Source organism: Bradyrhizobium sp. CIR18 (assembly GCF_014198295.1).
GTDB lineage: Bacteria > Pseudomonadota > Alphaproteobacteria > Rhizobiales > Xanthobacteraceae > Bradyrhizobium.
This window is the reverse complement of record NZ_JACIHF010000009.1, coordinates 168,946-226,616: the sequence shown is the minus strand read 5'-3', so window position 1 is coordinate 226,616 and position 57,671 is coordinate 168,946. Positions and strand designations below refer to the sequence as shown.

General features: G+C 60.5%; 34 protein-coding genes and 1 pseudogene (2 of these 35 only partly in view). 27 read left to right on the top strand and 8 right to left on the bottom strand.

The features are described 5' to 3' along the window. A protein-coding gene (locus GGD65_RS26260) for an efflux RND transporter permease subunit (protein WP_183237080.1) crosses the window boundary here: on the top strand, positions 1-2,428 show its 3' portion. Its footprint begins 683 nt before the window's first position; only the last 2,428 of its 3,111 coding nucleotides appear in the window; the start codon falls outside the window, past its left edge; it ends in the stop codon at positions 2,426-2,428. 215 nt (positions 2,429-2,643) lie between these two features. Here the strand turns inward: GGD65_RS26260 and GGD65_RS26255 are convergent, their stop codons facing one another. Further along, positions 2,644-3,582, bottom strand: a complete 939-nt coding sequence (locus GGD65_RS26255) for a LysR family transcriptional regulator (protein ID WP_018316996.1) — start codon at positions 3,580-3,582, stop codon at positions 2,644-2,646. Between the two features lie 212 nt (positions 3,583-3,794). On the opposite strand from GGD65_RS26255, the gene GGD65_RS26250 reads away from it, so the two are divergent. The 7 genes from GGD65_RS26250 to GGD65_RS26220 all read left to right on the top strand — a co-directional run bounded on the left by GGD65_RS26250 (position 3,795) and on the right by GGD65_RS26220 (position 10,962). Next, a complete protein-coding gene (locus GGD65_RS26250) occupies positions 3,795-4,874 on the top strand; it encodes an ABC transporter ATP-binding protein (protein WP_018316997.1) in 1,080 nt (359 codons plus the stop codon). A gap of 33 nt (positions 4,875-4,907) precedes the next feature. Continuing rightward, positions 4,908-5,624 (top strand): HAD family hydrolase, encoded by a 717-nt coding sequence (locus GGD65_RS26245; RefSeq protein WP_183237079.1) that lies wholly within the window; start codon positions 4,908-4,910, stop codon positions 5,622-5,624. 16 nt (positions 5,625-5,640) lie between these two features. Continuing rightward, a complete protein-coding gene (locus GGD65_RS26240; RefSeq protein ID WP_183237078.1) occupies positions 5,641-6,948 on the top strand; it encodes an FAD-binding oxidoreductase in 1,308 nt (435 codons plus the stop codon). 22 nt (positions 6,949-6,970) lie between these two features. Further along, positions 6,971-8,017: an ABC transporter substrate-binding protein gene (locus GGD65_RS26235; protein WP_183237077.1), complete on the top strand. Its 1,047-nt coding sequence runs from the start codon at positions 6,971-6,973 to the stop codon at positions 8,015-8,017. Between the two features lie 69 nt (positions 8,018-8,086). Beyond that, the gene (locus GGD65_RS26230) at positions 8,087-8,899 is read left to right on the top strand and encodes an ABC transporter permease (RefSeq protein WP_049814808.1); all 813 of its coding nucleotides are present in this window, start codon (positions 8,087-8,089) and stop codon (positions 8,897-8,899) included. Continuing rightward, positions 8,896-9,681 carry an ABC transporter permease gene (locus tag GGD65_RS26225; RefSeq protein ID WP_018317002.1) on the top strand — a complete coding sequence of 262 codons (786 nt, stop codon included), beginning with the start codon at positions 8,896-8,898 and terminating at the stop codon, positions 9,679-9,681. Before GGD65_RS26230 ends, GGD65_RS26225 begins: the two co-directional genes overlap by 4 nt. A 681-nt stretch (positions 9,682-10,362) precedes the next feature. Beyond that, complete coding sequence (locus tag GGD65_RS26220; RefSeq protein WP_183237076.1) at positions 10,363-10,962, top strand: tyrosine-type recombinase/integrase; 600 nt, start codon at positions 10,363-10,365, stop codon at positions 10,960-10,962. Positions 10,963-11,147: 185 nt separating this feature from the next. On the opposite strand, the gene GGD65_RS26215 is transcribed toward GGD65_RS26220, so the two are convergent. From GGD65_RS26215 to GGD65_RS26205, 3 genes are all read right to left on the bottom strand, one after another. Further along, the gene (locus GGD65_RS26215) at positions 11,148-11,348 is read right to left on the bottom strand and encodes a hypothetical protein (RefSeq protein ID WP_183237075.1); all 201 of its coding nucleotides are present in this window, start codon (positions 11,346-11,348) and stop codon (positions 11,148-11,150) included. Between the two features lie 90 nt (positions 11,349-11,438). Continuing rightward, positions 11,439-15,878 (bottom strand): cytochrome, encoded by a 4,440-nt coding sequence (locus tag GGD65_RS26210; RefSeq protein ID WP_183237074.1) that lies wholly within the window; start codon positions 15,876-15,878, stop codon positions 11,439-11,441. Positions 15,879-15,912: 34 nt separating this feature from the next. Beyond that, positions 15,913-17,667: a hypothetical protein gene (locus GGD65_RS26205; protein WP_183237073.1), complete on the bottom strand. Its 1,755-nt coding sequence runs from the start codon at positions 17,665-17,667 to the stop codon at positions 15,913-15,915. A 316-nt stretch (positions 17,668-17,983) separates the two neighbouring features. On the opposite strand from GGD65_RS26205, the gene GGD65_RS26200 reads away from it, so the two are divergent. The 12 genes from GGD65_RS26200 to GGD65_RS26145 all read left to right on the top strand — a co-directional run bounded on the left by GGD65_RS26200 (position 17,984) and on the right by GGD65_RS26145 (position 40,845). Further along, on the top strand, positions 17,984-18,304 hold the full coding sequence (locus GGD65_RS26200; protein ID WP_183237072.1) for a hypothetical protein: 321 nt from the start codon (positions 17,984-17,986) through the stop codon (positions 18,302-18,304). A 93-nt stretch (positions 18,305-18,397) separates the two neighbouring features. Beyond that, positions 18,398-18,814, top strand: coding sequence for a hypothetical protein (locus GGD65_RS26195; RefSeq protein ID WP_183237071.1), 417 nt, complete (start codon positions 18,398-18,400; stop codon positions 18,812-18,814). Between the two features lie 16 nt (positions 18,815-18,830). Continuing rightward, the gene (locus tag GGD65_RS26190; RefSeq protein WP_183237070.1) at positions 18,831-19,397 is read left to right on the top strand and encodes a hypothetical protein; all 567 of its coding nucleotides are present in this window, start codon (positions 18,831-18,833) and stop codon (positions 19,395-19,397) included. Between the two features lie 13 nt (positions 19,398-19,410). Next, positions 19,411-20,139, top strand: a complete 729-nt coding sequence (locus GGD65_RS26185) for a hypothetical protein (protein WP_183237069.1) — start codon at positions 19,411-19,413, stop codon at positions 20,137-20,139. Between the two features lie 277 nt (positions 20,140-20,416). Further along, positions 20,417-28,636 carry a hypothetical protein gene (locus tag GGD65_RS26180; protein ID WP_183237068.1) on the top strand — a complete coding sequence of 2,740 codons (8,220 nt, stop codon included), beginning with the start codon at positions 20,417-20,419 and terminating at the stop codon, positions 28,634-28,636. A gap of 5 nt (positions 28,637-28,641) precedes the next feature. After that, complete coding sequence (locus GGD65_RS26175) at positions 28,642-34,605, top strand: hypothetical protein (protein ID WP_183237067.1); 5,964 nt, start codon at positions 28,642-28,644, stop codon at positions 34,603-34,605. A 45-nt stretch (positions 34,606-34,650) separates the two neighbouring features. Next, the gene (locus GGD65_RS26170; protein ID WP_183237066.1) at positions 34,651-35,625 is read left to right on the top strand and encodes a hypothetical protein; all 975 of its coding nucleotides are present in this window, start codon (positions 34,651-34,653) and stop codon (positions 35,623-35,625) included. A gap of 37 nt (positions 35,626-35,662) precedes the next feature. Next, a complete protein-coding gene (locus GGD65_RS26165) occupies positions 35,663-36,358 on the top strand; it encodes a M23 family metallopeptidase (protein ID WP_183237065.1) in 696 nt (231 codons plus the stop codon). 35 nt (positions 36,359-36,393) lie between these two features. Continuing rightward, a complete protein-coding gene (locus GGD65_RS26160; protein WP_183237064.1) occupies positions 36,394-37,395 on the top strand; it encodes a hypothetical protein in 1,002 nt (333 codons plus the stop codon). A gap of 535 nt (positions 37,396-37,930) precedes the next feature. After that, a complete protein-coding gene (locus tag GGD65_RS26155) occupies positions 37,931-38,728 on the top strand; it encodes a dCTP deaminase domain-containing protein (protein ID WP_183237063.1) in 798 nt (265 codons plus the stop codon). Then, positions 38,725-39,591, top strand: a complete 867-nt coding sequence (locus GGD65_RS26150; protein WP_183237062.1) for a thymidylate synthase — start codon at positions 38,725-38,727, stop codon at positions 39,589-39,591. Before GGD65_RS26155 ends, GGD65_RS26150 begins: the two co-directional genes overlap by 4 nt. A 465-nt stretch (positions 39,592-40,056) precedes the next feature. Next, on the top strand, positions 40,057-40,845 hold the full coding sequence (locus GGD65_RS26145) for a hypothetical protein (RefSeq protein ID WP_183237061.1): 789 nt from the start codon (positions 40,057-40,059) through the stop codon (positions 40,843-40,845). On the opposite strand, the gene GGD65_RS26140 is transcribed toward GGD65_RS26145, so the two are convergent. From GGD65_RS26140 to GGD65_RS26125, 4 genes are all read right to left on the bottom strand, one after another. After that, positions 40,805-41,254, bottom strand: a complete 450-nt coding sequence (locus GGD65_RS26140) for a very short patch repair endonuclease (RefSeq protein ID WP_283813706.1) — start codon at positions 41,252-41,254, stop codon at positions 40,805-40,807. The two genes, GGD65_RS26145 and GGD65_RS26140, sit on opposite strands and share 41 nt — an antisense overlap. After that, complete coding sequence (locus GGD65_RS26135) at positions 41,255-42,481, bottom strand: DNA cytosine methyltransferase (protein ID WP_183237059.1); 1,227 nt, start codon at positions 42,479-42,481, stop codon at positions 41,255-41,257. It lies immediately after the preceding gene. Between the two features lie 1,032 nt (positions 42,482-43,513). Continuing rightward, positions 43,514-47,065, bottom strand: coding sequence for a YhaN family protein (locus GGD65_RS26130; RefSeq protein WP_183237058.1), 3,552 nt, complete (start codon positions 47,063-47,065; stop codon positions 43,514-43,516). A gap of 2 nt (positions 47,066-47,067) precedes the next feature. Beyond that, positions 47,068-48,333, bottom strand: coding sequence for a DNA repair exonuclease (locus GGD65_RS26125; protein ID WP_183237057.1), 1,266 nt, complete (start codon positions 48,331-48,333; stop codon positions 47,068-47,070). Between the two features lie 491 nt (positions 48,334-48,824). Here GGD65_RS26125 and GGD65_RS26120 point away from each other — a divergent pair, with 491 nt between their 5' ends. The 7 genes and pseudogenes from GGD65_RS26120 to GGD65_RS41165 all read left to right on the top strand — a co-directional run. Beyond that, positions 48,825-50,102, top strand: coding sequence for a sigma 54-interacting transcriptional regulator (locus tag GGD65_RS26120; RefSeq protein WP_183237056.1), 1,278 nt, complete (start codon positions 48,825-48,827; stop codon positions 50,100-50,102). Between the two features lie 460 nt (positions 50,103-50,562). Continuing rightward, positions 50,563-51,765 carry a hypothetical protein gene (locus tag GGD65_RS26110; RefSeq protein ID WP_183237054.1) on the top strand — a complete coding sequence of 401 codons (1,203 nt, stop codon included), beginning with the start codon at positions 50,563-50,565 and terminating at the stop codon, positions 51,763-51,765. 3 nt (positions 51,766-51,768) lie between these two features. After that, complete coding sequence (locus GGD65_RS26105) at positions 51,769-53,154, top strand: ATP-binding protein (RefSeq protein WP_183237053.1); 1,386 nt, start codon at positions 51,769-51,771, stop codon at positions 53,152-53,154. After that, entirely contained in the window at positions 53,155-54,567 is a 1,413-nt protein-coding gene (locus GGD65_RS26100) for a hypothetical protein (RefSeq protein WP_183237052.1), read from the top strand. It begins immediately after the preceding gene. Next, positions 54,564-55,406, top strand: a complete 843-nt coding sequence (locus GGD65_RS26095; RefSeq protein ID WP_183237051.1) for a hypothetical protein — start codon at positions 54,564-54,566, stop codon at positions 55,404-55,406. The genes GGD65_RS26100 and GGD65_RS26095 overlap by 4 nt, the downstream gene beginning before the upstream one ends. Positions 55,407-55,408: 2 nt before the next feature. Next, the gene (locus GGD65_RS26090; protein ID WP_183237050.1) at positions 55,409-56,758 is read left to right on the top strand and encodes a BREX system ATP-binding domain-containing protein; all 1,350 of its coding nucleotides are present in this window, start codon (positions 55,409-55,411) and stop codon (positions 56,756-56,758) included. Continuing rightward, positions 56,755-57,671: pseudogene (locus GGD65_RS41165) on the top strand (BREX system ATP-binding domain-containing protein) (its annotated part continues 91 nt past the right edge of the window); the annotation flags it as partial. The gene GGD65_RS26090 and the pseudogene GGD65_RS41165, both read left to right, overlap by 4 nt.

The following is a 57,671-nucleotide window of genomic DNA, read 5'->3' as shown; positions in this document are numbered from 1 at the left end:
GGTCTTCATCCGGGTCGACGGCGGTTACGACAGCGTGCAGGCGATCGCCGACACGCCGATCGTTGCTGCGGGACGAACCTTGAAGCTGTCCGACATCGCCGAGGTCCGTCGCGGCTATGAGGATCCTCCCACCTACATCATCCGGCACCAGGGTGAGCCCACGATCATGCTCGCGGCGGTGATGCAGGAGGGCTGGAACGGCCTGGCGCTCGGCAAGGCGTTGGAAGAGAGGTCCGCAGCCATGGCGCGGACACTGCCGCTCGGGATGACGCTCGACAAGGTGACCGACCAGGCCGTGAACATCACCTCCGCGGTCGACGAGTTCATGATCAAATTCGCAATGGCGCTCGCGGTGGTGCTGCTGGTCAGCCTGCTCAGCCTCGGCTGGCGCGTGGGAATCGTCGTGGCCGCCGCAGTCCCGCTGACGCTGGCCGTCGTGTTCCTCATCATGCTCGAAACGGGCCGGTTCTTCGACCGCATCACGCTCGGTGCTCTCATCCTCGCGCTTGGCCTGCTCGTGGACGACGCCATCATCGCCATCGAGGTGATGGTGGTGAAAATGGAAGAGGGCATGGACCGCCTCAGTGCGGCGGCCTACGCATGGAGCCACACCGCGGCGCCGATGCTCTCGGGCACACTGGTGACGATCGCGGGATTCCTGCCGGTTGGTTTCGCGCGCTCGACGGCCGGCGAATATGCCGGCAACATCTTCTGGGTTGTCGGGTTCGCTCTCATCGTCTCCTGGATCGTTGCGGTGATCTTCACGCCTTATCTTGGCGTCAAGATGCTGCCCGCGATCAAGCCCATCGAGGGCGGTCACCACGCGATCTACGACACGCCGAACTACCGGCGTTTGCGGCGGCTCATCACCTTCGCCGTGCGCCACAAGTTTCTGACCTGCAGCCTCGTCGTGATCGCCTTCGCGCTGTCCGGCCTCGGCATGGGCGCGGTCAAGCAGCAGTTTTTCCCGACGTCGGATCGCCCCGAGGTTCTCGTGGAGGTTCGCCTGCCGGAGGGTACCAGCATCGAGACGACGACCGCCGCGGTCGAGAAGCTCGAAGGCTGGTTGCATGATCAGCCCGAAGCGAAGATCGTCACCAGCTATGTCGGTCAGGGCGCGCCGCGCTTCTTCTTTGCGATGGCGCCGGAGCTCCCCGATCCGGCCTTTGCCAAGATCGTCGTGCTGACGCCTGACGCCGAGGCGCGCGAGGCCCTGAAGCAGCGGCTCCGCGAGGCGGTATCGCACGGCCTTGCCCGGGAAGCGCGTGTGCGCGTCACCCAGCTCGTCTTCGGACCCTACACGCCGTTCCCGGTGGAGTTTCGGGTGATGGGCCCCGATCCCGCGAAATTATACGCGCTCTCTGAAAAGGCCGTCGAGGTCATGCGAGGCGTTCCCGACGTGCGACAAGCCAATCGCGACTGGGGCAATCGCACACCCGTGCTCCGCTTCATTCCAGATCAGGATCGGCTGAACCTCATCGGCCTCTCGCCGGCGGAAGTCGGGCGGCAGCTCCAGTTCCTCCTGACCGGCATCGCCGTCACGCAGGTCCGCGAAGACATTCGCAATGTCCCGATCGTGGCGCGCAGCGCCGGCGGCGAGCGGCTGGATCCGGCGCGGCTGGCCGACTTTTCACTGACGAGCCGGGACGGCCGTCTGATCCCGCTCGACCAGATCGGCCATTCGGAAGTCCAGCTCGAAGAGCCGATCCTGAAGCGCCGCGATCGCACCCCGGTCATCACGATTCGTTCGGACATCAACGAGGCGACCCAGCCTCCTGAGGTCTCCAAGGACATCGTGAAAGCGCTTCAGCCGCTGATCGCATCGCTTCCGGCCGGCTATCGCATCGAGACCGGCGGCTCGATCGAGGAGGCGACGAAGGCCAATGACGCGCTGGCGACCATCTTTCCCGCCATGATCGCCGCAACGCTGATCGTCATCATGCTTCAGGTCAGATCATTCTCGATGATGGCCCTCGTCATGCTGACCGCACCGCTTGGTCTCGTCGGCGTCGTCCCTGCGTTGCTGATCTTCAACCAGCCGTTCGGATTCAACGCGATCCTGGGACTGATCGGACTGGCCGGGATCCTGATGCGCAATACCCTGATCCTGACCGAACAGATCAAGGAGAACCGCGCGGCGGGCCTCGACGATTACCACGCCGTCATCGAAGCCACGGTGCAACGCACGCGGCCCGTGATCCTGACCGCGCTTGCCGCGGTGCTGGCGTTCATCCCCCTCACACACTCCGTTTTCTGGGGATCGATGGCCTATACCTTGATCGGCGGCACGGCCGTCGGCACCGTCTTGATCCTGCTCTTCCTGCCTGCGCTTTATGCGGCGTGGTTCCGCATCAAGCCGACTGCGGATGAGAGCCCTGAGAGCGCGACGGACAAACCGGAGTTGCGAACGGCAATGGCTGCGGAGTAGGGCGATCTGATCAGCTCGCGAGGAGCCTGGCGTCTTCCGATCGCAGCAAGAGAGCTTCGATCCGGACGGTGTCTCGAACGCTCAAGCGGCGTAACGCGGCGCCCGCCTTCGCCCTCAGGGCTTCGGCGCGGCAGCCCCGCGGAACACAGTGACCGTCTCAAGTAGATCTCTACGGCACGTCTAGATTTTGCAAGTTGGGGCGTCCTGCCTTCGGTTCAGTAGCACGCAGCCATCAATCCAAGTGGTGGGTACTGCCGATCGATTGCCACTAGCTCATCCCGCATCTGTACGATGATCCAATCCCGGATCTCAGCAGCGATCGGGCGCATCGGCCGGTTGCGCGGCGGCAGGAATTCGCAGACGCGGCGCGTGGTGGTCAGACGGTCGGAGGCCGGCACAAGCGCGCCGGTGAGCAGCCAGTGCGAGGCGACCGTCAACCATCCGAGCGCGATGCCCTGGCCGAGCAGGGCGGCCTGCACCACGACGGCATAATCGGTGAAGCTCAGCGCCTTGGCCGCGCCGCGGCGTCCGGTGAGGAGCGATGCGTAATCCGCGGCCCAGTCGCCCGGCGTCTCGGCGAGGCGGATGATGGTGTTGCTCTCGGTGGGATCGGTTTCCCCGAGATAGGTTGGGCTGCACATCGGCAGCATGACTTCCTTCATCACGAGCGTGCCGCCCGACGACGGCTCGTCGCGATCGCGAAAGCGCATGCCAAGATCGACATTCTCCACGGGGCCGCGCAACGCGCCGGAGATGAGTTGGAAGCGCAGATCGACCTCGGGAAACTGCTTCTGCAGCTTGTCGATGCGCGGCATCAGCCAGTGCGTGGTGAAGGCGGAGGACACCGACAGCGTCACCGTCTCGGTGCCCTTGCGGCGGCGCTCGATCTCGACGAGTCCGGTCTCGATGCTGCGAAAGCCTTCGAGCACGCGGCGATACAGAAGCTCGCCTTCCTCGGTGAGCACCGCGCGGCCCGCCTTGCGATCGAACAGGCGGACGCCGAGATGCTCCTCGAACTGGCCGAGCATGCGGCTCACCGCGGGTTGCGTGACGTTCAATTCAGCGGCTGCGGCCGTGAAGCTGCCGTTGCGCGCCGCTGCGTCGAAGACGAAGAGGGCGTTGCTGGAGGGCAGCATCCGGCGTAGCTCGGGCATAACGTCATGTTATGAGCGCGGTGAGAATTTGGCAATTGCCGAGTTTTGCCAAGTCTGGTGTCATTGGCATCACAGCCTAAAGACAGGGCTTACGGGCGAAGAGATGGTGCGGTGCACGCTTCGAGCGTGAGTGCGTCAACTCCCCTGTCTATAAAGCAGGCTTATGGCGTGCAGTGAGGCACGCCATTGCAGGGACGAGGCGAGGTCGATCGTTGGACAAACGAGCGGAAAGCGTCGAGATCAGATCCGCGAGCAAGGCCTATGGCCCGGTTCGCGCTCTCGATGACGTCTCCCTCAATGTCGGCGCCGGCGAGTTCGTCTCGCTGCTCGGTCCCTCCGGTTCCGGCAAGACCACGCTGCTCGGCATTTTGGGCGGCTTCATCATCCCGACGTCGGGCGCAATTCTCTTCGGTGGTCGCGACGTCACCTGGATGCCGCCGCACAAGCGCGATATCGGCGTGGTCTTCCAGAACTACGCGCTGTTCCCGCATATGAGCGTCGGCGAGAACGTCGCCTTCCCCTTACGTGCACGGCGTCTGCCGAAGGTGATCTGGCCCGACAAGGTGCGCGCGGCGTTGTCGATGGTCGGCCTTGCCGGCTACGAGGAGCGCGGCATCGCGCAGCTCTCGGGCGGCCAGCGCCAGCGCGTCGCGCTCGCGCGCGCGATGATCTTCGAGCCGCGGCTGATCCTGATGGACGAGCCGCTCTCGGCGCTGGACAAGCAGCTGCGCGAGACCATGCAGATCGAGCTGCGCGCGCTGCACAAGCGCATCGGTGCCACCATCATCTACGTCACCCACGACCAGCGCGAGGCGCTGACCATGAGCGACCGCGTCGCGGTGATGAAGGACGGCCGCCTGATCCAGATCGACGAGCCCGAGCGGCTGCACGATCATCCCGCCGACTCCTTCGTCGCAAGCTTTATCGGCGAGGCCACGATGCTGCCGGTGCGCCGCGTCGACGCCTCCAGCGTCGCGCTCGGCAACGCGCTGCTGCGCAGCGCCCGCGCCATTCCCACAGGCGATGCGCTGATGCTGGCCGTGCACAGCGAAAAACTGCTGATCGACGATGGCGCGCAGGATGCCGCCTGCAACCGGCTCACGGCTACGGTCACCGACATCGTTTATCAGGGCGAGAGCCTGCGCATCTTTCTGGCGCTTGCCGACGGCGTCGCGCTCAGCCTGCGACAGCCGAGCTATCACCAGGCCTACAGCCGCATTCCGCCACTCGGCGGCAGCCTCACCGTCACCCTTCACCCCGAGGACACCATCATCGTGCCCCGGGTGGACTGAACCCTAGCCTGTCTAACCTGAGAGAAACACGACATGTCGATCCAAGCCGCGTTCAGCAACTTCAAGGTCCTCACCTTCGACGTCGTCGGCACCTTGATCGATTTCGAAACCGGCGTGATCAACGCAGTGCGCAAGATCTCGGGCAAAACGCCGGCCGAGCTCAGCGACGATCAGATTTTCGAGCCCTACAAGCGCGGCCGCGACATGCACTACGAGCGCTCGAGCGAGGCGATGTTCCACGTCTATCGCCATCTCGCCAAGGAGCTCGGCCTGCCGTCTGACGACGCGTCGTGCGATGTCTTCCAGCTCTCGGTGCTGCGCTGGGGACCATTCGTGGACTCAGTCGAAGCACTGAAGCGCTTGCGCACGAAATTCCGGCTGGTGGCGATGACCAATGCGGACCGCGTCGCGCTTTCGTGTTACGCGCATGCGCTCGGCAATCCCTTCGACGACACCGTCTGCGCCGACGACACCGGGGTGGCAAAGCCCAATCCAGAGTTCTTCGCTTACAACAAGGGGCGTCAGTCCGCCTTCGGCTACAAGCAGTCCGACATTCTGCATGTCGCGCAGAGCCAGTACCACGACATCGGCATCGCGCGGAAGCTGGGCTACAAGGTGTGCTGGATCGAGCGCCGCCAGGGCATTGCCGGTTTTGGCGGCACGCCCGCGGTGGAGACACTAACCAAGCCGGACTTCCATTATCCGACCTTGAAGGCACTGGCCGACGCAGCGATCGGGCCGGCGGCATAAATCCGTGAGCGCGGGCATGACACGGGACTGGAGCGCGCAGCCATCGGCCAACTCGCTGTGGGAAGCCACGGCGGAGCCGGCGCGCGATTGTCCCGTGCTGTCGGGCGAGCATCAGGCCGATGTGGTGATCATCGGCGCGGGCTATACCGGGCTCTCCGCCGCGCACCATATCGCCAAGAGCGGGCTCGCACCGATCGTGCTCGAGGCCAACCGCCCCGGCTGGGGCGCGAGCGGGCGCAACGGTGGCGTGATCACCGCAAAGTTTCGCCTGTCGTTCCGTGAGATCGACGCCGTGCACGGCCGCGCGATGGCAAAGCGCATGTACGAGATCGCTCATGAATCGACCGACATGGTCGAGGAGCTGGTGTCCGAATTCGGTATCACCAGCGCAAACCTGACTCGGACCGGCCAGGTCAAGGCTGCCCACAACGAGACGACGCTCAAGGCGACGATCGACGAAGCCAATTGGATGACGCGCGAGATGGGCTCCGCCGAGGTCCGCATCCTCGACAGAAGCGGCGTGCGCGAGGAGACCGGCTCCGACATTTTCGTCGGTGGCGTGCTCAATCCCGGCTCGGGCGGGATCCATCCGCTGAACTATCTGCGCGGCCTCGCCGATGGCGTGGCGCGCCGCGGTGTTCCGATCTTCCAGGAATCTCCGGTCGTCAAGCTGCGGCGCGAGAACGGCGGCATCGTCGCCGAGACGCCGCAAGGCGCGGTGCGCGCGAAACAGGCGATCATCGCGACCAACAGCTATTCGGATTTGACCGGCGCGACCGCGCATCTGCAGCGCACGCTGATCCCGTTCCGCAGCGCCATGGTGGCGACCGAGCAGCTGCCGCGCAATCTCGCTGGCAAGCTGATGCCGACGGGACGGACCTACACCGAGACCAAGCGCATGATGCGCTGGTTCCGCATGGTCGACAATCGCGTGATCTTCGGCGGGCGCGGCGCATTCGGCAAGCAGGACTCCCAAGCCGCGTTCGACGCGCTGCGCAAGGCGATGGTCGGCATCTTCCCTGATCTCGCCGAGGTCCCGCTCGCATACAAATGGTCGGGCCTCGTCGCGATGACGCTGGATTCGGTGCCGCATATCGGCCGGCTAGACGACCGCACGCTGGTCTCGCTGGGTTACAACGGAGCAGGTGTGGCGATGTCGAGCCTGATGGGCCGCTATCTCGCCGCCTTCGTGCGCGGCGAGAGCCCCGACGTCGCCCTGCTCGATGTCAGTCGCATGAAGACCATTCCGTTCTATCCGCTGCGCGAGCCCGCCGTGCGCATGGTCGCCGGCTGGTACCAGTTTCTGGATGCGATCGGTCAGTGAGAAGTCTTTGGAGGAGGCGAGGATGACGATGAAGCAGAAGTTTGGACTGGGCTGCGCGCTGCTGGGCGCAATCGGATTGACCAATGCGGCCGATGCCGCCGAGCAGATCACCTTCGTCTCGCAGGGCGGCGCCTACCAGCAGGCGCAGACGGTGGCGATCCTGGATCCCTCCGCCAAGAAGCTCGGCATCACCATCAACCAGGATTCCATTCCCGACGCCTGGCCCGCGATCAAGACCCAGGTCGGCAGCGGCAAGCCGATCTGGGACGTCGTCGACACCCCGACCGGCAATTGCCTGCGTGGCGGCGAGCAGGGGCTGATGGAGAAGCTCGATTTCTCGAAGATCCCGAACGGCGCGGCGATGCCGGAGGCGTATCGCAGTCCCTATTCGGTCTCCTATGAGTTCTATTCCAGCGTGCTGGCCTACAGCCAGAAGACGTTCCCGAAGGACGCGCCGAGTAGCTGGGTCGATTTCTGGGACGTCAAGAAATTTCCCGGCCGCCGCGCGCTACGCAACCACCCGTTCGCAACGCTCGAGGCCGCGCTGATGGCCGACGGTGTTGCGCCCGACAAGCTCTATCCGCTCGATGTCGACCGCGCCTTCAAGAAGCTGGAGGAGATTAAGCCGCACATCACGGTGTGGTGGACCTCGGGTGCGCAGTCGGCGCAGCTGCTCAACGACGGCGAGGTCGACATGGAGATGGCCTGGAACGGCCGTGTCAGCGCGGTCGCCAAGGAAGGCGCCAAAGTCTCCTTCACCTACAATCAGGGCATTTTGCAGAGCACCTCGCTCTGCATCCTCAAGGGCGCGCCGAATCTCGCCACGGCGGTGAAATTTCTCAACGAGGCCGTCGATCCCGTACACCAGGCCAACCTGCCACTCCACATCGACTACGGCCCGGGCAATCCAAAGGCTTTCGAAACCAATGTGATCAAGCCCGAGCGTGCCGCGCAATTGCCGAGCGAGCCGGCGAATGCAGCGAAGCAGGCGCTGATGTCCTACGCCTGGTGGTCCTCGCCCGCCGGCGAGGCGGCCGAGAAGCGTTGGGCTTCGTTCATGCAGAAGTAAGACGAGGCGGCGTTGACGATATCAGAGCCAGATCGATCGCAAAGGCATCAGCGCCGCGAGCACGGCCTGATGCTGGCGCTGGTGTCGCCGGCACTGCTGGTGATTCTGGCGCTGATCGTGCTGCCGGTCGGCTGGCTCGCCTGGCAGTCGATCTATCATGACGGCTTCACACTGGAGAATTATCGCCGCGTCTTTACCGAGGACATCTACTGGCGCAGCTTCGCACTGACCTTCGAGATCAGCCTCGCGGTCACATTGATCGCGCTGCTGCTCGGCTATCCCGTGGCTTATCTTGCCAACGCGTTGCCGAAAGGCTGGAGTATCCTCATCCTGTCGCTGGTGGTGCTGCCGTTCTGGACCAGCGTGCTGGTGCGCGCCTATGCCTGGCTGGCGCTGCTGCAGCGCACCGGCGTGATCAACCAGTTCCTGCGCTATCTCGACGCCATCTCCGAGCCGCTCGCGCTGGTCCACAACACCTTCGGCACGGTGGTCGCGACCGTGCATATCCTGCTGCCCTTCATGGTGCTGCCGCTTTATGCCGCCATGCAGAAGATTCCGAACGACCTGATGCAGGCCGGCGCCAGCCTGGGCGCGAGCCCGTCGCTGACCTTCTTCAGGGTCTTCCTGCCGCTGTCGTTTCCGGGCGTGCTCGCCGGCTGCACCATGGTGTTCGTGCTCTGCCTCGGCTTCTACATCACGCCGGAGCTGCTCGGCGGCGGCCGCACCGTGATGGTGTCGATGCTGGTGAGCCGCAATGTCGAGCTCTACAACCAGTTCGGCGCGGCGAGCGCCGTCGCGGTGGTGCTGCTTCTCAGCGTGCTCGCAATCTTCTTTGTCGTCAGCCGCTTCATCTCGCTCGATCGTGTGCTGGGGCAGAAATGACGCGCATCTCGCCCGCACGTATTGCCCTCTACGTGATCAGCGCGCTGGTGCTGGTCTATCTGATCCTGCCCGTGCTGATCATCGCGCCGATCTCGTTTTCCAGCGCACGCTTCCTGACTTTCCCGCCGCCGTCGTTCTCTACGCGCTGGTACCAGCAGTATTTTTCGAATCCGGCCTGGATGCAGGCGACGCGGGTAACGCTGACGGTCGGGTTGCTGACCGTGGTGATCGCAACCCCATTGGGGGTAGCCGCCGCCTATGCCATCAGCCATTCAAAACTGCGGATCATGCGCGTGATCCACATTGCGCTGCTGCTGCCGCTGGTGGTGCCGATCATCATCACCGCGGTCGGCATCTTCTTTTTCTACGCCAAGGTCGGCCTGGTCGCGACCATGCCCGGCCTCGTGCTGGCGAACGTGATGCTGGGCCTGCCCTATGTCGTCATCTCGGTGCTGGCGGGCCTGCAGAGCTTCGATCCTGCGCAGGAGATGGTGGCGCGGAGCCTCGGCATGAACCGCCTGCGCAGCTTCTTTGCGGTGACGCTGCCGCAGATCAAGTCCAGCGTGGTCGCCGGCGGCATCTTCGCCTTCATCTCGGCGATGGACGAGACCATCGTCGCGCTGTTCATCTCCGGCGGGCAATATCAGCCGCTGACCAAGCGCATGTTCACCGCGCTCCGCGACGAGATCGATCCGACCATTGCCGCGATCTCGACACTGATGACGGCGGCTTCCTTCGTGCTGGTGCTGCTCGCAACTGGGCGACGCCGTAGGAATGCCTGACGTATCGCGAATATGGCATCAGAGCTAACGCATGGCGAAATGCCCGAGGCCAACGACTTCAGCAGCCTGTTGCTGGAGTAGGAATTACGCCATCCGCAAATTTGCGGCTGCGGGGCATCGGTATCGACGGGCGTCCAGGTGCCGTACGTCCCGGCCGGTTTGCCGAGTCCAAAAGGATTGGACATCGCCAATCTGCACGTTCCGCTTGCAGGTTCGCAACCATCGAGTGACCGTTCCGCCCACAAAAGTGCAACCTGCCGCCAGAGCTCCTCTTGCGAAAATTCCGCCGAATCTACGATCGCGAGGAAACCATTGATCCCGCTGGTGGGCCCGGCAGGACTCGAACCTGCAACCAGACCGTTATGAGCGGCGGGACAACGATTGGCTTCGTTGATTTTGCTAACTTTTTGTTTGAATCTGATCGCGTTTTTTGCGCTCCGGCTGGGTCGTTTCTGGTGCGAAACTGGTGCGTTAACGCCTGCTCGCGCAGACGAGCCGGGCCTGACATCCGTAAGCTCTCGATCGCAGGACTCTCAACGATGATCATCAAGCGGAACGGCTTTACCCTCTCAAGGCTGAAACAGGGGTTCGATTCCCCTAGGGAGCGTCACGAAATCAATGATTTACAGAAGTTGGAGCGCGTTCGTCGAATAAGCGACGAATAAGCGTCTGTGCACGAAGATGGACGCTGGCGGATATCGCGAGTTCTTCCGCGTGCCAATCAACCATCTGACTCCAATCCAGCATTGGGACTTGATCGGTCGTTGGGCCCCGCTTTGGCCGAACGCGAAACGGTCGAAGCGCCATCACAAGGCCGCGCGCTATAAGGACGTGCCTGGCATCGTCCGGGCCCCTAACGCCAAACACAAAATGGCCGACACGACTGTGAATCTCGCTGCTGAATACATTATCTTAACGGCGGTGCGGACCGGCGAGGCTCGCTTTATGCGCATACGCGAGGTCGACTTTGCAGAACGGCATTGGACCGTCCCAGCGGAGCGGGTGAAGGCGGAGGACGATCCGGAAGGCAAAGATTTCGAAGTACCGCTTTGCGATCGTGCAATCGCGATTTTGAAAGCGGTCATTCCGACGGATGCTGCCTCTGATGCCTTCGTGTTCGCCGGGCAGTGGTCAGCGGATCACTCGAAGCCGCTCGGTATGAACGCGGTGCTACACGCGCTCAAGGCGGTTTATCCGGCGATGACGACGCACGGGTGTCGGTCGAGCTTTCGGGATTGGGCAGGTGATGAAACGCGCGCGACATCGCTGAAATGGCGTTAGCGCACAAGATTGGCGACGAAACCGAGCAAGCCTATCGACGCGGTAATGCGTTGAAAAAGCGACGTCAATTGATGGAAGCATGGGGTCGATATGTCGCAAGCGCTTCTAACGTGATCGCACTTCCGCGCCGAGCATCGCAGTAGGCTTTCTGACGATGGCCGGCGGGTCGCGAGCTCTCCGCGGGATCACTCACCTCTGGCCGCCATCACCTCTTCTCCGCGCTGCTGCCCTGGCCGGCATTGAATTGCGGTCGCAAGCTGCTGAAAATAATGTAATTCTAGATTGTCGTTTGCAGTGATACCAACACAAATACCATCCGTTTGGAAACGACATTTGCCGATCGAGATGATCAGGCCAGGGTTCAAATCACTCCCCAGCAACAGCATTAGTCACTGTCGTCGATACTAGCGGACGAATTTCTCGGGCTGGACAAACGGCAAAGCGCGGCAACTCATACGTATGAAGCCTCGAATTCGCTAAGTGGTTGGAACACCAGTTTCAGAAGCGCTGTTCGCAAGCTTTCTATTTTGGGCGCGAAGTTGGTTGAGCTTCGTCAGGAACATCAGCGCGGAACGACTAGGTAGGAAAAAATATCCGCCCCCACGAACCGTCACGAAGCTCTTGCCCCCCGGTAGCGAGAGCGAGCCGGCAGACGTCGGGATCGTAAATCGCGTGGAGGCTCGCTTCACCGACACGATTGGATCCGGTTCGTTGGTAAGTCCAGCGAAGCCGGGAGCTCCAAGCCACGACTGTTGGATGAACTCGAACTGGCGCTCCAGATCCGCGCACAAGCCGATAAACAAAAGTCCTTTCTCGTGTTTTTGCTGATACGATCTGCCGCGCCGCAACAGACGATGCCGATTGGTAATCGTCAGTTGCGAGTCGTCCCCAGGCGCCAGGCTGCCACGGGGATTGGTGCGGCGGACATGCGCGCCGAACGGACAATAGAGGCCCTGGGGGTCATCGACCCCGAAATCCAGATCGGTGTCCGTGCTCATGCGACTCTCGCGGCGGGTATGTTTGCCAGGCGCCGGTGCGGGCCCAATAGGTCGGTCGATCAATGGTACGCCGTCATGCCAGCGTCCCATCATTTTGGCTTCTATCCAGTCCGGCGTGACGGTGCCGCCAACTAGATCCGTCAAGCGGTCCGTCTCCAGCAATTTTTCGGCACAGCACCTCGCATAGTCATGGAATGCATCGACGTGCTGCTCGAATTGCCGGATTGCCAGGTAGCTGCCGTTGCGTCCGAAGTCGCGCACCTGCGGGCGAGGGTCCTGAAAGGCCGAGAAACGGGTTTCCGCTGGTGTTGGAACGGACCCCAACCGATTGCCGACGTCGCTCTTCCGGGTGACCACCGGCGTTGGCGGGTAGTAACCCTGGTTGCTCTTGTAGCCCAGAAGGAATTCGCCTGGCGCCATGATGTCGCGCGGTTGCACGCCGCGAGCAAAACGCTGCGTGCCGCGGATCACCGGCTGGGAGATGCCGTCGCGGAAGCCGAAGTGCTCGTAGTCGACGCCCTTGTCTGTGGGCTGGGTGTCGAGTTCGTAGACTGCAAAACCTGCGTCGTTCAGCTTCGAACAATGCAGCTTGAACAGTTCATCGCAGTCGGTTTGGTTCTTTCCATAGACGAGAAGTGCGAGGTGAACCGGCTTGTCGCGGTCGGCGTCCGACCAGCGCCATGCCGATGGGTCGGATCCGGCATAGTCGCCGAGAACACGCTGTCGCGAACGCATTCCGAGATTAAACGCGGTGGGGAACGTCGCCATCGCGTCGTCCTCGCCGCAGTCGGGAAGTCCAAGATGAGACAGGCCCGCCGCCGTGAAGGCGACGCAGGTCGCCGATCGCTCCACTTCGCCGGACAGCGGCCGGTCGCCGAAGGTGACCTCAAGCTGGCTGCGCTCCAGTTGGGGCAGCAGCGACGACAGCCACTCGGTGCAAACCACAATATCGTCGGGAAGGCGGATTGCAGCGAACTTCATGAATTGAAGCCGTTTGAAACCGCGGAATACGAGAGCTTGTACCTCCTCCGTCTCGATCACTGTGTCGGTTTTTGGCATCGAGCCGAAATAGCTGAGCCATGCGCGCGCTTGCGAATCCGTTGTCGTCCGCGCCAGTTCCCAGCAGATCACCGCATTGTTGCGTATCTGATCTGCCGTGAGGTTAGAGAAGTGGTTGAACCAGAATTGCGTCGGCTGCTGCTGGCGGCGCACCCAGCGCTTGAAGCGATCGCCATCCTGGGCGCCGTCACTCATCAGCCATTTCGTGCGTGGATAGCCGACGGCATTGCTCCAGGCTGCGTTCTGGCCCTGATAAGCTTTGGTGACGAAATCCTCGAGATAGCTCTCCCAGCTGCCGTCGTAATTGGAGAGGAACACCAGGCGCTCCAATCCTGGCGGCCGGAACCAGCGAGCGAAATGTATCGTTCCCATGTTGACGATATAGCCGGGACGGAAGTCGCGGCCGATGATAAGCTCGATCCCCCACAGCGCGATACCGAGCGTAAACCTGCGGAATCGGCCGGGCTTCAGCGGAGAGACCGACAGAAAATGGTTCTGCGCAAAGTCGGGGTCGTTTTCGAGGTTCGCGATCTCGCCGATCTTGGCAAGATCGGGATCGAAATCTTCGGGCTTGTCGTTGACGTCGGCCCCATGCAGCCGTGCGGCAAAGGCGCCGACGAGGATACCGACCAGCGTGACGGTGCCGATACCTCCTGAAACCAGTGCAATGGCGCACTGCCCCGCGGTAATTAGAATGTCCGTCCAGGCGAAGGACAGCGAAAAGCCGAACCAGTAGAAGCACAACACGCTCACGATAGCAGTGACTAGCAGCAACAAGCGATAGACAGGAAAGAGTGTCGGTGAGGAAAGGACCGCGAAGAGGCGGCTATCAGGCTGCTTCCAGTTGATTGTCCGTGGTTCCTGTCGACTTGGGACCATCAGATGCCGACGGAATTCGGCGCCGCGATCTAACAGTTTCTGCATGCCTGGCTCGCCCCTCGCCATCCGGCTCAGGTGTGAATCGCCATGGATGAGGCGGCGAACGAATTGCAGGGCCGTCGTGGCATGACCGCCGAAGCCAGCGTGAAGCGAGACGAAGTAATCGACGGCGTCCCGGCAGAAATCCGCCAGTTTCTCCTGCTGCTGGATGCTCGCGATCGACTGGCCGGGGAGACCATAGAAACACAATCCTGTCGTTCCCCATGGCCGGGCCTGCAGGTCAAGCGCGCTGTTCTTCAACAGCTCGCGCAGGGCCGGACCGTCACTGGTCCGGACCGGAGCCGGATCGCCGTTCGCCGCCGAACGGAAGAGATGCAGCAGCCACGGGCTTGCGGAAACAGCGATCCCGTCGATCAGCGTGTCGGCATCCCCGTCGCCATTTACTTCCAGCAACAGGTGCGGCGCCGGGTTCTCCGCGTCCCCCAGGTCGATGGCATTGAGCGAGGCAAAATGAATGACCTTCGTACGCCGAAGGGCGCTATGGAGATTGAACGGGCCGGGCTGCGCGAGATTGCGGCTCTCGTTCTGCCAAGCCCCGAGGTCGGCCGTTTTGGTGAGCGGGGCGAGCACCGTGACCATGCTCTGGGTCTGCGATCCAAATTCCGGCTTGAACTCCATGTCGAGCCGGCGGGGAAACACCCCGACCCTGAAGATACGTCCCCACGTATCCTTGCTTGCGTGCAGTCCTTCCCTCGATAGCAGCGACGCGAAGATCGCAGTGATCTGATTCATGGCAAGGGTCTTGCCAAGGCACGCGTGAACGCCGGATCCAAACACCAACTCGTAGTTCCTCGACTCGTCATCGCGCATCGCCGAAGCGGTCGAAACCAGCAGGATAGATCCTGCGGGAATTTGGTGTGGACCTGATGCGGTTTCGATAGTGCCGCCCTCGCACGTATGGCGCCATTGCCCGGGGTTGAGCGCCGGGTTTAGGCGCGCCGCCTCGAACAGAATCTGCTCCAGTTGTTCGCGCGCCGTCTCATCGCCGCTGCGTGCTTTCTTCGCCGCTGCGACTGCCGCATCGAGCCCATCTCCCGTCCGCAGCAACTCCTCGATGATGTTGCCGGCCGCCAGGGTTGTAGTGGGGATAAATCCTGTGATCATGCCCACCATGATGGCGCGAATTTCATCGTCCGAAATGCGGCTGTCTACGAGGCTTTGAAGGATCGTTTTGTCTAGCCCCTCGGGCGGCAACGGCGGGTCGACCGAATATCTCACGAGGGCGGCATCGATCACGGATCGCACCCGCGCCGCACCGGCCAGCGCGAGCTTGCGCGTCGCCGGCTTGCCGAACGGATCGGCAAACAGCAATGCCGATATCGACATCGACCATTCGGCGAAAGCATCAGGGTCGTCGACACTAAGCCCGAACAGTTCGGCGCAGGTCTCCGACGCCACCCGGGTGATGAGATCCTTCATGACATCGATGCGCCCCTGGGACGCGTCGATCAGCATATCGGCGATTTGTCGCGTGCGCTGGATAAGCCATTCCGCCTCCTGTGCTCCTATCAGGTCGCGAATGAGGTCGTGTTGACGCTTCTGCTCGGTACCCTCGAGACCAAGGACAAACGTCGCTGCTCCTCCGCCGAGCTCCTTCATCTCCGGGCCATAGGGCACGCTGAAGACGTTCGGTTTCGCAAGCACGTCGCGCACGTCAGTGTTGCGGGTGATAATGACCAGCCGGCCGAATTTCGGGATCGGGCAGAAACTCCGGAAGAAAGCGAAGGCTACTCGCAACGACCACAGCCAGAGTCGCCTGAGAGCTGGCGACCAGAGCTGGTCGGGGCCAAGGTCGTTGAAGTCGAAGGCATCGTCAGATGCGTTTTCGCTTCTAGATATGGCCTGCGCCGTGGCAATCTTGTCGAAATATTTTAGCGTCCACCCGGAAAAGAATCCCCCTGCCGCCTTTGCGTCCCCCATAACGCCCCCTTCGCTCTAAAATAATATCCACGTCCTAACTTCGCGAATTGTTACTCCCGGTGGCCAGACGGGCTTGGCCTGCCGCGACCGAATCGACTGACTCGGCAAATCGCCGGTTCAGCGCGCGATCCTCAAATGGAATCCAGTCAATATATTTGCTCGAAAAGTGGGGCTTGAGGCCCCGAAGCTCTTCAAATGCTGCCACGGCCTGTTGCCGTTCCCTCAGCTTCAGGAGGGCGTCGATCTTGACCATGTGGGCGTACCAATATTGCTCCCGCCGGACGATGGCGAGGTCAGCATAGGAGATCGCTTCGCGGTAGTCGCCGAGCAAACTGGACCTCATAGCCAACTCGCCAAGGACGAAGAAAAGATGCACGTCGAACGGGCTAAGCCGCCTTGCCAGTTGGAGGGGCTCGCCTGCCTGCTCAGGCCTGCCCGCAAGATTCAAGGTGCTGCCGATCTGCGCGTGAGCGATGGCAAGGCTCGGCGTCAGTTCCACCGCCTGGAACAGAAGGTCGAGCGCAGGCTGCATATGCCGCAACCATGTCTCAGCGGTGCCCGCCAACCAGTACGCCCGGCCATCGGACGGATCGGCCCGCATGGATTGCTGGGCGAGGCGTCGCATTTCCAACACGCGATGCGCTGGCTGTCGTCCGGTCCAGATCGACCAGGCCAGTCCGTGGGTGACATTGATCAAGGCTTCTGAGGAGTGAGGATCGAGAGCCAGGGCCTTGGCGAACAGCTTCTGCGCCTCATCCGAATCCGCGTGCTGTAGGCGGTAGAGGTGCCATCGGCCCCGCCAGATGAGATCGGTGATATTCGCTCCCGACGGCAACCGGTCCCGCGCGCTCGACCGCTCTCCGTGATCGATCTTGGCGCCGAGATGTGCGACCAGCTCCTGCAGGCATTGGTCGAGTGCAGTGGCAATCACCGATCGGACGATCTGGAGCCGCTTGGACCAGACTACCTGGAGCCGTGCCGCTTCGTAGAGCGTAACGTCGATCAGCGTCAGGTCGCTCGAGGTCTGGACGGTCCCGTCGACGAGATATTTAGCGCCCAGCGATCTTGCTGCCTGGGCGGTGATCGTCGAGGCGCGTGGACCACCGGAATCGCCGGCGATGACGGCCAGCCAGCGCACGCGCGACAACCGGTTGATCAGCTCCTGCTTGAAGCCCTCTGCGAAATAGGCTTCCTCCGGATTGCCTGTCAGGTTTGAAAAACGCAGGACCGCCAGCGAGGGGCCGTCATTCGGGCCCTGTGCCGACCACTTGAAGCCGGGCTGGACGACCGCTACAGCCTCCGGAGGCTTGGGAGCCGTCTCGCTACGGGCGTGGCCGGCCTCGGACCTCGCCAGTCGGATGCGCTGTTCGCGGAGCCAATCCTCGAACGCCTCCTCCCCGGGGATATCGAAGCCCTCGAGAAACTCGCCAGGCTGGCCGGAGTCGAGCACTCCTTCGACGGACTCAAGCACGTCGACGCTGACGATGCGGAGGTCGAGCCGCACCCTGTCCCGCTCGCAGACGAGGGGCGTCCAGGAGCGTTGATTGATCCTTCTTCGCAAGTCCGACAGCTCGCGCCGCAAGCTCCCGTTCGCCTCCTTCGGTTCACGGCTGCCCCACAGTTGCGTTTGGAGCCAGCCTCGAGCCCTTTCGCCGTCCTTGGAGACGGCAAGCATGGCGATCAGCGCTGCTCCCTTGCGACTCGGAATCGCAATTCGGTGCCCTTCCGGGTCCATGAGGCTGACCGGACCCAGAAGACGCAGCTTGTATTTCGACGTCAAGGTCAACATTCGCCGATCGTCTCCGCCCCGATGATAGCGAACCAGACACAACTTTCACGCTTTTTTTTCGATTTCCGAACGCAGGGGTCGCGTCGCGCGAACAGCCCCGATGCCAGCTTTCACCACGCACCCAGGGAAGCCACGGGGCTGGATCTGTCGGCTCTCGAGGTGCCGGGACAGGTTGGAGTTGGATCCATCGACCGGCGTTTTGCTGCGCAGCCGCATCGGCCACGCAGCAAACGCGGGAGCCGCGGGACACCGCGTCTCCCGCTGCGCCGGACCGGTCAGCACGTCCCGCGCTGCCACTTGAAAGAAGGGTTCATCAATGCCGGTGCTCTTGGAAGACACGTTCAGGGCCTGGATCGATCACGTGCTGGACAGCGGCCCGAAGTTGATCGTGATCGGCGAGGTGCAGGTGCCGACCGTGGGTTGGCACGTCAGGCTCACGCGTCGCTCGCCGCAAGGGACCCATCCCAACATCCTGATCCTCGACGTCACCTCAGAGAGGCCGCAGGGCAAAGCAGGCGAGATGGCCACGACGATCCCCCTGAAATACGAGGAGCGCCCTCCCGAGCGACCGTACACCCTGGTGGTGACGGCCAATGGCATCCACTCCGTCACGGTCGACGTCGGCCACGCGCATTAGGGGGCTAACGATGAGAAAGATGGGATTTCCTGCCGCAGCGTTCGTCCGCTCTGCCCGGCGAAATTCCTTCTCGACAAGAGATCAATATGTCTCGTGGAGGCGACAATGAAATTCAATCGCAGAATATCGACGTTTGCGCTGGGATTCCTTCTGCTCTTTTCTTCTCAGTCATTCTCTCAGGACGTCGCCAAGAACGTTGCAATCGCCGCGCAAGTTTGCGCAGCCAACGCTTGCGGCGATATCGATCCGGCGACCGGACTCATCATCATGGCGCTGGCGCAGATCGCGGTCGAGTTGGGCAAGGATGATCCGTTCGGCAAGAACAACGACCTGGTGAAGGCGATCAACACCATGCTCAACGATCTCAAGTACGGTCCAGGTCCTAATAATGATCTCTTGAAGATCCTCACCAACATCAACAACGACCTTCGCTGCGGGCCGGGACCCAACAACGACGTGATCAAGTTTCTGAACCAGATTGGAATCAAAATCACCGTAACGGGATGCTGATAAAAGGAGGAGGCAAATGACATCGCTTCGCGTTTCTGGCTTGGCCCTAACCGCCCTCGTTCAACTTGCAACTTCGGCCGCGTTCGCGGCGGACAAATGTGTCGAAGCCGGCGACAAGGGGTACCAACAAATCAACAGCGTATACGATCCGAAGCTCGACCTCTTCATGAAGATCAGCGGGGCCCTGAAAGAGAAGGGATTCGATCCCAAGAGATATCCCTACGTGACTCCGCAGGGCGGCGTCGAGCCGGTGGATCTGGTCGAACTGGTGACGAAACTCGCGATTCAGAAAGCCAGCGGCTACAAGCAGGTCGCACAGGCTGTAGACGAGTGCAACAAGGGCTTCGCCGTTCCGCAAAAGATCACCGACGCGGCGGTGTTCTTTGCAACAGGCGGATTGTCAGCAGTTCTTCCGAACAGGATGACGCATGTTGATGTTTCCCAATTGCTGTCCGGCACGCCGTTCGGCGGTCCAAACGCCCTGATCCCGAAGTTGCGGGACGACGTGCTGAACGGATTGGGCATCGGCGGGGATGTGGCTTGCATCATCCGCGATCCCAAGAAGATTTTTGGCGGCTGTTAGACGGGAGGCTGAGATGTTGAGGTCCATCTTCCTGTCGCTGCTGGCGTCGGTTCTTGCAATTGGATCGGTCAGGGCAGACATGTGCAGCGACGCCGCCGGTCAAGGCGATGCCCTGGTCCGCGAGCAATATCAGCACACCATCGACTATTTCATGAAGATCGCGGCCGCCGCTCAGTCCAAGGGCTTCGATCCGCGCAGGTTTCCGCAGGCCGACAATAGCGGGAACATTACGGCGGTCGATCTGATCGACACGATCGAAAGAATTTCGGCTAAGCGAGATGAAGGCATCGCGGCCATTTTCCAGGCGTTCCAGGAATGCCGTAACAATGTCGCGCCGTATCAAAGGATCGTGGACGTCGGAAGCTACTTCTTGTTTGGTGGCATGCAACAGGTCATTCCCGAGGGCGCCCGGCAGATCGATGCGGGGCGATTGCTCGCAGGAACGCCATTTGGTGGACCGAACGCGCTGGTGCCGCAGACGCGCGAGTACATCATGGCGCGCCTCGGGATCGGCGGGAGTGCGGCGGACTTCATCCGCAACCCTTTGCAGGTTACTCCGCAGGGGCCAGTACGTGCGCCCTGGGTGCCGACCTTGATGCCTGGTGTTCCGATCGGAGGGTTGAACATCCCGCCAGTCGGCCAGCTACCGCAACTGCCGCCACTGCCACAGTTGCCGTCTGCTCCTCCTCCCATCCAGGTTGGAAGTGTTGGTGGCCATAGAGTTTGTATCCCATGGTGTTGAAGGTGAACGCATCGGTTACGTCAGAGCGACGCGCCACAGGATTTTTATCTGGAAGCTGGGGAGATCGTCGTTCAACCGCCAGTTTCGTCCGGCACGACGCATCAGGCCATGACAGGGGGACTGAGGTGGTGTTGGTTGTTTTCGTAATTTTCAAGAAATCCGATCGGGCGAAAGATTGCATTTTGAATCGCCGGAGAAGGATTTCAGGCGATTAATCCCAATCACCTTTCATTGGTTCGGCACCGCGGAGCGCGCGTGCCGAGTGAGGTGCTATGTCATGACGACCGACGGCGGCCCGTTCTCTGCGGCACAAGATCAGCAGAGTGACCCGCACGAAGGCAATTCCGTTGCCGGTGCAGGAGCGCGATTTGCAACAAAGGTTACGCGACGAACAGTCATAGGCGGTCTTGCGGCCACTTTCGGGTCGCCGGCTTTTGCGGCCGACGACGGTGATATTGAACTGGTTTGGAATAACGACCAGAGCGTGCTCGGTTTGCGACTTGGTGGCTTGCCTGAATGGCTGTTGCCGCGGGCCGCATTCGCGGAAGACGCCAAAATCGAACCAACGCGCCACGGAAGCAAGCTGCAAATTCGAATCGACCCGGTTCGTTTTGCCGGTGTTCCCGCGGGTTCGATCGAACTCCTGTTCGAGCGGCGGGAAGGCCTGGGCGGGTCACGGTGGCAGTTTTTAGTTGCGACCAAACTGTTCGCCGATGAGCGCAGTACTGCGGTTTTTTTCTCCGACTTTCTCGCGAAGGGCCGGCTGCCGGCGGGAACCTTCGGCATCGACGAAGCTGCTCCCGATGGGAAAGACGTTCCGTACTTTGCTCGTTCAAAGAAGAGCGGGCAGTCGCTGCTGGATCGAATTCTTGGCAAGAGCTTCGCGACCTGCGAGGCCGCGGCGCGGCTGAGTTTCCTGCCCGATCTTTCATGGTCACTGGAAGCCGCCGACGCTGCCTCGAAACAGCCGCTCATCGGATTGGCGACTGCAAACCTCATCGCGAAGTCACTTCGTTTCGGACGGGCTATGGCCGATCGGGGGCCGTGCTACCGGGCCGGGAGCGGCATACCTGCCGGGACGCACAGTCTGGCGGTCGTGTTTCATGACGTCGCATCGAACTTGAAGCCGATCGTGATCGGCAGGAAAGGGAAGGCTCGCGGCGAAGTTTCGCTGGAAACCGCGATCACGGCTGCGTTCGAGCGCATCCCGCTGTCCCACGAAGGAAGTGCGGCCGGGGCCTTACGAGAAGCCCTTCTCGTCTCCGGAGCGGGACAATTCTACATCCGTCATGGTCAAGCCAAGAGCGGGCATCGTGACGGACCGTTCTATTTCGATCGTGGGGAGACATGGTGGACGCGGCGCGGGACCTCGCCATGGGAGGCGACATCCGCTCTCAGCTTGACCCCGAAGGAATTTCCCTGGAAGGCAGCGTTTGGCACCGTCGAGTTGCGAGGAGGTCCCGATACCGATCCGATAAGTCTGACGGAAAAGGCCGGCAAGCTCGATATAGAGGGCTTCGCCGCGATTACGCACATCGGGCGCCAGGTCGCGGGCTCCGATTTCAGCCGGCTCGATCTCCGCGGGGGCCTGGTGGAATTCGAGTTGCCGGACACAAAGAAGAAGGGCGCGAAACACGTTGTCACGCTGGGCAGCGAAGGCGGCGCGCGAATACCCCTCGATAACGCAACGCTTGCCGTGACCAGAAGCAAAGACCTTGTTGCCCTGAAATACCGCTTCCAGGCCCTCGACCTGGTATTGAATGCGAAGTCCGCAACGATTGCGCTGCCGTTGCCCAAGGGCGATCCCAAGGCGACGCCGGTCGAAAGCCTCTTCCTCGTCGAACTTCCGCCGCAGCACGTGGCTGAGGAGGCGATCTATCGGGTTCTGCCCGAGGAAGTCAGGGATGCGAAACCGGGCGAGGAGGCGCCTGTCCCGGGTGATGTCGTTGCACCAAACGTCCTGGTGGATGAACTCGCGCTGGATCAGGAACTGAAAGCGAAGAAGCTGCCGCTGGCGGAGCACGCCAAGCAACTCGCCGCGCTGGTCGAGAAGGAGAAGCGCAAGGACACCGATTACAACCACTTCATCGAGCTCGTCGAGAAGGAGCTGAGGGGCGGTCGCCAGCCGGGAGATCCGATCCAGCCGGAAATCAAACGGCGAGTGATGAAACTGCTTCAGGCAGAGGAAGCCAATAAATTGCCGCTGATGACCAGGGCCCGGCTCTCGGGGCCGACCCGGGTCGCCTTTCAGGTGGCGCCCAACACGGACAGTCCAAAGGCGCCGGCGTGGTCCGCAAAACTCGACGTGGCCAGCCTGACGGATTTCTCGAAGCTGGACCTCAAGGTCGTTCGCCGTGCCATGCGCTATGAGGCGCCGGAGGTCACGGATCCGCATTCCCTCGACAATCCGCTTTCGGTTGCAAAGGAGCTCGCCTTTTTCGGTGTCGAGGCGTTTCCGGTCGACAAGATCAGGGACAAGGATACGGAGCCCGGAAAAGAAGAGAAGCGTTGGGGCGAGCGAATGCAGAACATTCGCTCGCTGATGCAGGAGCCGGCTCCCTTCGAAACGTCGATCGAACTTCCGACCCTGTTGATGTTGTCGCCCGACAACAAGGCCAAATGGCGGACGCCGCGGCTGCGCAATGTCGAGCACGTGCCTTATGGCCACGTGCCGCTATGGCGAATGCAGCTCGAGCAACCGCGCGAAAACGGGCCTCAGGTGCGCGCCGTCTGGTCGTCCGATTTCAGGCGCGAGGTCTTTGCGGACGGATCGGTCAACGCCCCGGAGCGGGGCGAAGAATATCGGCGCAAGAACAACTGGTACCGAACCGCGATGGATGGCTACGACCGTCACGAACTCGTGGCGTTGTCGTCGCTGCACGGCTTGCCGGTGCTGCCGCGGCTGGTTGACGATCCTGACAAGGCGGGGGGACTGAAACTGGATGGCGGCCAGTTCATGCCACCTGAGGGGTTTGCGGTCTGGCCAGACGCCGAGGGGCAGAACAAGGAAGCGATTTACCGGCCCCGTCCATTGACCGTTACGGAGCTGTCGCTGACGGCGATGGGCGGCTCGATGACGCTAAACTCGGGCTTCGAACCGCCCACCGGATTAAGATTCGACGCCAGTGCCAAGGCGAGGGTTAAAAACGACCCCAGAATGACGTTCACCGTCGAGCGTTGGCGGCAGCAGACCGTGCTTGGCCGCGATGTTGTTGTCGAAGTCGTCTACAAGGGCTTCCTGTTTCCGATCGGACACCGCTGTACGCTGGTCAAATTGACCGAACGCAAATTCCTGCGCAATACGCAGGGCGGTTACACGACGGCGTATCTCGTGCAACGCATGTTCCTGCGCATCGGCAAGCCGGACAAGATATATCCTGGCAAGTACCATCCGGACGAAGGGCGGCGCTGGCCGTTGCGCGGCATCAAGGTGCTGACGCAGTCGACGCCTGACATCGTTGACCCAACCGATGACGTGTCCGATCCCACGTCGACTGGCCCCGGTCAAAACGGAAGGATTTCACGCTATCCGCTTTCGGACGGTGCGGCGGGGACTGCTTACGATTTCCAGGGACTGGTGTTCTGGCCACGAACCGGCAAGGCCAAAGGCCGCGAGATCCTGTTCAAGCTTGAACTCGAAGGATCGGCCGCAGCCGTCGAGATGCCGCTGATTTTCGTCGACAACAAGGCGGCGCATGATCCAGCGACGATCGCCGCTCTCTGCAATTACTACCGGTCGCTCGCCAAAGATCCGAAGCCAGGACCCGGCGCGTCCACGGAAGAGCAACTCGTTCAGGTCCTGCATGGCGGCGTTGAGCGACGCTACGCCGAGGAGAAGCAGCGCGGGACCACCGGATACGAAACGATCGCCTGGGTCTTGGGTGCGGAGGGACGCGCGCCGAAGCCGGAGTCTGCAGTCAACGATCTGTTTGAGATGGACGCCATGATGGAGGGCGCCGATCAGCCGCCCTTCTATCCCTATATCCGGCGCAGCCAGGTCCGGATCAAGCAGCTCGAGCGACTCTCGGGCGGCGCGGCTCACCCGGTGTGGGCGCGGTATCTCGACGACTATCGGCTGCATGGCTTCGCCGCCACGTCGTCGACGACGGCGGCGGAAAAGCAGAATCCGGCCGAGGTATTCTTCGAACTGCTCGACGATGCGGAGCTGTCGTTCGACAATTCCGGCGACCGGTCGGGCGGTGTCGCCAAGCCGAATGTGCCCATCACCGCGCTGTCGCGCAGCAACGGGCCGATCGGCACCGGCAACAAGCAAGGCGGCGGGGGTGGTCCGCTCAAATTCGTGAACTTCGGCAGCCTGGATCCCGAGTCGTTCTTCCCGAAGGCCAAGCTGCTCGGAATAGTCGACTTCAAGGACCTGCTGACGATCGCGGCGATTGCCTCGGGCAATCGCAAGGCGATGCCGGATATCAAGCAGATGGTCAACTACGCGGCGCAGAACCTCGTGCCCGCTGAGGCGGTCAGGGCGCTGGCAAAGGGATTGAAGCAGATCGAGCTCTGGACCGATCTGGACGGAGTACAAAGCCGATGGAAGAAGGTCCAGGACAACTTCAAATTCTACAATGAGGGAACCTTCAAGTTCTATGAGGAGCCCGGAAGCGGCCCGAAGGTCACCATTCGCGACCTGCTTCCCGGTCTTGCCAGTGCCATGGACGAGATCCATGGCCTGATGCCGAAGTTCATCAGGGAGATGCCCGAAGCTGTCGCCGCGGATGACGCCAAAGACCTGGTGGATGTCGACACGGAACGAGAGCAAATCATCGGCATCGAGTTCGGCAAGCTCTACGAAGCCGCGCGACGGCTGCTCACTGAAATCGAGCTCGTCGCCGAAGATCCGGTCGCGCCGCTCAAGGTCGAGGCCCGCCAGCTCCTGGCCGAACTGCGCGGCAGCTTGTCGGAGGCGCTCTCGAACGCTGCGATCAAACCTCTGCTGGAAACCGCATTCCAGGCGGCTGCGGTGATCGATGGAGACATCGAAGACCTGTTCAAGAAGTGGTTTATCGGGCCGGAAGGGCAGAGATGGCGCCGCAATATCCTGTTCCTGGACGAGCCGCTGTTTGGATGGTCGGCCGGCGTCCCCAACCTGGCGACGCGGTTTATCACCTGCTTCGCAGGCTCGCTTGGAATCGCCGGCCCCATCGCAGGCTATACGCGGGATCAGTGGGGTCAGATCGTCCTCAAGTTCGCAGACGCCGACAACTTTGCGCGCTACGCCCGCGAATGCTTCGGGCACATGGCGGCGGACTTGCAAGCCTACTACGACTCCCTGTCTCTTGCTGACGCCGCACTGGCTCAATTGCGGTCATGGGTTACGTCACGCATCAACAACCTGCGCACGCTCGCCGGCAATTATACGCCGCCCGCCGCCTACCAGGACTATGTTGAGTTCGTTCGCAGGTGCTTCGGCGTGCAGCAGAGGCTGTCGGGCATATTTCTGCGCGATCCGGCCCAGGCTGTCGAAGGCTTGTCCAGTGACCTGAACGAGTTTTTCAGGTTCTACCGGACCGCCGTGATCCGGCAGGTCGAATCAATCGCGCAAGACAGCCTGCAGACGGCATGCGCGAACGTGGCGGGATTGCTTCTGGCATTTGCGGCTGTGACGACGCCCGAACCTCCGGAAGGTGCACTGACCTGCGCCGTCGATCCCGCCCAGTCCGCGACGACGGGTACGCCCGCCGTGCTCAGGCCGTTGGTAAAGACCTGTTCCGACATCCGCGACGTCCTCGTCTCCGCAACCCAGTTCATCGATGCGCTTGACAACATCGTGCCCCCGCCGGCGGGCGTGCGGGCAGAGGAGCTTGATAAGCTCAAAGAGCTTGTCGCGCAGCGCAAGGGCGAGTTGCGCGAGATAGTGCAAAGGCTGGTGACAGCGGTCGGTTCTGCCGCGCGTGGCATCAACGAGGTGCTCGACGCCTGGCGCGCGTTCTTCGGTTCGCTGACGCCGGCACAAGCCGCCGATTTTCAGGCCTGGGTCGATCAGAAGGCCACGGCCGTCTGCTCTAGCCCAGCCGATCTGAAACTGAACATCGATCGGGCGCGCGCGCTGGCGCTCGCTACCGGCATCTCCATCGATCAGACCGCAGCCGCGTTTGCGGTCAGCCTGACGGCGATGAAGGGCGTGCAGGACGGCTGGAACGGTACGTTCACTGACCAGGCGATCAAGGCCGCGATCGAGTCGGCGCGCATGGAGCTGGCGGTACAAGTTGCCGACGTCGGCCACCATGTGCTCGAATTGCTGGTGCAGCAGACCAGCTCGTTTACGGCCGCCGCCCAGGCGGAGACCGACCAGTTCCGGCGCGGTGCCAAGCAGAAATTCGAGGCCGCGGCGTCCGACGTCATCTCGCAGCTCGGAGCCCTGAGCGATGCCGTCAAGGATGCCGCCGACAAGCTCGATACGACGCTCCAGGCGTGGCAACGCGAACTTAGCGCCGCGCAGCCTCTGGTCGCAGCTTATGTCAAGCGGACCACGGATGAGCTGAAGCTTGCCCGCGACGCGGTTGTCAAGGCGCGGACGGCGTCGTCAGCGTCCGAGAAACTGCAGGCTTACGGGGACGCGGCCGCGCACATTGCCAAGCTTCTTGACCCCGACTCCGACAAGATGTTCTCGACGGCCAAGCAAGCCATCGACCGCGTCCGCGGTACCTTTGAGCAAGGGCTGCTGGAGCAGCTATATTCGCTGACCGATCTCGGAACGGTTCTCGAGACCGAGGTCATAGCCGTAGCCTCGCGCCTGGCGGCGCCCATGCTGAATATTCTGGACGGCGTTTACGGTGTCGTTGACGACAAACGAAAGGCGATCGAGCTCAAGGTCAACTCCGTCGACGCCCTGAGGATACTCGACAAGTTCTTCTTCAATATTCACAACGTTCTCTACGTCAATGAAAGCGATACCAGCGATCAGATTTCGATCGACAAGGCCAAGATCGAGGAACTTCAGGTCAAGGCGGCGGCCGGTACTGCACTGACCGCCGACGATGCGGACGCCATCATCACCATCGTGGCGCCGGGAACCTCCTCGCTGGTGGTGCTGTTCAACCAGATTCAGTCGGCGTCCGAAACCGTGCTGCGGCTCGACCTTGCGAGGTTCATCGACTTTGCCGAGATCCGCAAGACCGTCGAGAACGAGATCAAGGCGCTGGTGCCCGCCAATGTCTCGCTGAGCTACAATTACAGCACCGCTTTCGCGCCCCACGGTTCGCTGCAGGAGTTGTTCGACCTGTGGAACTACGCGGATGGCATGGCGAAATTCCGCGAAGCTGCGGGGGAGGTCGGCGAGAACGACAATTTCGTCATCAAGGCGGAAGCCCACCTCAACATTCTCACCGGCGACCGCTCGGTGAAGGTCGAGGGCCATTTCCAGCCGTTCCAGATCAAGCTGTTCACGAAGGCATTCGATGTCGTCACGCTGTTCTTCGACGGCGCCAGTTTCAAGTCGCTGAACGGCGGCAAACCGGACTTCAAGACCCATCTTGTCGAGTCCAAGCTGGGCCCGGAGGTCGAGTTCCTGAAGCAGCTCGAGGCATGGTTGTGCGGCGGGCAGGGCAACGGCTTCTTTCTCAGGCTTACGACGCAGCCGATGTTCGGCCTTGAAGCCGGCTATCGTTTCGGCCTGCCCATCATCTCGATCGGCACCGTCTCGTTCATCAATGTCGGCCTCGAAGCAAGCGTGATGCTTCCGTTCGAACCGGGCGACGCGATCTTCCATGTTGCGTTGTCGTCGCGCGACAATCCGTTCATTATATCGGCAGCACCCTATGGGGGCGGAGGACACGTCGGCCTGTACGCCAACGCGAAAACGATTGTTGGCGTCGAAGCTTCATTCGAGTTTGGCGGCGTCGCGGCATTTGCGTTCGGCCCGTTGAGCGGCGTCGGACGCATCACGACGGGCGTTTTTCTGGCCAAGTCGGCGTCGCGGGGCGCAACGATCCAGGGACATTTCTTTGCCGGCGGGTCGGCACACATCTGGATCTTTGGGATGTCGACCTCGCTTACCGTGCGCATGGGCCAGGCGAATGGCGGCAGCATGTGCGGTTCGGCCGTCTTCAGCTACTCATTCTCCTACGGCCTCGACGACATCGAATTCCATGTCGCGGTCGCGCGGCAGGAGGGCAAGGGCTTCAGCGGCAGCGGTTCGAGCTCGGACAATTCCGACGGGTCCGGGCGCACGCGCTATGCACAGTTGACTGCCAATGACGCGGGACCGCAGGTGCCTGCCGTTCCGCCGATGCCGCCGCTCAAGCTGGACGACAAGGCGACTCCGGCAGAGCGCGCGCAATGGTTGCAGAAGTGGGACGATTGGAAGAAGGCGTCGCGCAAGAACATTCGACAGCATCGCGACCAACAGGACCAGGCCAAGGTGGACCGTCTGAACAGGATCGCGCCCTATGGGGTGAAGATCACCAGCAAGGTGGCGACCCGTGAACATGCCTGGCGTAGCTACAAGAAGTATTTCGATCGAAAGATGCTTCCCGAGGATTGACAGCCATGAGCGCGACAGTTTCTCCAACCAGCTCTTACCAGGCGGTGTCGCCGTGGCCTTTCGCGAGCGTGACCGCTCCGATCGACGTAGCCGTCGATATCAAGGTCGTCGCGGGGGGCATCGTGGTCAGCCGCGACCAGAATGGAACGCCGCGTCGCAAGCTCCGCGCCAGCCTGGTGCTGTCGCCGAAGCCGAAGCCCGCGGCGGCTGCCGGCGACCTGATCGTGGATTTGACCAACTGGCCGAGTGAAATCGAGACGAAACTGCTGCGCAACGCGGAAAAGATGCGGATCTCCGTATCTTGCATGCCGGCATCGATTGACGCCGGATCGCAGCGGCCAACGCCCGATGAGGCGCACCGCAATCGAAAGCTCGCCGTCAAACGGCGTGCGGGAGACGACAGCCGGATTGCGGACATAACCCAGTGCTGGCAGCGCTTGATGGGAGCCAAGTCGACCGCCAACCCGCAGCCGTGGGATGCCTTTGCGACGATTTTCGGCTACGCGGCCAATCCCGGGACGCAGCCGAATGCCGCCAGCGGCGACGGCTCCGATCTGCTCGACGTGCCGCGGGCCGATATGGCGCTGTTCCTGCAAGCGTGGCGCGCCCGCGTGGTGCTCGGCGCCTTGATGAAGGATGGCAAGCCGACCATTGAGCCGGGTTGCGATCCGATCCACGATCTCAAGCAATGGATTCTGAAAGACGAGGATCTCGCGCTGCTGGCCGGCACCGCGCCGCCGGCCGACCAGCCGGGATTGAACGGCCCTGACATCGACGCGATCAGGGACAGGATCAAGGCACAGTTCAATTTTCGGCTGTCCTATCTCAATGCGGGAAGTTCGCGAGGCGCGCTGGGAAATCTCGACGCGTTCCGGTGCCAGGAGACATCCTGCCGGACGCCGCTATCGATGATAGAACCGGTCGCGAGCGCCGAGGAGAGTGCGCTTCACGCGATGTTTCGCACCCATCAGACGCTGCACGACGCACAGTTGTCGCTCGATGACATGCTCAAGGAGTACATGAAGAACAACACGCCCGCCGAGGGCGTGAAATGGAAGCCTGCCGAGCCGGAGGGAACGAACCCATCGACCCAGGCCGCCAAGACCAAGCTGTATGGCTTGCAGGGTATCCCGGCGCTGGCGCGGGTGTTCCGGTTTGTCGTCGACGTCGAAGCCGATCTCGGCGACATGAGTGACTTCTATGAACGGCGGGACCAAGCGCCTCGATCCGGCGACGGCCCGACGTATGACAGCCTGGCCGACATATTGCAGTGGCTCAATCCCGCCTGCGTCTACGAGCTCGATACGGTCGATACCGACGCACGCGACGAGGAGAGCATTCCGTCGTCGCATGACACATTCCCCGTCACGCATTATCTGTTCCTCAGTGCCGCTGCCGGCGCCGGCCAGCCCTGGACCACCGCCAAGTTAAGGTATCCGACCGGCAGCGCCTGGCGCGGGACCCAGTTCGGCGGCAAGGGCGTCAAGGCTACGGCGGTGGAGGGCCATTTCTTTCCCTGCACGCGCGAGGAAATGGACCTTGCGGCGGTGCTTCTCAATCCAACGGACAGCGAACTCGATGAGATCACCGGCGCTGCGGACCGTGTAATCTGCAGGGAATGCAAGACGGCGAGCGGCGACACCCAGATCCGCTACATGCTGCCCGCAGTCCGTGACGGGCGCCTGCTGCAATATGATGGCGTGCTGGATCTAGGCGCAGGTCGACGCGCCAAGGTGATCTCGGAGCGTCGTCCGCGCTACGAGATCATGTCGCTGGACGTCATTTCGGCGATGGAAAGCCAGATCAATCTCGCGAAGGCGGAGAGCGCGCGGCGGGAAGACCGGAAGCAGCGCAAGGATGCGCAACAGGCCCAGAACGAGATCGACGGCCGGTCGGAGCGTCCGGCCGGATTCGATCTCCCTGTCGATAGCCGTCCTACCTATCGTACGATGGGGCTGACACTGGTGGATCGTTGGCGCGCCGCTGCGACCGCGGAGGCGCTTGCCGATAAAAAGGTCCGTCAGGCCGGCCGCGATCCCGCGACGCCGGCACCGGTTGTTTTCGATGCTACCGCGCTCACGGTTGGTTTCAGGATCGATGTCGGAGTCAGGTCCGACGCGAACGCGCCGCATCACTTCCGCGCGCTCGGCAATCGCGTGGTGACATACAGGTTTCCGCAAAGCCCGCAATTGATCGAGGACGAGCTGCGCCGGCTGGGCTTCGACAAGGACGGAGCGCGGGAGGCGCGAATTCGCCTCGACAGCACGCCGGTCGTTCCGGGCTCGCGGATCGGGCAGGACCGCCGCCGCTTCCCGGAAGAGATCCTGGTGAGCTGGGAAGGCGATCCGCTCGGGCTGCAATGTATTCGCGCCTGGGATGGCAGCGAAGTCGAGATCGTTGTCGATCCCGCCGAGGATCTCGGAATCTCCCGCCACTATGAACTGCCGGATGACGAGGGTCTCAGCTACCGCATTCCGCCGCTGCTGTTCGGCAAGCGTTACCGCTACGGAATGCGTGCGGAGTTGCAAGGCGGTGTCACGCTGCCGCTGGAACGTGCGCGCGCGCTCTATGAGGAGGCGGCCGGCGGCATGCTCGCGCTGCCCGAGCCGTCGTTGCCGCCGGAGAGCGCGGTGCCGGACATCGCCGATTCCCCGCGTGCGCATGGCCGGCGCTTTCTGCGCCACGAAAGGATATTGTCGCCCGCGGTGACGGTGCCGCAGTCCGAACTCATCGCCGCCAAAGCCAAGGGGGAAAACCGCCTGCGCGACCAGGGCTCGCGAGAGGCGGTCGTCAGAACGGCTACTTCCGAGATCAATGGCGCCGATGCCTCGCTCGATCTGACCCAGGTCCGCCGCATCTTCGTTGCGCCCGGGGTCTCGCAGAATTTCGCGGAGCTGCATGGCGTGCTGGTGTCGGGCGCCGCCGTGGCGGGAACGATCACGGTCAGAAATCCGGAGGAGCCGGCCATGACGCGCGCAGTTCAGGTCGAGCGTCCGCTGGATGGACTGCGCAACGTTGCCTACAATTACTCCAGGGGTGGCTTCCCGATCCGTTCACCCGACAACGCGATTGTGCTGAGGGAGCCCGCGCTTCCAAATGCCACGCCGGCGGGCGTCGCGCCTTCCGGTCCGACCGCGGCGCAGGCGCGCGATCCCGTTTTCGTTCTGCAGCCGACGACCGGCGCACAGCGCAACGACACGCATCTGAAGCGGCAGGAGCCGTATTTTCCCGACCCGGCAGCGGAATCCATGGTGTTCGCCCTCCGCCGGCGGATGTTTTCGCCGCAACTGGCAGCCGATCCCAACCGGGACCAGTCGGCCGACTATGTCGACGGCGACCCGGTCGTGATCCCGCTGACCCACGAAGCCCTGCGCTATCCCGATCGGATGGTGGCCGTACTGGACGTGGTCCGCGGCGGGTTGAACAAGCGAACGCTCACGCAGGCCGCCGTTCTGAATTCCACCAGTACGGAAACCGGAACGCTTGCCGGCGGCGATTTCAGGAAGGAAGAACTGAATTCGAAAACGATCGATCAGGGGCGCGTTCCGGCGCGAAGGATTACCGCCAAGCTTGCGCCGGGCGACGATTTCGATCTCGACGTCTGGTGCGTGCCGTCACTGGACCAGCTCGAGAAATGGTTCGATGCCGTCGAGTCCAGCGCGGTGCTGGCCGTCGCCCGCAGTTGCCTCAACGAGGCCGGGACCGCCGATACCGACAACAAGGTGTTTGTCAGCGGCAAGATCGGCAACGCCAATCTGGCGTGTCTGGCCGGAATACAAGGCATCATCGGCGACACCGATTTCGCTTCGCTGCGCAGACGGCTGTCGGTATGGCAAAAGCGCAAGCCGACCATCGGTGAATGCGGCATGGGCGGATTGCCGCTGCCGGCCGGCAGCGTGCGGCGCGATATCGCCCAGATGATACGTGAACAGATGCTGCGACGGCCGATCAAGGAGCTCGCAGCGGTCCGCTCGCTGCGGATTGCGCATGCGGTCAGCCGGCCGAATTTCGCTCCGTCCTTTGAAGCCAACGGCGATGCGCAGGCCACGCCCAATCTTCGGAACGGTGGCCTCGAAGTCATTCGACGCAATTTCGCCGACGACAAAGCGCGGCAACAATGGGTGCGCGAACACCTTGTCGGGACCTGGCACAAGAAGGGCGGCGGCGCGCCGGTCACGCACGAGGAACTCGCCACGGACGTGCTGATCGGCGGCAGCATCCGGGCCGACCTCGACAGCGCTCATTCGGTCACGATTTTTGCGGAGCTCTCCCATCCATTGACCGACCTGTTCGACGATGAGCGGCTGGGCCGACGTCCGGACGAACTGGGTACTGAACTTCAGGACAAGCATCTAGTTCTGGAAAAGGGCCAGAAGGGCAGGTACACGCGACCGGAATTGTACGGCTTCAGCGTCGATACCTGGACCGGGCAAACGTCCTTCAAGCCGGAGCGATTGCCGCTTGCTCGTCTGGAAGGTCTCAACCCGTCCGATCGCTTGGACGAGCGCAAATTCGGTACCGAGAACGTCGATGTATTGGTAGATGCCAGAGGGCAGATGCGGCTGGATCTCAAGAGGTACGTTCCATCGGACGACAAGGCTCGAAAGATGTCGCTGGATATCGAAACCGAGACCCGCTTTCGCGATGTTTTCGAGCATGCGCCGCGCAACCTGACGAGCCTTGCTCGGAATGCGCTGGACGAGTTGGCCAAGCCCAAAGCCAAGGAAGCCAGGCAGAAGATATGGGTGACGTCGCGGTCCAGCAGGGAAAATACCGAGGCTGCCCGGAAATCCAGCGTTGAGCTCTGGATCCCCTCGACCCGGCGCCCGCAGCCGATCGATCCGCAGAGCGTTCTGCCGGCCTTTGTCTGGTCGCTGCAGCAGGACGACAAGACGGGCGCCGTTGACATCGAGCGGAGAATGCTCGCCCGGCTGAGATTCCGTCGCCCGTGGTTCTCGTCCGGAGAGGGCGAGAAGCTCGGCATCGCGCTGTGGCCTCCGACGATATTTGAGCAACCGTCGACGCGTACGGAATTTGATCCGAATAAGGAGGTACCTCCCGATGCGGACAATTTACCCAAGGAGGTCGCAACCATCCTGCGCGACCAGACCCGGGGCGGCGGCTATATCACGCGCGCCGGGTCGGATCCCATTCGCCACGGCGGCAGTTTCGATCGCGGCGACTTCATGCCGCTTGAGGCGTTCCGCGATGCCTATCCGCGCGAGGGCGCGCCGCCAAGGGCGCAACGCGTGCCGTCGATTGCAATGCCGCTTCCGAAGGACCCGGACACGGGAGAGCAGTTCGTTCTTCACGTCGCGCTGCTGACCTACGAGCCCTTGTTCGATCCGATCGACGAAACCTGGTACGTCGATGTCGAAATTTCAGGTCGCGATTTCCCGGACGGCTGGGTCCGGTTTGGACTCGTCAGGTATCAGGAGAACGCGATGGAGGGGCGCAAGGTTTCCGAACCGACCGTGGCCATGGTGCAGATCCTGCCGCGCCGGCGCGTACGTGTGTCGACGCGGCGGGAGCAGGGCCAATACCTGGTGACATTGACCGTCGAGGGCGCCGGTTCGATCGCCGCTGCGGACGACGATCTCGTGACCGACAAGGACGAGAAGCTGCTCATGCAACGGCCGGTAGTGCGGCCGACGCTGTTGAAGCGCAGCAAGCTCCCCGACAATCAGGAAGAAGTGGATGTCCTCTGGTGCTGGGAGGATGCCGGATCGGGCGCCGTCGGCAGCAAGCCAGAATTTGTGATGCCGATCCGCGGCGACTCGGGGCTGCTCTGGAGCCACACGTTCCGGCTGGATTACGATCCGGTTGCGACGGAATCGACGTCGCATGAGATCGTCTTCGACGAAGTCGATCTTCGGCCCGCGGCAACCCAGGACCCGCACGCAACATCGAAGCTGGTTGCTTCGGGCCCGCGCTTCGCGGCGCGGGTGCGAATTCCGGGAGCGCATTGATGAAGATTCCAGGAGCGCTGCGCGCACCTGACGATGGAGGCGGGAATGGGAAAGCTTTGGTGTGCCGTCGTCCTTGCGGTTGCTATCGTATCGCAGTCGAGCGCGAAGGAAGTCGGCAGCACGGCCGAGATTGCCTCGACCGGGGACTGGATATTGGCGGATCGGAACGACTGGCTGCTGAAGCGCAGGAGCGCGATTGCATCCATGATTCCCGGTCCTGGAATTCCGGGGATTCGCTTCCTCAATGCGTTTGCTTTCAACGTCAAGAATGACCGGCCGAACGATTACACGACGGTCGGCCAACGGCACGCATTCTACGACGCGCTGAGCTATGCCCTGCATTTTGCCGCCGATGTTCCGCAGGAGCTGCGCTGCGTCAGGTTTTTTGATGCTGCGGCCGACGTCACCGCCACGTACAGCGTTGGCGCGGTGGAACTGTGGAAAATAATCAAGGATGCGGCCGGCCTGACGCCGGATACCGAGAATCTCCTGATCAAGACCAACGCCGAACTTTTCGCTAGGAATTTCAAGGTCATTCAAAAATTGATGCTGACCTGGCGCCAGCCGCGCGATCCATCGGCAGCCGCGCCTACGGAGCGTCTCGACGCGCTGGACTTCGATCTTAAAATGGTGGCTTTCGAGCAGGGCACGGTCGAGACGTTTCTTGCCGCAAACTCGGCTCTGGTCACCGTCAACGTACGGAACGATCTGAAGGCTGCTCACCCAGGCTTCGATTTCGCCGGACAATTCCTGACCGGCCAGGGCGGGAATGTCGCTCGCCGAAAACTATTCCGAGAGACGTGGCTGCCGGCAGTCGGCATCGCCAACTTTGATTTTTTCAAGAAGACCGATCGCGTGGCGATGGGCGAGGCCTACGTATTTTTCCTGCACGGGTATGATCTCAACAAGTACAAGACGTACAAGATCCAAGGCACCAAGCCTGCTGCGAGCTGCAAAGGCGTGCTTCCCGGATTGGCGAGTTTAAATCGCCTGGCGTTCGGCTCACTTTACTCCAATTGATGAACAGGCGCTCATTGATAATGAGGGAGACTAAGCCATGAGAAACGAAGGTAACTGTCATATGTCACGCTTCCTTGCTATTTTTACGCCAGTTGTTGTCTTGGTCGTTGCCGTACTTTTCGGCGGCGGCATTGTGAATGCTGCTCCATGCAATACTCCTGCCGAGCTCGCGCCGTTGCGAAACAAGTACATTTGTCCTGTCGTTGGTGGCGGAGCAGTAAGAGGTCCCGATGGGTGTGCGGAAGGTGGTCAGGTGAATTCACCAAGGAAGGGTGGACGGCCGCACAACGCCCTCGACATCAACGCCAACGAAGGAACAGGCGTTGTCGTCAGCAAGCCCGGGCGCGTTGACGTAGCCGGGGACTGGGGGGCGATGGGCAAGACAGTGTTAATCGACCATGGAGATGGAGACTACTCGGTCTATGGGCACCTCCAATCGGTGGCGGTGATTGTCGGCAAATGTGTGAAGGCTGGCGATAGTCTCGGCAAAGTTGGTTACACTGGCAACGCAAAGTGCTTAAAAGAAAAGAACCTAATCGCGCATCTTCACTTTGCGATCATCAGGGCGGCAAAGCTCGATCTGGCGAAGCAGAATGGTCCGATCGCTGCTGCGATAAAGAACGCCGAGGACTGGGTGGAAATTAGCCAAGAGTATTTCCAGGGCGACATGCTCGATCTCGGCATTAAGAACCCCGAAGTCACGCTGCAGAACACCCCCGGTTGCCTCCTGTAGGTTAGAGCTTTTCGGTGTGAAAGAGCTGATTGGAGATGGAGGTCAGTCTGATGGCTTTCTCGCGTTGGCTGATCCGGTGCGGCGTGGCGTTTGGTAGTTGTTTCTTCTCGATGACCGCGGCTTGCTTTGCTGAGTCCTGTATCGTCGTCGATAGCGATGCGGATCTCGATGACTATCGCGCGGTGGCAGTAATCGCGTCGACCGGGCGGCTGACTGCGATCGTCGTAACCGAGGGGATATCACGATCGAATGAAGGAGCCGGTGCCATGGGGGAATTCATACGGCGATCAGGGTTGTCGATTCCTGTGGTTGCCGGCGCCAGCGCCAACCCGCGAAGGGGATACACTCCCAAGCCCGATTTTCCCCGGTGGAGAGATTCCGCCGAGCGGCTCAACGGATTGCTTGGAGCAGCCATCGTCGCGTCGCCTGAGTCCGCAGACATGGTGTCGATGTTAGGCGATCTTACCTCGAAGTGTTCAGCTATTTCCCTGGTTGTCATTGGACCGTGGACCTCCTTTATGCGATATGCGCCAGAGCTACTGGAAAAGGTCGACCGGATTGTCGCTCAAGGCCGACCATATCCTGACGAGCCGGGTGGCGAGCCAACTGGATTCAATTGTACATTTGATATCAATTCTTGCTTGGCAGCGTATGATCTCCTGGTTGGACGACAAAAGCGAGCCGATCGAAAGCTTCGTGCGAACTGGATCGACATACCGCAGGGACCAGAGTCCTGCGGTCAAGCAGAGCCCGGCGTAGACAGGACGGGGCAGCGCGTGTTTGCGTTTGTCCCCAACAATGTTTGGGTGAATGAACTTCGAACAAAAGGCGGTGTGTCTGCCGTGATCGCCGACATACTACGAGCAAATCCGGACGGATGGGCTAAGACTTCGTTGTGGGACGACCTGACCGCTTTGTTCGTCCTTCGGCCAGAAGTATTTGTTGTGCGAGGCGGTCACTTGGAGCCCTGTGTGCCTGCCGCTTCGATACGTCACTTGATAACTGAAGCAATCTCACGCATTAGGTCGGCCCACTAAATTGATGCCGGTTCGGTTGAACGAATGTCGGGGGATGTCGAGAATTGCTGTGCGGTGCCCCGCCGTCAGTCTTGAAAAATGTCTGGGCGCGTCCGCGGCGATTAACATGGATGAGGAGACATCTTTACCCAAGTTTCAAACCAGTCGGCGATTCCCGGTGCCGCCGGAAGCAACCCCTCCTTTTTTGGTCTGATCCCAGCGGGCACCGTGCACATCATGGAACGCAAAGGAATGGACGCTGGTGCCTTCCTTAATCAGCTGCGGGCTGCGAAGGCAGAAGGCCATCCGGTAATTGACGTCGTACGCGGCGTGGAGGATGCAAAAGCGACCACCCTGGTCGAGCCTGGACCGGGCGTGGTGCAACAGGCAGTGCGCCAAGGGTCGACGACGGCGCGTCGTCGCGGACAGCTTGCCGTAATAACCGGTGGGACGTTGGCAAGCATTTGAAAAATAAGCGCTAAGCTAGAACGCGCGATCGCTTACTGATCCATCAAATACGTAGTATGAACGTGCATTCGCTCAGCGGGGCTTCGGAATGCTAACAGGTTCACAAATTCGAGATCTCGGCTTAATCGTCGGCGGGATCGAAGATTGCTATCGGGGGGCAAGCTACGATTTGCGCCTCGATAGCGTTCTCACAAACGACGGCAAGATTGAAGAGCACTACTCCCTGCCGGCACAAGGCATTATTGAAGTTGTTTCGATTGAACATATAAATCTGCCCAAAAATATTGCCGGCTTTGCAATGGTAAAGACGAGCCTCTGCAACGAAGGTGTGCTCGCGCTCAACATCGGCATCATTGACCCCGGCTGGAAGGGACCCCTCTCCAGTTTTCTCGTGAACTTTGGAAAGAACGAGCGTCTTCTCGCCAAAGGCGACGTGTTTCTTCGGCTTACTTTTCAGAAGCTAGAACAGGATGTCGACAAACTGCCGAGCACATTTGTCGACGATCAATCCTATCTAGCTGATCGACGACGACGCGTCCAAGGACGATTCGGGAATACATTCCTCAACGTATCCGAGGTCCTCCAGAAGCTAGCGAAAGAAACTTTCGACACCTACAGGACGCAAATCTTTACCTACGTTTCGCTAGCCGCACTAGGCCTAGCTTTTCTGACCTTCTTTTTGAACTTCGCCAATATCCAGACGCAACGCTATCTTCAGACGGGAGACGCTGCCTCTCTGCTGGCAAGTAGGGATGTGTTTGAACGGCTCGCTCGCGATCTCAAAGAACAAAATCAGGAACTATCAGCGAAGATTGATCTACTCGAACGTCGCGTGATGACACCCTCGCCCGCACCACAACCATTACAACCAGCAGCAAAGCAATGACTCCCGCATTTGATTCCGCCGACCAAATCCAACGGTGGGCACTTCAGGAGATCATGAAGAGTGGTCGAGCGAGCGCTCCTCGACGCGAGGCGACGCGAGAACTTCTTTTCGTTGCATTTGAACTGACGAACCCGCGCAACCGTTGCGTAACGATCCCTGAACGTCGTTGGAGCTTACCGCTCGCCGTCGGTGAATTCTGCTGGCATGCTGCGGCGTCCGACAAAGTGGACTTCATCTCATATTACGCGAAGCGGTGGAGCGATTTTTCAGATGATGGCGTTAGTATTGCTGGCAGCTGCTACGGACACAAAATCTTTTCGGCTCAAGCCGACGGTGAAAGCCAATGGTCGGCCGTCACAAACCTCTTACGAACAGATCCCGAAAGTCGTCGGGCGATATTGACCTTTCAGAACGTTGGAGGACCGTATTTGAGCGGTAGAGATGTCGCTTGCGCGACAAGTCTTCAGTTTCTTGTTCGTGCCGGCGCACTCCATGCGGTGGTCAATATGCGAAGCAACGACGCGGTGTGGGGGCTTCCGTACGACCTATTTGTCTTCACAATGTTGCAAGAACTTATGGCCGCGACTCTAGGTCTTAATCTCGGAAGCTATCATCACGTTGCGGCATCGCTGCACATATACGAACGGCACTTTCGGCTCGCTGAACGAGTGATCCAAGCGCAGGAGACCGGTTCTCGACCGATGCCTCCTATGAGCGATGTGAGCCAATTGTCATCCTTTCTAGCATGTGAGGAGCAACTTCGCCTCGGTCTCGGCCGTGGGCTCGAGCATGGATTGGCCCCCTATTGGGCAAGCATGGCACAAATCCTCGTGGAGCATCGCGATACGATAAGCAGTCGATGATCACAAAGTTTTCTTGCACCGGCCCGGAGGCGAGAAAGCGGTCCACGTCAGTGTTGGTGGAAAAGATCAGTCTACAGCCAGCGAGATCTTTTGGTTGCTCTTCGATCGAGCTGCTCTCAAGTAGTCCCCTCTCTGTGAGCTTGCGATTGAGTGATACGAGGTCCTTCGCTCGCGAGGTAATTTGCTGCACTCGAAAATCCGCGGCTCGGCATCGATTGCTGACCGAAGGATGGTCACTACTGTCCTAGCGAACAGATCGTAGCGCGACCGACCATCTCTAGTGAATTCATCGTAGTTCATTGTAGTAATTCGACAATTGCGAAAGCGTGAGCCTGCAACAAGATCGTAGGATAACGCGAGCCGAGTTTATTGCGAGTGGAAAAGCTGCGGCTACTTTGTACCCCTCCATTGCAGAGTGACCTAAGATTACATGCTCGCAGTGATTCGCGATGGCAGTGGAAATTCATGGCTCGAAGCGGCGCATCTGCTCTCCCCAACAATATTGCAGCGGAACTCCGAGCCGCTGGGGATCGATCAAAGACGGTCACCAGAGAGCAAAAGAAGAATTATGCAGAGCTCCTGTCCCGAAGACTCGCGCAACGATTCGCTGATGCGTTGCGATCTGCCTTTCCGGACATACTTCCTGACTCCAGCGGTAAGGGGCAAGAGTCGAAGGCTCGCTCGTCGAAGGGCTTCAAGAAGCTCGACGTAAATTATTCGACCGTCGAACTCGGGCTCGGGCTCGGAGTTTCGATTAAGACGATCAATTTTCGCGACGCCACGACGAAGCGCTACACCAAGAACTATACGCGCGCAGACGGAGAGCTCCGGGCGGAAGCTTCCGATTATCACGAACGACAACCGTACGCCGTCATGGTAGCAGTGATCTTTCTTCCATTGGATGCGTGCGACGACGGCGGCAAAAATGCTCCGTCTAGCTTCGGTCAGGCCGTCCAGGTCTTCCGATTCCGGACAGGACGAGAAAATCCAAAAGATCCTGCGATGCTGTTCGAACGTGTGTTTGTTGGGCTATATGATGCCGACGAAAAGCACTTCGGCGAGGTCACGTTCTTCGACGTGATGTCGAAGCCACCTCGCACCGGGAAGCCGGCAACCATGCTATCGTTTCCACAGCTCGTTCAAGAAATTGTGGAAACATACGATCGGAGAAACAGCCCACGCTTCGAATGGGAAGACGCTGCGCCCGAGAAAGTCACTGCCCCACCCGTCGAGGAGGATGAGGAAGAAGACTAAGCAGTTTTCTTTCGATTGTCCGGTCCCCACCAAGCCGCTCTGCTTCGCATTGCCAGACCACGAGAACTTTGAAGCCGAGCTCCCCCAGTGCTTTTTCCTTTTTCAAATCGCGCGCACGATTACCTGCAATCTTTTCGACCCAAAATGAATTGTTCCGCTTGGGGACGGTTGCTTTTTTGCAGCCTTCATGGCCGTGCCAGAAGCATCCATGTACAAAGATTCCCCAGCGCTTGGATCGATTTGCAAGATCGGGCGAGCCCGGCAGATCGCCGTTGTGCGTTGTGAACCGAGTCCCACGTCTCCAGAGCCAAGCCCGGACGAGGAGTTCAGGAGCCGTGTCGCGCCTGCGGATGCGCTTCATGCGCTCTGAGGTCTTGACATCAGTCTCGACGAGCTTCCGCTTACCCAACTACGCTGCCTTGGTGAGAATCGGCCCCTTTGCTTTCGTCTCCTCCGAGCCCGTGAGACGCTCCATACGCCTCAAATGCTTGCCGACGGCATCGACGAACCCCGGCTTGAACGACAATCTGCTCGCATTGATGCGCTTGTAAAATCCTGCCGTCGCCCGGATCGAAAGCGGCACACCGGGCTTCGAAAGAAAGCCGGCCAATGATTTCAGCTTGCGATTGACCGGCCAAGTGCCGAGATGCACCCGTCGCCGAACTTTGCCGTCGAACCAAGCGGCCGCCGGCCACGAATCTTCGGCAGAGAGGACCTCTCCTGGTTCGCCGGAGAATGTCTTGCGATCAAATAGGCGCTTTCCGATCCATCCCGAAACTTCGACATTGACGGCGTTGCCGACGAGCATCCAGCGGCGCCGCTTGTTGAACCGACCACCGCCCACGAGCGAATCTCGCTCCTCGAAATCCGTCCAGCCGGCGGACAATCCCTGAAGACGTTCCACATCGACCAAGTCTGGCGTCACAATCGCCATGGTCGGCATCAGTATGGCTGGAGGGGCAGGAATACCGATCGCGGAGCCGCCTTTAAGCGTCGGCACGCAGTCCTCTCCCCATCCGAGACCACGCGTTCCTTCGGTCCAGTAAAACCCGTGGGCCGCCTCGTCGAGTGGAATAGTGCGCTGCTCGGGAGTGACGTCGCCATGGAACAGCACATCCCGCGGGTCGCCTTTGAGCGTAGCGTAAAGGAAAATTCGGAGACGTCGCTGCGGTAAGCCGAAAGCCCGCGCGTCTATGGTTCGGTATGCCCAACGGTAGCCGAGATCTTCAAGCGCCCCCAGAACTTCGCGCAGGTATTCTCCGCCGTGGAGATGTCGCCAGTTCGGCACATTCTCAATCAACACATTTGGAAACGGGCGCCGCCGCAGGAGATCAATCGTTTCTCTGATTAGGCTCGACCGGCCGCCTGAAAAACCGCGCGTCGTTCCGGCTTGGCTGAGATCGGTGCACGGAAACCCTGCTGTCAGCAGGTTCGACTTCCGGGAAATGCGCTCCACCAGTTCGTCCGTATGCCGTACGTCGAGCGCAACGGGAACTTTCGGGAACCGCTGTCTGAGGACAGTTACCGCGTCCGGATCGGCTTCACAAAAAAGCGAGGTCCGGTGCCCCGCCTTTTCCAATCCGAGCTCTAGGCCCCCGATGCCGCCGAAGATCGCGGTTATGTCGAACTGCGGCATTACAATCCCCGCGCCCTATCGAATCGCTGCAACTTTCGGGACTATGGCACGCTCGCCCCGAAAACTCGAGAGTCGAGCGCGCTCCTCAGACTTGCAACATGTCATGATTGGAGCGCTTTCAGCTCTTGGGGATAACTGCCGCTCAGCTGTGGAAGCCCGGAGCCTGTGGGCTATCGAACAGCAGGCCGTCCGATAGACCTCGACCAAAAAGTTCGCCGGAGTACGTCTGACTTGTACTCTCGCCGCCTGCGATTCTTGAAATCTCATTAGATAACAGAGGGATACCGCCCCCGCTTTGTCGGGCTTGCCGCCCCGACCGCCACTTTGACTCACACAGTAAGGCGTGAGTCTGACAAAGCGTGGCGTCGCTCCGTCGCTGTGGTTTTCTGGTGCTGCGTCGGTTCTAACTTTTCGAGTAGTTGGAGCGCGTGGATCTCTACGCGTTCTGGCCGGCCCTCGACTGCCAGCGCAGCGTCGGCCGGCTGTGCTGTAACGACGCGCACCGCAAGGAGTTCCCACCGGCGGACATGTCCAACAGTCCTCGTACCTGGCGCGTCCCCGACAAAACGGGCATTGGGATTTCGCGAATTCAGCTCGGCGGCTCCATGCGAAGAGAAAATGCCTAAGTAGCCTTCCAAGGCTAGCGCACACAGTTGTAAGACGGATTCCCTGTTGCGGCCCGACGACTGAATCGGCACTAATTTTGCGCGTTGCAGACTGCAACATGCACCACGTCTTCGAGAGATTCATAGATCTTGCGTCCCGCGCCCATGATTCCGAAGATTTCGCGGAATTGATGACCGTCACGACAGGAGCTCTTGATTTGTCCTAGTTCGCATACTTGGCGCATACCGCGTATGCCCTGTGGCAAACGATGCCACAGCGATCGAGCGCTCCGCTCGCGAGCCTTGTATGCGGGACGGTCCTCGACCTGATCGTTGGTCTGCGCGCTGCGCCAAGTCTGCGAACGCCGGCTGCGTTTGCAGGCGGATCGCCCGGAAATCCCGATCCCCACAGCCAAGTCCCGGGCCGTCACGCGGCCTGCGAACGTGGCGGCGGCGGGCTTGCGGCCATCGGCAGCGCAACGCCGCTAATCGGAGCGCCGAAGGCTTTTCTCGCGACCTCCAGCAGATGTTCGTGGTGCGTGAAGAATAGGACTTGCGTCTTTTTGGCGAGCTCGCCCAAGACGCGGAAGCCTGCCGTCGCGCGCTTGTCGTCGAAGTTGATGAACAGGTCGTCCGCGATGAACGGCATGGGATCGGCATGGTCTAGATAGTCCTCGATCGCAGCGATCCGGAGCGCGAGGTAGAGCTGGTCCGCGGTGCCGGTGCTCATGCCGCCAACCGGGACCCGCCGACCGTCGTAGCGCAGGCCCGCTAGCTGCACGTTGTCGTCTTCGTCGAATTCGAGCTGCAGCATTTGGAAAGACTCGCAAGTGAGGATGGCGAACAGCTCGCCCGCGCGCTTGAGCATGGGTGCCTGTTTCTCCCGCCGATAGCGATCGATCGCCCATTGTAGCAACGCGACCGCGGAGCGAAGGCGCACATACTGTTCGGCAATCTCGGTCATCTCGGCAAGCGCCGCCTGCCGGTCCGCGGCGACCCTCGCCGCCCGGTCGTCACCGTCGATGCCCCCGAAGGCCTGGCGCGCGGTGTTACGTGTCTCGCGCGCTTCCATCAGGCGATTGCGCAATTCCTGCATTTCTTCGGTGACCGTCTGGTCCCTAGCCGCGATGGCGTCCAGGTCGATGCCCGAGCACTCGGTCGTGAGCTCCGCAACCAAAAGGCCATCTCCATCTTGCGTCAGCGCGGCTGTGAGCCGATCAAGCTCCGCGCTGAGCTTCCGCATCTCGTCAGAGCGCTGAATTGCGATCCGCAATTCGTCGGTCGATGCGACCTCGGCCTTCTGCTGGAGCTGTGCGATGGTTTCGCGCGCTTCGTGGCTCGATTCACGGCATTCATCGATCTTCTCCTGCAAGCCGCCGATGTCTGAAACCTTCGCGGCCCTCAGGTCCCGCAAGCGTGCTGCGTCTGCAGCCTGGCGATCGAGCTCCAAAACAGCTTCCTCGGAATCCGTTCCATTCAGGCGCGGTGCGATGGCTTGCACCAAGACCGCCACCTCGGCTTCGAACGCTTTCACATCGCGCTCGATCTTCTCTATACGCTCATGCCGCAGTTCGTTGATCCGAACTGCCGTCTCGCGCATATCGTCGATGGCGTTGATCTGCGCTTCAGCCGTCTCAGGCGTCGTGGCAGCGAGTTGCAGCACCGTCAGGGCGGCATGCCACGCGCTCGACCACTCCGTCCACTCAGCTTCGGCCTTTTCCAGATCCTTGCGCTTGCGCGCAACTACGCCCGCCGTCTTGCGGTGCGCCTCATCTAGATCGCGGACCGTCTTCGCGGCGTTTTCGTGCCGGCGCTCCTGCGCCGCCGCGGCCTCGATAACGACATGGAGCGGCTGGGCAGCGAGAGACGCCGTGGATACCCCCAGCGCCTCAAGCTCGGCCAAGACGAGACGTTTGCCCTCGTCCTCGCGCTGTTGCCATCCGCCTGTCTGTCGCTCAGCCGCCGAGAGCCGCGCGTTCAGGTCCAGGATCTCGGACCGCGTGCGCAGCCACTCGATCATCACGTCTGGATCTTGCGGCGTGATGGAGCTGCTCAACCAAAGCGCGGCCCAGGCGGCGTCCAGGTTTGTGTGCTCTTGCGACAATGCCTGTTCTTCCAGGCCCAAGGATTCAAGCAGGTCGTCCTGCTCGTCGATCTGGCGGCCAACGACGGCAAGCTGCGCGGCAGCGTCGGCGTGCTCGAAGCGCCGATCCGCGGCCGAGTCCGCATCACGCATTGCGGCCTCGAACTCGTGCGCAAGCGCGTCGGGCGGACCGAAGGCCGCCATCTCGTCCTCGGAGACCGCAACACCTTCTACATGGCGGCGGCGGATGATCGACCAGCCGGTGTCACGCCGGCCACGCAAACGTTCAAGCTCGTAGGCCGCCACGACGTGTTCGTCGGCGATAATGCGTTCATGGGCCTTCCGGTGCCGGACGCGCTCCTGCTCGGCATTGCGGATCCGTTCGCGGCAGGTCCGCCGCCGCTGCTCCAAGCTCCGGCAAGCGTCTCGATGGGTCTCCGCCGAAGCCAGCGGGGGAAGTAGCGCCGATTCCAGGACGGCAGCATCGGCGACTGCCGGCCGCAGGGCCTTCAGCAACCGTGCAATTGCGGTCCGCGCCTCCTGTTCTTCGCGCTTGGAATTGGCGATCTGGCCGGCGATGTCGCCAAGTTCGCGCGTGGCCTTGATGACCGCCGCGAGCTTCGAGACATCTGTCATCGGCCCATGGGCTTCGATTTCCGCTGCGATCTCACCGAGCTTCTCCTTGGCTTCGGCCACGGCGCTCTTCGCATTCTCTACCGCGCCGGATTGGGCCCCGCGGCGGTTGAGCAAACCGCGAAGGACCGCAACCTTGGCTTTGGCGGGGATGCGCGCGATCAACTGATCGATATCTCCGCTCCATTCAAGCTCGCCGGCGAGGCGGTTGAGGGTTGCTTCTGCCGCGGCCAATTCTGCCCGCCGCTTGGGAAGATCGGCTTTCCCGGTGCGAACTTGGATGCGGCGATCACGGAGCTGCGCGATGTCTTCGGCACGTGCCAGCAAGGCCTCGTCGAAGATCAAGGCCGCGCATTCTGCCTTGAGCGCTGCGATCTGTTCGCTCAAGGTGGCGATGCGCGCCGTGGCGGCCGCTTCATCCTTCGCGGCCTTCTCCAGAATTCTGGCAGCGTCGGCATCAAACGGGACGACCTCGTGAAGCGCGTCGATAGCGCTTTGAGTTTCCGCGCGCTTGCGCACATCGCGGCAGACCCGGCGGATGCGGTTGAGCTTGCGCAATTCTGCCGACTTGATCTCGATTTCGCTTTCGATGACACCATAAGCATCGTTGGCCGTCTCGAACGCGGTCTTGAGTGCCTGCCACTTGGTCGTCGTCACGACATCGTCGCGCATCGAGGCTTCGGCAGCCTTCAGGCGTTCCTCTGCCTGGAAATACTTGCGGTGCGCTGCGCGGCGCGAGGCCCAAAGAGCGTCGGCTTCGGTTTCCATGGCCTTGAGCGTTTCGCGCAGGCCGATGATCCCGGCGCTTGCTGAGAACAGCATCTGGCCAACATCGTCCTGCGCTTGCAAGATTTCCTTGCCGCCTTGGCGCAGGCGCTCGTGATCGAGGCTGAACATCCGCGTGTAAAATCGGCGATCGGCCCCGGCAAGAAACGGGACGAGCGCCCCATCGCCCGAAGGGATGGGCATGTCATTATCGCCCAGCAACGTATCCTTGTTGCCCTTGCGGCGGCGCAGCTTGAGCGTATCGCCCCCCTTTTCCAAGAGCGCGCCCACACGCATGGCGTTGTACTCGTGCAGGAAGTTACGGGACGAATTGGCCGGGATGCCGAAGAGCAGGTCTTCGACGCCGTTCATCGCTGTCGACTTTCCGGCTTCATTCTCGCCAAGCACCATCTGAAAGTCCGGCTTGCCTGCCGGCAGGGCTATGATGGCGTCCGTGAAGTGACCGTATCGAAGCAGATCGAGTTGACGGATGCGCATGATTATACCTTCTCCGCAGAAAGACGTGCACTGAGATACGCGCCGCCATGGGCGATCAAGCTCGCAATGTCGCCGTCGATGGCTGCTTTGAGCACGGCGTCGTCCGGATCCGTACGGATATCGTGAGGCAGCTTGCGGACGAGATCGCCAAGATCCGTCGCGAGCCGCGCTTGCAGTTCGGCGTCGTTGCCAGCGCTCTCGATGATGCGCTGAAGGTCGCCCAACGCATCCTTGCGTGAGGCCGCGGCTTCGAGGCTCGCGGTCGCAACGACGAGACGCTCGATCCAGGCGACCTCCTCGCCCAAGCCCAGAGCTACGGCCTTCGCCTCGGCAAGGAGGTGATCCACCGACGCGAGCAGTTCCCCGTGCAATCCGGTCCGCCCGGTCAGTTCGATTCTGCACGCGAGCAGACGCCCTTGAGCGTAGCGCTCGATGGCATATTCGATGCCCTGGCGAACGCGATCGATGGCGTCGGAAAGAGCGCTGCACTGTTCCACCGGAACCGGCAAATGGATCCAGCGCACGCAATCGACATGGAGAGGTAAAATCTCCCCGACCTGGCCGTCCTCGACCGTAACCAGCGAAGCGCCTTTCGGTCCGCTTTCGCGGATGTGGCGACCCTGCAGGTTGCCGCAGAATACGACATGCGGCCGCTCGTGGAGGATGGCGGCTTGATGCACATGCGCGAGCGCCCAATAATTATAGCCCTTGTTGATCAGGTCTTCGATGGCGCATGGCGCATACTTCGCGTGTCCTGGCATGCCGCCCAAGCTGGTGTGCAAGACGCCGATGTTGAAACAACCCGCAATCGGTGACGGATAAGCGGGGACCAGATTGTCCGTGATGTCGCGCTGCCGAAAGCTTTGGCCGTGCAGGGCGACATTGAGGTGCGGCAGCCGGAAGGTCTCGGCCCTGCGCGCCGGAAACACGCTCACATTGGTCGGCAGTGTGAGCTTGCGGGTGATCTGGCTTTCGGCGTCGTGATTGCCGTGGAGCAGGAAGACGGGAATGTTGGCCTGGGCCAACCGGCCCATCAGCTTCACGAAGAAGAGTCCGGTCTGATAGTCACGCCAGTCGCCGTCGTAGAGGTCGCCGGCGATGACGACAAAATCGACTTCGTCCTCGATCGCCTGACTTATGAGATTCTCGAATGCGGTGCGCGTCGCGGTGCGAATTCGTTCGGCCGCCGCGCCTTGCTGCCCAGCCAGTCCCTTCAAGGGGCTGTCGAGATGGATGTCGCCGGTATGGATGAAGCGAAACGACTTCAAGATAGGACTCCTCCAAAATCAATGTGAGCAGTGGCGCCGGCCGGCAGAGCTCAATCTGCAAATTCCGCTGATCTCTCACTCGGTGATCGGAAATCAGGGCAGAGACCCGGAAAGCCGAACCTGAAAAAACTATCATCCACGGAACATAGTGAGAACTTTATTGTGTCGGCACAAGACGATGTTCACAATATGCAGTGGGTCGCTACCGATAACAGCAGACAACGCCTGTCCTTTAGCAAGGGCCGGGCCAAACAATCTTGGGATCCGTCGCCCCGACGAGAATGGCTGCAAAATCAATGGCTTGTTGCCTGAGTGTCGAAGGCTGATCATTTTGAAGCGGGTGAGTGGCTTATGGCAATTGGCGCTGAATTGGTGTCAAATGGCCTCTAATTTTTCCAGGCGTGCGAGAATATGAAGTAATTTCAATGGCTTATATTTTTTGGCACGGCAGTTGCTGAGTGGCTACGTCCCAATTGGGAGCTTGAAGAGCCGTGTCGAACTTACCCGAACTCGTTCACCTTTCGACGTTGCCATCGCTTTCCGTGATGAGCGCGTTCCTCGACCGTGCGCTCCCAGGACAGAGCGCGAGTGCGCGGCGGGTACGCTGGCAGGTACTGGAGTTTGCAGCGAACCCAACGGCGAAGGCGGTGCTACTTCGCGGTCCCATCGGAGCTGGAAAGTCGACTGTCGCGCGTCTGATCGCCCTCCTGAAGCGGGTTGCTCCGCTTTCCCTCGATGGAGCGAAGGCGATTCTGGATCTCGTGCCCTTCAATGGGCCTAACCAGGTCGACTTGCGCTACATCAGCAGTTGGTACGTCGAGCTTGCCTTGACCGGATTGGTCGATACCCTGGCCGAAAGCCAACTGTTCGGAAGCGTCAAAGGTGCCTACAGCGACGCATTGGACCGGCCCGGTGTGTTCGAGGCCGCATCCCGCGGCCATGTTGCAAAAGGAAAGGAAGAACCGGTTGGCGCGCGAGTAACCAAGGGCGTCGTTTTTCTGGATGAGATCGGTGATCTCCCAGCAAAACTTCAAGCCAAGCTGCTGCCGGTCTTGTCCGGCGGCGTGTTCTATCGGGTGGGCGCCGAAGGCAAGGAGAATGCTGAACTAGAATTTCGCGGTGTCACGATCACGGCATCATGGAAGGAGCTCGGGGACGGCAGGCTGCGCCCGGATCTTCTTTCGCGGATCGCTCCGTACGCAATCGATGTTCCGGGCGTCGAAGATAGGATCGACGACTTCGACGTGCTCCTGGATGGTGTCCAGGAAGCGGTCATTCGAATGATGCGAAGCGCGATCGAAGAGTTATCGACTACTGATACGGCGATCGATCGCGGCTACTGGCGTGGCCGCATTGAGACGCTGAAGCCGATGAAACAGGCGTATCGCGAATCTCTTCGACGCGTCGCGTGGAGTTCTCATGGCAATCTCCGCGGCCTGACTGCCGCAGTCGAGCAAATCCTCGGAACGGGCTCTCATCCGGATACGGTCGTCGCTAATCTACCCAAGTACCTGTCTCCGGAAGCCGAATCGAATGAGCAAGACGATCTCTTGGCTCGTCTCCTCTCGCGCAGTTCAACCGGCGAGCGCCTAGGCATGCATGTCAAGGCAATCGAACGAGAAAACCGTCGCTCCCTTCGTGCGAAGCTCCAGCTCGATCGAAGTGCCTTGATCCGCTTGTCGGATACGCTGGGCATCGAGCCCGAGAAGCTGCGATTGCAACTGAAGGATATCGATAGAGATCGCCGTAGCCTGGAGGATGATCGATGATCGAGTGCGCAAGTGCTTCGGACGTCGCTCGCCTTTTGGGTCGCGTACGCTCTCGCGCGGACAAGTATTCGGATTTGTTGCTGTGTTCGCCGTTTATGGATGACGAGACGATTTCCCTTGTGGGACTGGTGGCTGAGGCAGCATCAAGTGCACGATGCGGGCTGGAAATCATAACGACGCATCAAGCAGTCGAACGCGTAAAGGCTCGTCTCGCACCGCTCGTAGATCGACAAATCCGACTTATCGGCTGTTCTCGTCTTCACGCCAAGTTCTACGTGGCGATAGGACGTAGTGAGGAGCACACGGAAGCGATCATAACCTCGGCCAACCTTACCGCCGCTGGTCTTACGAGCAACATCGAGCTTGGCGTCCGCATCGTGGCAACGACACCCAACGGACGTGCCATGCTGCATCATTTGGACCGTTTCGCGCGCCGGCTGGCGCATAACAGGAGATCTACATGGAGAAATCACTAGCATCGTGGTTCTTTCTGCGACCGACGATCACGACCTTTCAGCTCGAGCCCGAACAGCATCCCGAGTTCATTTTCGGAACTCGTGAACGCGCACAACGCGACCATCTGCTGGGCGAGATCGAGGGGGCGAGCTACGGGGATGCCGGCTTCAAGGCGGTCGTATTTGGCGACTACGGCCGTGGAAAGACGCGCATGTGTCAGAACCTGCGATTCGAAATTCAGCGCCATCAGCTTCGAATCTTTCCGATCTACGTCAAATGCTCTTCATTCACATCCAAGGCGCCGTTCCATTCACTCTTCAGGGAAATGATCATGCGCCATTCAACCGCTGAGATGACCCGCATCGCGACGGAATACGGTAGATTGGTTGCGGCCGGCACAGCTCGACCTCTAACCGAGATTGTTCAGTCGGAGGACATCGCTTTGGTCATGGGGCAAGGCCTCGCTATGCTGAACCCCGACATGGTGCGCAAGTGCATGCGATGGCTGAGCGGTGAGGGCAAGGTGCCGATGGAGGGCATTGGGCCGGCCATCAAGCCGCAGCTTTCCGATAGCAGTGAATTCGGGGCCGTGATGCGTGGGTTGAGTCACATGATCGCGGCGGTGGATCGCAAGGTCGTTGTCTATTTCATCGACGAAGCGGAGCGTTTCAACAACATCACGAATGCCGACGCCTTCACGGTCTGGCTCGTGAGCCTGCGCGAACTGACGGAGATTGCCGGCATCGGTCTCATTTTTTTCGTGGGCGCCGTAAGTCGGAATGAGCTGCCCGTCCTCCTCTTGCAGGAGGAAATCATGCGACGCATCGGCGTTGTGAACTATATCGAGTTCCTGAACCCGAGCCGTGATGAGTTGCGTGCATTCGTCAAAGAGCTCTTTTCAACCTGCATTCGAAAAGGTGAAGTACCAGAGCCTCATCGATCGATTGCGCCGCAGGAAGTTCTCGACCCCAATATTCCGGCCGAGCTCGCGGCTATCACGCAGAACGAGGAGGATCGTCTCGATGCATTTCCATTCGAGCCAGATGCGCTCGACGAATTCATCGAAGACGTTGCTGCAGGGGGCTCCGCCAACAAGCCCAGCGAGGTATTGAAGCGTCTTCTCAAGGCGACACAGCGCGCCATCCGCAAAGATCGACGGACGATCGATCGGAGCATAGTCGCGGAAATCAATGCAGAAGGGATGTGATCGATGAAGACATTCGACGTAGAGCCGCGGGTCGTCGGCGCAGTTCATTTAGGCGGAACGAAGCGTCAATCGGTCATACTGGCCGGGCGAATGGCAGAAAAAGGCAACATGGAATCCATCCTGTTCGATGGGTCTGACAATTTCGTCGTGTTCGAGGTGGGAAAGCGCGGATCCGGCAAGTCCTACGGGATGGGGTCATTGCTTGAAGGGTTTGCAACGGCTGCTGCGTCACGGATCGGCCGACACCAGGAAAGACGAGCTGTTGTGCTGCTCGATCCTCTCGATATCCATTGGCCGGCCGTAACGCCGCTGCGTGCCGATGGGCCTGAAGGTATCCGAAGGCAATATCAAGCTCTCGCCGGCTGGGAAGGTCTGGAGGTGGAACCTATCAGCGTACGGGTTTTCGTACCGGCTGGTCATGCATGGCCGATCGATCCACCCGAGTTCCGTGAGTTTCGGCTGCCAGTTAGCTTCCTCAACGCTGGCGATTGGGCGTTGTTGCTCAATGCAGACCTGATCACCGAGCCGCGAGGACGCCTGATCGACGAGGCCTACCGCAAAGTTACCGAGACCGGCTGGGTTTGGGACGACCCGACATCGCCCCAGGCGGCCAAACCTGATTATGCAATCGCCGACCTCGTGAGCTGCATCGAGCATGATCCAGATATCGCAGGATTCTACGCGGCCGAAACCATTCGTAGCGTGATCCAACCCCTTCGGTCGATGGGCCGCATGCCGCTGTTCGACTCGGCCCAAGGAACGCCGTTGACGGAATTGGCAGAAGCCGGTGTCTTGTCGATCTTGTGCTTGGCGCGGCTCACCGATGACCTTCGGACGGTTCTGACCACGGTTCTCGTCCGGAAGCTCAAAGCCGACAGAATGTTCGCCAGTCAGATCAGGCGTCGACTGGCGCTTCACACGGAGAACGAAGACGATCGCCGCGAGTTGGAAACGGAGTTGCAACGCCATATTCCGAGAACCGTTCTTGCTCTGGACGAAGCACAGATACTCATGCCCGCTCGCGGAAGCAGTTTGGCGCGCCAAGCTCTGGATTCGTTCGTCCTTGAGGGCAGAAATTTCGGCCTATCATTGTGGCTGGCAACACAGCGACCGAAAGGTGCAATCTCCGAAGCTGCCGCAAGCCAAATCGACACCTTCATCGTTCACCGGTTGAGCGTCGCAGATGACATAAACGCTGTTTGCGGACTGCTCCAGAATGCCCGTCCAAAGATCATTCGTCACGCTGGTCGGGAGCTCGATTTACCCGACCTCATCCGAGCTCTCGATGTTGGACAAGCGATATTTTCAAGCGCGACCAGCGATGCCTCCCGCTTCGTTATCGGCAACGTCCGGCCGCGCAACGTGGCGCACGGAGGAGAAGCATTCTAGATGAAGCGAGTTGCATGGACGAAGTTTCAGGATTTTTATCTGCGGCCCGGCTTTCTGAAGGCTCTCTCTGTTGCCCTGAGCGCCGAGCGACGCAGCGTGGCGAATGAAGCCATAATCCAGCGTCTACGCAGTCCGCTATTCGATATCGCCGCCAACCACCCAGGTCTTTGGACAAACGTCGCGCACCTGATGCCCGAGCCGAAATCCGGAAGGAAAGCCACACCGTCGAGAAAGCAGGAAGGACCAACTGTCGCTGAAGCGCTCCTTCTCGATGGCGATTGCCCATCCGTCCTCTTCGCGATAACCGGTCCGACGGCCTACAAAATCCTGGATTGGGGCCGGGACGTGGAACTGATCGGTCGCGGCAATCAAATCACGGAGCGAGGACTGATCCTCCGCTATCTACTGGATGAGCGTGCAACGAGCGCGTTCGTTTCCGGCGACGTCATGGCGTGGAATCCCTTCGTGCTAACGTTGAAGGAAAAGCTCTTTTTTCTATACCATCTTGCCGAGATCGACGGAGTGATCGTCGAATTGCTCTGCCAGCTGGGCGAACTCGACCTCGCGCCAGGGACCGTACTGGAGTCGAGCGATGCCGCCCGCATGACCTGCACAGCCTTACTGAGGGTTTTGAGAGGCATGCAGGGGAAAGTACCGCCCAGCGAGGTCCTGAGATTCCGTACGGCCTGCGCTCTCGCAGCAACCATCGCGGACGAACTTGATATGGCGGACGAAGCCGTCGATCTCGTCGGGGCTGCGCGCCGGAAAATGCCAAAGATCATCAAGCCGAGAGCTCGCCGAGCTGCGGCCGTCGGTGGTCACGCTCGACCAAGAAAAACGACCAAGAATGCTGATCACCAGACCATCCCCCGGTTCGAGCAGCTTGTCGATCTAGGATTTCTGATGAAGCCCGTGCCAGATGGCAGCGAAGCCGACAAGTTCGGTGCGCGAAAGCGCTGGCAATACATTCCAACCGAGATATGTCGCCGTTGGGCCTCTGCCGTTAGAGGAAAGCGGCACGAAGGAGCGCCGTTCCTATGGCACTCCTTCGCGACCGCTTGCATCAGCGCGTATCAAATCTCTTCTACCGCCGAACCCGAGCCGACGAGAAACAAGCTTATCGCAAATTACATATGGAAGGCTTACGAGCACATTCACAGGCGGGTTGGGGCCAATCCTCTCGACAGTGTAGCCCTGTTCGCAACGCTCAGTGCTGCGTCGGATGGTGTGGCGATCGAGATGTCCGAAATCCATCGATTCATGTTGTTCATTAAGCAGCACGGTCTGTTGCCTGGCCACGTGTTTTTTTCGTCGGGCAACGATCTTGATCAGATGTTCATCCAATTGAAGCCGGGGTTCGTCGGGCAGGTCGCGAGCTCGGAGTCGCCATTTACGCAAGCGGGGATCCAATGAAGAAGTCTCGGCGGGAAGTTTCTGGTGGAAGTCGCCAGCAATCGCCTCCGGAAGAACTAGAACTGTTCGTCGACTACGGTCGCCGCGCAACGGCAATCAGTACCGCGGCACAACGGATCGTTCGGGATCTCGACAAGAACGCGAGCTTCATTAGCCTAAAGAAGGCGCTAGGTTCCTTCCGCGAGGAATTGCGTGGGCTGATGTCTCTTAACGAAAGGTTGGACTCCACCGAGTCCTCGTGGTCCGACCGGGTGGATCGTGAATTCCTCGAGATCGAAGCTGCGACGCGCGAGGCTCTGACCTCTCGCGGTTGGCACGTCGAAGGACAATGGCCGAGATTATACGTGGCCCGAGGAATTGTTCTGGAATTCCACGAGCAGAACCGGTCCTTCAAAATCTCGGATCGAAAGATCTCCAGCGGGACGATCGCGGATATCATAGCGGTGCTGGAGCCGTTGATCGCGGATCTGATCCCCAGGAGCTTCTCCGAGCCGAAATTCATACAGTCGCTTGCCGATGCTTATGACGACATGGCCAGTAAGTCGTCGCAGGTGCTGATACTCGATGTATATCGGCAAGTTGTCCTTAGGCAGCAAAAGCCGACCTTCTGGAAAGATGCACGGTCGGATGCCTTCATCGGAATGAGCGTAGATCAATTTCGGGCCCGTCTGTCCCGTGTTCTGGAAAAAGGAGCCATGACGGACGCCCAGGGGCGCGAGATCCGACTGCTGCCGCCGATTGATCCGAAGAATGCAATCTTTCTCTATCAGCCTACAGAGGGACGGTTCGGCTTTGTAGGACGTATCGAATTCATTTCGAGCCAACAAATGGGTCTTTGACCATGGATGGAAGCACCACTGGCACCGATTCCGGACTAACCCCCTCCTTGGCGAGGGCGCTAATCCGCGGTCTGGTTCGGGGTACCACGATCTCGGAGGGCGCGCGGCACATCCATGTGGGGCACACGAATTGGTTGGCCGCCCAGCGAGAATTGCTTGATGAGATCGGCGTGGATGGCCATGCGGATACGAAGTTCGTGCGCGGGACCTACGGCGCTGGAAAGAGTCACTTCTTATCGATGGTGCAGGACCTGGCTCGAGTGAAAAACTGGGCGACGTCTCACATCGAGTGCAAGGTCGACGGCGTTCAGATCGATAGATTTGAAACGTTGTATCCACAGATCGTCAGCAAGTTGAAGTTGGCGGATTTGCCAAGCGATCAAGAAACGCCGAACGATCCTGTGCGTTGGATGCTGGAAAAATGGGCTCGGGAGGAGCTCAAACGCGCCGGCGTCCGGGAGGACGCTCTGACTCGGCCTTTTGATGCGGAATTGCGTCTTTACGGTCAGCTAGAGAAGCGACTACTTCGCAGCAGCCTTCCGCAGGACTTCATAAGGGCAGCCGCTGGATTCGCACGAGCATACCTCGCTCGTGACGCAGAGACCATGACCGCTGTTTGCGGGTGGATCAGTGCGGCGAAAGAAAGGATCAGCATCCCAAGCCGGTATCTCCGACAGCCCTCGGGGGTCGAGCCTGCGAGCAAGCCGACCAATCTCCGGCCTATCGGCAAGGGAACGGCTAGAGACGCAATGCGCGGAGTACTTTGGCTCGTGCGGTCTGCCGGGTATGTCGGGCTTATCTTATGCATCGACGAGATCGAAGAGCTTGCCAAGCTCGGTTCAAAGAAGCGCCAGGACCAGGCGCTGCAGGCGCTGCGCGAGTACGTAGATCATGCAGGTGGGGAGGGTGGATTTCGAAACCTCTGCATGTACCTGGCTGCGACGCCCGAGATGTTCGAAGGCGAGGAATATTTCCCGCGTTACGATGCCCTCGCCACACGTATTCAACCCGTGAGCACGGATGTGAATTGGCGCGGACCTGTGATCGACTTGGACCGAACTCCTCTCGACAAGCTCCATATGCGTGAAATGGCGCTGCGGATCTGCAAGGTATACGTGGCGGCCTACGGCACACAGATTGCTCAGCAGAACTTGTCTACCGGGATGATCTCGCAGCTCGTGGAGCGAGTCAACGAGGCCCGCTTCCGAATAGCTAAGCCAAGATTGCTTGCGCGGGTCGTTGTCGATTCGCTCGAGCGAATTCGTCAAGGCAAATCGCCGGAGGAAATGCCCGGCGCTCAGGAATTGGTGACTACGGCAGCCTCTAATATCGTCAGAGAACTGGGCCCATGAACGACCTCGCGCGCGCTGCGATTCGCAGATTGAGGGCCGGGGTGGTCCCTACCTGGGAGTTGGCGCGACTGTCCGTGGGATATGATCGGATAAAAGTGGATCTGGAGCGGTCTTTGGGCGAACTCGAAAAGCGGGATCAGGCTGAGCCGCTTTTCGTTCGAGGCGAGTGGGGTACGGGAAAGACTCACTTTCTTTCATACGTCCAAACAACCGCTGCTCGGAGCTGGCATGCTAGTGCAAGGGTCGACCTCAACGCTCGGGGTATGTCGCTCAGCCATCCCCAACGCTTTCTCACACTTCTTGCGGACAGCGTTCATGCCGGTGACCAGATCGGCATACAGGACGTGCTTCATAGGCTCATCACCATAAAGGAGGTGCGGCAGCGCGTTTACGAATTTTCCCAAACGCCCCAAGCCAGCGATCTCGGTCCGGCAATGCGTGCTCTCTGCAGCGAGTTCGAGTCCAGTGGAGCGCTCGGTCTTGCCAATCACGCGGCCTGGACCGTGATTCGAGGCGGGGACCTGAGCTGGTCCGACGACCCATCGAAGCGAAACAGAGCACTATCGCGCATTGCGGCACTCGCCGGCCTGTGTCGCGCGGTCGGGCTCAAGGGGCTCATCCTCATACTCGATGAGGCGGAGACCATTGATCAGCTTTGGAATGTTCGCTCTCGATTGGCAGCATACGCGGTCCTGGGGCATCTGTTTGAGATGGAATCATTGTGGTGTGTTCTGGGTTCCACGCTTCGCTTCGACCGCACGATTCTAGGAGATATTTCGGGAGGCATTCTTGCTGATGCTTCCGTGAATGCTGATGCGCTTAGATTCCTGCACGGATGGAAGGCTCGAAAATACCGGGTCATAGAGCCGCCACTGATCGATCGACGGGCCGCCGGCCAGTTGGCTCAAGCGGT

Coding starts and splice junctions, on each gene's coding strand:
- GGD65_RS26255 (WP_018316996.1), bottom strand. CDS start 3,582: ATGCCCGAGCTACGCCGGATGCTGCCCTCCAGCAACGCCCTCTTCGTC.
- GGD65_RS26095 (WP_183237051.1), top strand. CDS start 54,564: ATGAAGAAGTCTCGGCGGGAAGTTTCTGGTGGAAGTCGCCAGCAATCG.
- GGD65_RS26215 (WP_183237075.1), bottom strand. CDS start 11,348: ATGCTGTTGCTGGGGAGTGATTTGAACCCTGGCCTGATCATCTCGATC.
- GGD65_RS26155 (WP_183237063.1), top strand. CDS start 37,931: ATGCTAACAGGTTCACAAATTCGAGATCTCGGCTTAATCGTCGGCGGG.
- GGD65_RS26145 (WP_183237061.1), top strand. CDS start 40,057: ATGGCTCGAAGCGGCGCATCTGCTCTCCCCAACAATATTGCAGCGGAA.
- GGD65_RS26110 (WP_183237054.1), top strand. CDS start 50,563: ATGGAGAAATCACTAGCATCGTGGTTCTTTCTGCGACCGACGATCACG.
- GGD65_RS26165 (WP_183237065.1), top strand. CDS start 35,663: ATGAGAAACGAAGGTAACTGTCATATGTCACGCTTCCTTGCTATTTTT.
- GGD65_RS26170 (WP_183237066.1), top strand. CDS start 34,651: ATGGGAAAGCTTTGGTGTGCCGTCGTCCTTGCGGTTGCTATCGTATCG.
- GGD65_RS26130 (WP_183237058.1), bottom strand. CDS start 47,065: ATGCGCATCCGTCAACTCGATCTGCTTCGATACGGTCACTTCACGGAC.
- GGD65_RS26200 (WP_183237072.1), top strand. CDS start 17,984: ATGCCGGTGCTCTTGGAAGACACGTTCAGGGCCTGGATCGATCACGTG.
- GGD65_RS26220 (WP_183237076.1), top strand. CDS start 10,363: ATGGACGCTGGCGGATATCGCGAGTTCTTCCGCGTGCCAATCAACCAT.
- GGD65_RS26225 (WP_018317002.1), top strand. CDS start 8,896: ATGACGCGCATCTCGCCCGCACGTATTGCCCTCTACGTGATCAGCGCG.
- GGD65_RS26185 (WP_183237069.1), top strand. CDS start 19,411: ATGTTGAGGTCCATCTTCCTGTCGCTGCTGGCGTCGGTTCTTGCAATT.
- GGD65_RS26235 (WP_183237077.1), top strand. CDS start 6,971: ATGACGATGAAGCAGAAGTTTGGACTGGGCTGCGCGCTGCTGGGCGCA.
- GGD65_RS26230 (WP_049814808.1), top strand. CDS start 8,087: ATGCTGGCGCTGGTGTCGCCGGCACTGCTGGTGATTCTGGCGCTGATC.
- GGD65_RS26090 (WP_183237050.1), top strand. CDS start 55,409: ATGGATGGAAGCACCACTGGCACCGATTCCGGACTAACCCCCTCCTTG.
- GGD65_RS26105 (WP_183237053.1), top strand. CDS start 51,769: ATGAAGACATTCGACGTAGAGCCGCGGGTCGTCGGCGCAGTTCATTTA.
- GGD65_RS26205 (WP_183237073.1), bottom strand. CDS start 17,667: ATGTTGACCTTGACGTCGAAATACAAGCTGCGTCTTCTGGGTCCGGTC.
- GGD65_RS26245 (WP_183237079.1), top strand. CDS start 4,908: ATGTCGATCCAAGCCGCGTTCAGCAACTTCAAGGTCCTCACCTTCGAC.
- GGD65_RS26180 (WP_183237068.1), top strand. CDS start 20,417: ATGACGACCGACGGCGGCCCGTTCTCTGCGGCACAAGATCAGCAGAGT.
- GGD65_RS26190 (WP_183237070.1), top strand. CDS start 18,831: ATGACATCGCTTCGCGTTTCTGGCTTGGCCCTAACCGCCCTCGTTCAA.
- GGD65_RS26135 (WP_183237059.1), bottom strand. CDS start 42,481: ATGCCGCAGTTCGACATAACCGCGATCTTCGGCGGCATCGGGGGCCTA.
- GGD65_RS26100 (WP_183237052.1), top strand. CDS start 53,155: ATGAAGCGAGTTGCATGGACGAAGTTTCAGGATTTTTATCTGCGGCCC.
- GGD65_RS26210 (WP_183237074.1), bottom strand. CDS start 15,878: ATGGGGGACGCAAAGGCGGCAGGGGGATTCTTTTCCGGGTGGACGCTA.
- GGD65_RS26160 (WP_183237064.1), top strand. CDS start 36,394: ATGGAGGTCAGTCTGATGGCTTTCTCGCGTTGGCTGATCCGGTGCGGC.
- GGD65_RS26240 (WP_183237078.1), top strand. CDS start 5,641: ATGACACGGGACTGGAGCGCGCAGCCATCGGCCAACTCGCTGTGGGAA.
- GGD65_RS26150 (WP_183237062.1), top strand. CDS start 38,725: ATGACTCCCGCATTTGATTCCGCCGACCAAATCCAACGGTGGGCACTT.
- GGD65_RS26175 (WP_183237067.1), top strand. CDS start 28,642: ATGAGCGCGACAGTTTCTCCAACCAGCTCTTACCAGGCGGTGTCGCCG.